Source organism: Sphingomonas telluris, assembly GCF_022568775.1.
GTDB lineage: Bacteria > Pseudomonadota > Alphaproteobacteria > Sphingomonadales > Sphingomonadaceae > Sphingomicrobium > Sphingomicrobium telluris.
The window spans coordinates 280576-336381 of the sequence record NZ_JAKZHW010000001.1 but is presented as its reverse complement, the minus strand read 5'-3'; the positions used below and the strand labels follow the sequence as shown (position 1 = coordinate 336381).

Below are 55806 nucleotides of genomic sequence, written 5' to 3'. Positions count from 1 at the left end.
CCAGTCCGAGCCGCCAGCGGTAGTTATGGATGACGATCGCCACATGGTCCGGATTGTCGAAGGACGTCGCCGACCGGTCGTACGTCGCATCGGTGACCTTCCATTGCGGCGAGGCAAGGCGCCAGATCAGCTTGTTGAAGTCGTGCCGGTTCTTCTCATAGCCGAGCTTCCCGCGATCGGTCGCGAAGTAGAATTGGTACCACCATTGATATTCGGCGTCGGGCGGAAGCGGCTGCTTCCCCGCCTGCTGGCTGCCGATCAGATAGCCGCTCACGGCGACAAGTCCGCGCACGCGTTCGGGCCAAAGCGCCGCAACGATATCGGCAGTTCGAGCACCCCAATCGAACCCCGCGAGCAGAGCGCGCTCGATCTGGAGCGCGTCAAGAAGCGCCACGGCATCCATCGCGAGCGCCGCCGGCTGGCCGTTGCGCATCGTATCCGCGGACAGGAATTTCGTCGCTCCATAGCCGCGTAGGAACGGAGCGATGGCTCGATAGCCGCTGGCCGCAAGGATGGGCATGACTTCGTCGAAAGCGTGGATGTCGTAGGGCCAGCCGTGCAGCAGCAGGACGGGAACGCCATCCGCCGGCCCAGCTTCCGCATAGGCCACGTCGAGAACCCCCGCGCGGACCTGCCGAAACGCACCAAGGCTCGCAGCTTGCGCCATCCTCAGTCCTCCCAATTGCGTGGCGGCAAGTGCCGCCGCCGCGCCGCCACAGAAGGTCCGGCGGTCCGTCACTTGACGGGCACGACGAGCTGCTTGCCCTTTTCCACCACGTAGGTGGCAAGCTCGGACGCGTCCTGGAGGCCGACGTTGGCGACGGAATGGATCGTGCCTGCAGGAATGAAGAGCACGTCCCCTTCTTTCAACGTCACGCGGGGCTGTCGGTCGAGGCGATATTCGAGCGTGCCTTTGAGGACGTAGACGATCTCCTCACCCGGATGCATGTGACGCGGCGCCTCCGCTCCGGGCGCAAAATCGACGCGGACCTGCACGACCTCGCGGCCCGGAACATTCAGGTCGTTGCGCTGCAGAACGGTACGCGAGACGCCTGTAGCCTCCTGTTGCGAGGGAGCCTGAGGCGCGGGTGGCCGGGGTGGCGCGGCCTGGAGCTGAGCCGCCGCTAGCGCAGCAACAGCGAACATCGAACACATCACTCGTCTCCTTACGCGGGCACGGGCGGCGCCGTTGGACGCCGCCCGCATAGCTTCGTCAACGCAAAGAGCGGAAGCCTTCGCGAAGATCATCCACCAGCGCTTCCGGGTTCTCCCAAGCCGCGAAGTGAGCGCCCTTCGGGTGCTTCTTGTAATAGATCAGCTTGGGGTAGGCCTTTTCCGCCCAGCTCTTCGGAATCGGCGCGATCTCCTCCGGGAACGCACTGACGACGGCCGGGACCTTCACGCCCTTCGGCCCGAAGAAAGCGTTCTTGTTCTCCCAATAGAGCCGGGCTGACGATACCGCCGTGTTCGTCAGCCAGTAGAGCGTGATGTTGTCGAGGATATCGTCGCGGGTCAGCCCTTCCTGACCGCCGTTGAACAGGTTCACGATCTGCCGATACGTCCAGATATCGTGATCAATGATCCAGGCCGCGAGCCCGGTGGGAGAATCCGCGAGCCCGTAGAGCGTCTGAGGACGGTTCCCCATCTCGTTCGCGTAGCCGAGCCCGTGCGCGTAGAAGAAAGCGACATGGTCGTATGCCTGCTTCTCCTCGTCGCTCAGGCCGGCCGGCGCCGGCTTCCCGGCAATGGCAGCAGCATCGATGTCCGGCGGAATGGCGGCCGCCATATTGTTCGCGATGCCAAGCAGGCCGGGAGGCGCCGCCGCACCCAGAAGGTCCGTGACCATGGACCCCCAGTCGCCGCCTTGCGCAACATAGCGGTCATAGCCGAGGCGCTTCATCAGCACGTCCCAGGCCTTGGCCGTCCGCTCCGGACCCCAGCCCGCCGCGCTCGGCTTGCCTGAGAAGCCGTATCCTGGGAGCGACGGGATCACGACATCGAACGCGTCCGCAGCCGTTCCTCCGTGTGCTGTCGGGTTTGTCAGCGGCTCGATGATCTTCAACTGCTCGATGATCGAGCCTGGCCAGCCGTGCGTGACGATCAGCGGCAGCGCATTCGGGTGCTTCGACCTCACCTGAATGAAGTGGATGTCGAGGCCGTCGATGTTGGTGACGAAGTTCGGATAGGAATTGATCTTCGCCTCGATGCGACGCCAGTCGTGGTGGTTGGCCCAATAGTCCGCCAGCTTCTGCATCGTCGCGAGGTTCACGCCCTGCGTGTCGTCGGCGACGGTTTCCCGCTCCGGCCACTTCGTTGCCTTGATGCGGCGCTTGAGGTCGGCGAGCTCCTCGTCGGTTGCGTGATATTTGAACGGCCGGATCGACGTGTCGCCAGCGGGAGCGGCTTCGGTCGCGGCCAGGAACGGGGTGCCGGCGGTGCCGGCGGTGGGCGAACTGACGGAGGCCGCCTGCGTCAGCGTCTCGGCCGGCGCCGGAGTCGATGGGGGGGTGGACTGCGCGTTAGCCGCGCTCAGCGGAAGTAGAACTCCCACCGTGCCGAACACGGTGGACGTGAGAAAATGACGCCTCGCGAGCAATGGATGCAGTCCGAGCATATTCGGATCTCCTTTGGGGGTGAGGACGCACAGCGCACCGGCGGGCCGCTCGACCACAGGTGCGGGCCGCAGCTCCGGGAAAGGCCGAACATGATCCAGCGCTACCCGGCGATGTTCGACTCGTTCGCGGAGAAGGCGCTCTGTATCAACAGCAATTGTTGGATGGGAGCGCTCGACTCGGACCGCCGAGATTATTCCAGCGACCTAATAGACCTGAGGAACCAAACGCACCTTCTTCAAGTCCAGCTTGTCGTCATAACGATCCTTCTTCGAGCGCTTGGGCAGGTCCGGCTTATGGCGCTTCACCTTCTCGTACGGGATCAGCGAGAGGATGTGCCGGATGCCGTTTAGGCGGGCGCGCTTCTTGTCGTCGCTATGGAGCACGTGCCACGGCGCAGCCTTGTGGCTGCTCGCCTCGAACATCGCATCGCGAGCGCGCGAATAATCATACCAGCGTGAGTAGGACTTGATATCCATCGGGCTGAGCTTCCACTGCCTCAGCGGATCCTCGATGCGCGCACGGAAACGACGCTCCTGCTCGTCAGGCCCAACTTCTAGCCAGAGCTTGATGAGCATGATTCCCTGTTCGACGAGCCACTGCTCGAACTTCGGGACATTGGCGAGGAAACCTTCGACATCCTCCTCGCTGGCGTAGCCCATGACGCGCTCTACGCCGGCGCGATTGTACCAGCTGCGGTCGAAGATCACGATTTCTCCAGCCGCCGGGAAATGCTCGATGTAGCGTTGCAGGAACAGCTTGGAGCGCTCGCGCTCGGTGGGAGCGCTTAGAGCGACGACGCGGAATGTGCGCGGGCTGACCCTCTCCGTCAGGCGGCGAATCAGGCCGCCCTTTCCCGCCGTGTCCCTACCTTCGAAAGCGATCACGATGCGAGCACCGGTGTGCCGTACCCAGTCCTGGAGATGACACAGCTCGACCTGCAGCTTCTCCATCTCGGCCTCATAATCCTTCCGAGACAGCTTCTCGTTCTGGCCATTGCCCTTGCCGTTGCCGTTCTTCGACTTCTTCTTCGAAGCCTTTTCGAACACTTGCTTTTCGACGTTCATGGGAGCCTCCGCGCCACTGCTGATTGCACGTTTCAGCATGCCGCGATCCATCGGGTGTTGACCTGAGAGGCGGACAGGTTGGTGACGAGACGGGCGGTTCCCGCTAACGCGCGCCGCATGACAAAGCGCACCGGCGGCCGGATTCTCGTCGACCAGCTCAGGATCCAGGGCTGCGACCGCATTTTCACTGTCCCCGGCGAGAGCTTCCTCGCCGTCCTCGACGCTCTCCACGACACCCCCGAGATCGACTTGACCGTCTGCCGCCAGGAAGGCGGAGTCGCCTACATGGCCGATGCCGACGGCAAGATGACCGGCCGCCCGGGCGTCGCCTTCGTGACGCGCGGTCCCGGCGCGACCAACGCCAGCGCGGGCGTGCACGTAGCGTTCCAGGACTCGACGCCGATGATCCTGTTCATCGGTGACGTGGCCCGCGGCGACCGCGACCGCGAAGGCTTCCAGGAGATCGACTTCCCGGCTTTCTTCGGACCGATCGCGAAATGGGCTGCGCGCATTGAGGATGCGCGCCGCATCCCCGAGTACATATACCGCGCTTACCGAGTCGCCACAGCCGGCCGTCCGGGCCCGGTCGTGCTCGCGCTTCCAGAGGACATGCTGACCGACGAGGTCGAGGCGCTGGACCGCCCGCGCGTCCCGCCGGTGAACGAGGAACCCGATCCCGGTGCCGTGGGCGCACTGTTCGAGCTGCTCAAGGATGCCGCCGCGCCGATCGCCATCGTCGGCGGCGCCGACTGGAGCCCTCGTGCGGCGCATCATTTCGCCAATTTTGCCTTCCGCCACGGCATTCCCGTTGCAGCGGCTTTTCGCCGGCAGGACGCCATTCCGAACAGCTGCGGCGTCTATGCCGGTCAGCTTGGCTATGGGCCGAACCCTAAGCTGCAGCAGCGCATCCGCGAGGCCGACCTGATCCTAGCGGCGGGTCCGCGGCTTGGAGAGGCGACGACGGACGGCTTCACGCTCATCACGCCGGACCATGCCGGGCAGATCCTGGTCCACGTTCACCCCGATCCGAACGAGCTCGGCCACATCTTCCACGCGGACCTGCCGATCTGCGCGGACATGGGCGAATTCTCCGAGATGGTGGACGAGTGGAACGACCCCGACCTCATCCGTTTTTCGTGCGGCGAGGACGCGCACAAGGAATGGCTCGAGTGGTCCGAGCCCAAGCCACGCGACGGCGTGAAGCTCGACCTAGGCCCGTGCGTCGCGACGATGCGCGAGAAGCTTCCGGAGAACACCATCGTCTGCAACGGTGCCGGCAATTTCTCCGGCTGGTGGCACCGTTACTGGCGTTACGGCTGCCTTCCGACGCAGCTCGCGCCGACGAGCGGCACGATGGGTTACGGCCTGCCTGCCGCAGTCGCCGCAGCGATCCGCTTCCGCGACCGGCCGGTCGTCTGCGTCGCCGGCGACGGCGATTTCCTGATGAATGGGCAGGAGCTCGCAACCGCCGCACAGCATGGCGCGGACCTGCTGGTGATCCTTGTCGACAATGGCGCCTACGGCACCATTCGCATGCATCAGGAGCGCGAGTATCCGGAGCGCATTTCGGGAACGCAGCTAAGCAACCCCGACTTCGCTGCGCTCGCCCGGGCGTTTGGCGGCTGGGCGGAGACGGTGGAGACCACTGCGGACTTCGCCCCTGCACTCGACCGCGCTCTCGGCCAAAAGGGCATCCGCCTCCTGCACTGCAAGACGGACGTCGAGCAAATCACCAACGCGACGACGATCTCGACCCTTCGAAAGAAGGCGAACGCCTAGGCTCCGTCCTCTTCGCTCAGGAGCAGCTCGTTGTGTGCTGCCGGGCAACGAGCGGCAACAGCCTTCCGGGGCAGATGCTTTTCGGCGGGAGCGGGCTTGCCGAGTTCGATGATGGCCGGCTTGCCCAGTTCCTGGAGCAACCGATCGAGATCCTGGAAACTGCCAGGCGACTTCGGACTCTTACGCGACACCACTACAACAACGAACGAGTCCGGCAGTTTAGTTCACGGCTCGCCCGGAATTGGCTCCACCTCGGGGCAATCGAGACAGTCGGGACAGGACGGAACTAAAGGCCGAAGGGATAGGTCTCGTCTTCGCCAGAACGCTGCTCGCCAGGAAGTGGCATAACTGCAATCGTCTCGTCGAACCAGACCCAAGCGTCGAACTGCTTTGGCAGAACGCATTCGGAATAATGGCTCCAGCGCTCCGTATCCGGCCGATAGATCACGCCGATGAAGCGCTCCAGTCGCTCCTCGCCTAGCGCTTCGTTCAGCTCGCGGCCGATCTCCTCCGGTCGCAGGTCGAGCAGGAACCGATCGAGGCCGGTATCGTGCGACATCCGCTCGTGACTGTCTTCCAGTGACGGCCTGACGCGCTTGACCTGCATCGGCATGTCCCAGTCGTCGGCGGCGGCGACCGTGCCGGTGTGCGTACCGAAGCCGATCAGACGCGTCTTGGCGTCGAACCTTTCCTTGCACAGCTGGCCGATGCTCAGCTCGCCGCGGCGCTTGCCCATGTCGGTGTGCGCCGCATTGCCGATATGGCTGTTGTGCGCCCAGACGATCGCCTTTGAACGCGGGCCCTTTGCATCGAGAAGCTGGTTCAGAGTCTCGAACATGTGCGTGTCGCGCAGATTCCAGCTCTCCTCCGCGCCTTCGTACATGACGCGGTAGTAGGCCTCGGCATTCTTCACGAGCCGCGCATTGCTCGCCGCGTCCAGCCACTCGTCGCACTCGGCTGAAAGGCAGTCGAGACTACGCTTCATCAGGTCGCGCATCATGTCTGCGACCGGCTCCTGGCAGCGCGCATATCCTTCGAACAGCGCCATGCGTCCGTACGTGGCGGGATGGTCCGCCCACGGCTCCAGGCACGAATAGCGACGGCGCGCGATCTTGGCGGCTTCCGGATCCTCCTTTTCGAGGAAGTCGATGATCGCGCGCATCGAAGCGTTGAGATTGTAGAGGTCGAGGCCGAAGAAGCCCGCCATATGCTCGTAGGGCCGGGCGCCATTGTGGCTGCGCAGCCAGCGAATGAAGGCGTCGACTTCAACGTTGCGCCACATCCATGTCGGGAAGCGCTCGAACGCGCGGTCCTCGCCCTCCCTCGGCTCGCGGTGACGGACGTAGCGATCAATGGTCGCGGCGTCGGGCCAATCGGCCTCCACCGCGACGATGTTGAAGCCGTGACGCTCGATCAGCCGCTTCGAGATGGCGGCGCGGGCGCGGTAGAACTCGCTAGTGCCGTGGCTTGCCTCGCCGAGCAGCACCACACGCGCATCGCCGAAGCGGTCGAACAGCGCAGCGAATTCAGGATCGTCGATGTCCGGAAACGGCTCGGCCGCGCGCCGGATGAGATCGGGCAGAAGCTCGAGTTCCGTATCAACCGTCACGCCATCCCTCCTCACCAATGAGGGGAACGAAGCGCACCTCTCCGAGGTCCGACTGCTGAAGGCGCCCGTCCTCCGCCTTGGTCACTTTGACGAGATGCTGGACCCAATTCGGATTGCCGATCGGCATCACGAGCCTGCCGCCGGGAGCGAGCTGGTCGACGAGCGGCTTGGGGACATGGCTTCCGCTCGCCGCTGCAAGGATCGCGTCGAAGGGCGCTTCCTCCGGGCACCCCCGCGTTCCGTCGCCCTCAATGATAATGACGTTGCTGAAGTCGAGCCTGTCGAGGCGTTCACGAGCGACTTGCACTAGATTGTGCTGGCGCTCGATGCCGATGACCGTGTCGGCCATCCGGCTCATCACCGCCGCCGCGTAGCCGGAACCCGCGCCCACCTCGAGCACGCGATCGCCGCGCCCGATCTCGGCGGCTTCGATCATCAACGCGACGATGTACGGCTGGCTGATGGTCTGCCCCGCTTCGATTGGCAACGGACGGTCCTCGTAGGCCGCCTCGGCATAGCTCGCCGAGACGAACGCCTCGCGAGGAACCGCCCGGAAAGCTTCGAGAATCCGCGGATCCGCGATTCCGCGCAACTCGATCTGCCGGCGGATCATGCGTTCGCGAAGATCTGCGAAATCGGGCATAATGGCCGCTTGGACCAACAACCGTCCAAGCCTTGGGGGCGTTCCAATGTCTGATGTCGACACGGCATTCACCGGGTCCGTGCCCGCTATTTACGACCACCTGCTCGGGCCGCTGCTGTTCGAGCCTTACGCGGAAGAGATTGGTCGGCGAGTCCGGTCCCTGTCGCCTGGCCATGTGCTCGAAACCGCGGCCGGCACGGGAATCGTGACCGAGACGCTGCATCAGGCCCTCCCTGATGCGGATATCATCGCGACTGACCTCAACCCCGCGATGCTCGATGTCGCGGCGCAGCGCGTGCGATCCGAAAAGGTCAGCTTCGAGCCCGCCGACGCTCAGCACCTGCGGTTCGCCGACGGCACGTTCGACCTCGTCGTCTGCCAGTTTGGCGTGATGTTCTTTCCGGACAAGGTGAAGGGCAATTCGGAAGCCCACCGGGTTCTTCGCGATGGCGGACAGTACATCGCTGTCATTTGGGACCGGCTGGACCGAAACCCCGTGTCTCAGCTCGTGCACGATGCGGTCGCCAAGCTGTTCCCCAATGACCCACCGCAATTCCTCGCAAGGACGCCGTTCGGCTATTCGGATCCGGACACCATCGACCGCGACCTGCGCGCGGCCGGATTTCGCCACGTCGACATCGATACGGTGGAGCTGAAGAGCCTCGAAACGAGCCCTCGAGACGCAGCGCTTGGGCTGGTCACAGGTTGTCCGCTGCGTGCAGAAATTGAAGAGCGTGACGCGTCGGCCCTGGATCAGGCCGTGCAGGCGGCGGAACAGGCGCTGAAGTCTCTCGACGGATCGACCGGTTTCGACTCGCGCCTTTCGGCGCACGTGGTGACGGCGATTAAATAAGCCCCGCGAGAGGGCTGCTCGGGTCGGCATAGCGGCGCTTCTGCATCCGTCCGGCGAGATAGGCGAGGCGCCCAGCCTCCACAGCCGCTTTCATTGAACGCGCCATCATCACCGGGTCCTTCGCCTCTGCGATGGCCGTGTTCATCAGAACTCCGTCGCAGCCGAGCTCCATCGCCTGGGCTGCGTCGCTGGCAGTGCCAACGCCCGCATCGACCAGCACCGGCACATTCGCGCCCTCCACGATCAGGCGGATGGTCACGCGGTTCTGGATGCCGAGACCCGAGCCGATCGGCGCGCCCAGCGGCATGATCGCCACCGCGCCGGCTTCCTCAAGCTGCTTCGCGCCGATCGGATCGTCGACGCAGTAAACCATCGGCTCAAAGCCCTCTTTCACGAGGACCTCGGTCGCACGCAGCGTCTCGCGCATGTCGGGGTAGAGCGTCTTCGCCTCGCCCAGCACTTCGAGCTTCACAAGGTTCCAGCCGCCCGCCTCGCGCGCCAGCCGCAACGTGCGGATGGCATCATCAGCCGTAAAGCATCCCGCCGTGTTCGGTAGGTAGGTGATCTTCTTCGGATCGATGAAGTCCGTGAGCATGGGCTCGTTCGGATTCGAGATGTTCACGCGCCGCACGGCGACGGTGACGATCTCTGCCCCCGACGCCTCGACCGCCGCCGCATTCTCCTCGAGGCTCTTGTACTTGCCGGTGCCGACGATCAGCCGCGAGTGGAAGGTTCGGCCGGCAACCGTCCAGGTGTCCGCCTGGACAGGGCTCTGGACGTTCATCAGCCGCCTCCTACGAAGCGGACGATCTCGAAATCGTCGCCGTCCTCCACCTGCACGTCGGCGAGGGTCGAGCGCGGCACGACTTCGAGGTTGCGCTCTACCGCCACACGCTGCGGATCGAATCCGATCTCGCGCACCAGTTCGGCGATGCTCATTCCGCCTTCTACGCGGCGATGTTCGCCGTTGATGCGGATTTGAAGGGTTCCGTCGATCGTCATGAGTATGAGGCAGATAAGAAGCTGGCGCGTTCAGCGCAAACGCTAGCCACAAAGTCTTATACTGGACGCAAGCGCCGGAGGCGGTAAGGAGCGGCGCAAACCTGCCATTGTGTGGCATTTAGGGGATGGAAATGGCCGAAACCGGCAAGGGTGGCGTAGACAAGGCCGCCAACAAGCCTGGCTCCATGCGTATCGACACCGCGCTCGTGCGCGAGTTGGCTGAGCTTCTGAGCGCCAACGAGCTCACCGAAATCGAGGTCGAGGACGGCGATCGCAAGATCAAGGTTCGCCGGGACCTGGCACCCTTCGTTGCCGCTGCGGCGTCCTACGCGCCGCCCGCCGCTTCAGCCGCTCCAGCGCTCAGCGCGCCGCCGATGCACGCCAAGGAAGACGTCGGCCAGGCACCAGAGGAAATCAGCGGCGAGGCCGTGAAGTCGCCGATGGTCGGCACCTGCTATCTCTCGCCCGAGCCGGGCGCGAAGCCGTTCATCACCGTCGGCCAGTCGGTGAAGGTCGGCGACACGCTCTGCATCATCGAGGCGATGAAGGTGATGAACCCGATCACCGCGGCCAAGGGCGGCGTCATCAAGCAGCTGATGGTGAGCGACGGCCAGCCTGTGGAGTTCGACCAGCCTTTGGTGGTGCTGGGCTAAACAATGGCCATCCAAAAGCTACTGATCGCAAATCGCGGCGAGATTGCGCTGCGAATTCATCGCGCATGCCATGAGATGGGCATCAAGACCGTTGCGGTGCACTCGACGGCCGACGCCGACGCCATGCATGTGCGGCTGGCGGACGAGACGGTCTGCATCGGCCCGCCGCCGGCGACCGAATCCTATCTGAACATTCCGAACATAATCTCGGCGGCCGAGATCGTGCACGCCGACGCGATCCACCCGGGCTACGGCTTCCTCTCCGAGAACGCCAAGTTCGCAGAGATCGTCGAGAGCCACGGAATCATCTGGGTCGGTCCGAAGCCCGAGCACATCCGGGTGATGGGCGACAAGATCGAGGCGAAGCGTTCCGCCGCCGGTCTTGGCCTGCCGCTCGTTCCGGGCTCCGACGGCCCGCTCGAAAGCGTCGCGGAAGCACACAAGCTCGCGGAAGCGATCGGCTATCCCGTCCTGATCAAGGCCGCCTCGGGCGGCGGCGGCCGGGGCATGAAGGTCGTCCATTCCGAAGAGCAGCTCGAGAGCCTCATGAGCCAGGCTGCATCGGAAGCACGCTCCGCCTTCGGCGACGACACGGTCTACATGGAGAAGTATCTCTCCAACCCGCGCCACATCGAATTCCAGGTCTTCGGCGACGGCAACGGCCACGCCGTCCATCTTGGCGAGCGCGACTGCTCGTTACAGCGCCGCCACCAGAAGGTCCTGGAGGAAGCCCCCTCACCCATCATCTCGCCGCAGCAGCGGTTCGCGATGGGCACGCTGGTCGCCAGCGCCATGGCCTCCATGGGCTACCGCGGCGCGGGCACGATCGAGTTCCTCTACGAGGACGGCGAGTTCTACTTCATCGAGATGAACACCCGTCTGCAAGTCGAACATCCCGTGACCGAGATGATCACCGGCATGGACCTCGTCCGCGAGCAGATCCGCGTCGCGCAGGGCGAAGGCCTCTCCTGCACGCAGGAGCAGATCAAGCTCCACGGCCATGCTATCGAGTGCCGCATCAACGCCGAGGACCCGATGACCTTCGCTCCCTCGCCGGGCCTAGTGAAGAATTATGTCGCGCCCGGCGGCATGCACGTGCGCGTCGATAGCGGCCTCTACACGGGCTATAAGGTTCCGCCCTACTACGACAGCATGATCGGCAAGCTGATCGTCTACGGGACGACCCGCGAGCGCTGCATCATGCGCCTGCGCCGCGCGCTGGAAGAGTTCGTGGTCGAGGGGATGAAGACCACCATCCCGCTCCACCAAGCGCTGGTTCGCGACGAGGAATTCCTCGCCGGCGACTACACCATCAAGTGGCTTGAGGAATGGCTGGAACGTCAACGCGAAGCTGCTGAATAGCCATTAGCGGGTTGGGCCTCGGCTCCGCGATCTTCGTCAGCGTGTTGCGGTCGTTGTGGTTGAACGGCTCCGGCTGTCCGCGAACCACGAGCGTCGTCTCCGTCACATAGCTGATCGTGCCGTCGGGATTGAACGTCAGTTCGATTTGGTAGCGGTCGGTGCGGAAGGCGTACTCCAGGAAAGCCGTGGAGCAGATGCCGTACTCGGTCTGCCCGCGCTCCGCGGTCAGGACCAGGCGATCGTCCCCCGGCTTGGCGTGCCCTGCCGCCAGCGCGGTCTGCCCCCGCGGGATCGCCAGCGTCTGCAACACAAGGCCCGTCGCCGGCTCCCACAGCCAGTAGCCGACCTGGTCGTGGAAGGTGATCTCCTCCTCCGGCGTGTTGATGTGGACGTGGTAGCGCAGGCCGTAGAACAGTTGCGGGCCGTTCGCCTGAGGATCGATCGGCTCGAACGTGATCGTCTCGATATATTGCCGATGCTCCGGTCCATCCGCCTTCGGATTCACGTCGGCGCCCTTCGCCGACCGCCAAGTTCCCGCCAGCCGCGTCAGCGGACCCAGGTTCGCCAGCGTGTCCGGGTCGACGTCAGCCGGTTCGGTGAAAATGTCCTCGGGAAATGGGTTCATCGGGGTCCTCAGCTAGCTCGCCGCGTTCAGGATCAATCGCGCAATCTCGTCGGGATGGGAAATCAGCGACAGATGGCTCGACTTCAGCTCGATGGTCTTTGCCCCCATGCGCTTGGCCATGAAGCGCTCAAGGTCCGGATTGATCGTCCGGTCCTCCGTCGAGACGGCGTAGAAGCTGGGCTTCGATCGCCACGCGGCATTCGCCGTCTTGCCCGTCAGAAGGGCCTTATGGAACGGCTCCTGTACCGCGTAGAGCACCTTCGCCTTGGCCGGCGGAACGTCTCCCGCGAAGTCACGAAGGAACGCTTCTTCGGTGAGCCTGCCCTCGTCGCCATCGAAGACGATCCCGGCAGACGCGGGCGGCGCCGGATATTTGGCCGCCAGCGCAGGATAATCCTCCCCCGCGTCGGGCGCGCGGGCAGCGACGTAGACGAGCGCGCGGACCTTCGGATGCACCCCGGCCTCGGTCACGATCATCCCGCCGAACGAATGGCCCACGAGCACCGTCGGACCATCCTGCCGGTCGAGCACGCGCGTGGCGGCCGCGACGGCCTCTGGCAGCGTGGTCAGCGGATTCTGGACGGACGTCACGTTCAGGCCGTGCGGCTGAAGCCGGGCGATCACCTCGGACCAGCATGACCCGTCGGCGAACAGGCCGTGGACCATAACGACATTCTTGATCTTCGGCGCGCTCGCCGCTCGAACGGAATGAGGCAGGACGCCCGCCGAGGCGGCTCCTGCAACAAGGATTTTCGCAAATCCGCGCCTGTCGATCATCGCGACCTCCCATGGCTTGGACCACGCTAACGATACTCGGCGGGAATCGACTTTCGGGCCCGCGAATGGGACTAGTGGGCTGCGACTGCAAGCGCGTGGCCGTAAACTTTCAGCCATTGTGCGCGTTGCTTCGGCGGAGAGTGCGATGGCCACCTACGGCGGCACCGAACGGAGCGATCGGGCGAAGGCCTTGGCCGGCGTCATCCTCGTGCACCTTGCACTTGGAGCCATCGTGATCAGCGGCCTCAACGTCCGCTTCGTCCAGCATGCCGTGGACCGCCTCCAGACCTTCGACATCAAGGACGTGGTGCTGCCTCCCCCGCTGCCACCTCCTCCACCGCCTGCGCGATCGGAGAAGGCCAAGGAGGAAGCCGGCGCTCCCGCAAAGAAGGCGAACCCGACACCGGTGGTGGCTCCGAAGCCCAAAATCCCGCTTCCCGTTCAACCGCCGATAGTTGCCGCGCCGGTTGCCGGAACGGGCAGCGCCTCGAGCTCCGGAGCCGCGGCCGAGGGCACCGGGACGGGTGCGGGCGGTGCCGGTAACGGGCGCGGCGGTGGTGGCACAGGCGACTTCAGCGGGTTCACGCCCGCACGTCTCGTCCACAACCTCACTCGACGCGACTATCGCGATCTTGCTGCGGGCCGGATGCCGGCGGGCCGAGCGATGCTCTCCCTTCAGCTCGATGCCGACGGAGTGCCCGTCGGCTGCAGCGTCGCGCGCTCCAGCGGCGACCCCTACGTGGACGCGGGCCTGTGCCCGCTGGTTTCGAGGCGGCTTCGCTTCGAGCCGGCGCGCGACGACGAGGGCCGTCCGATACCGTACCGGCTCAATTACGTGGCCAACTGGACGCTGTAGCTATTTCGCGGCGGCGACCGCGGCACCCGTCTTCAGCTGCGCCATGCGCGCCGAATCCCGCCCGTACACGTCGTCGAAGAAGGCGATGTTCGCTCCGTCGGGGACTGCGGTCAGGTACGTGATGTAGACCGGCACCGGCGTGGTCAGCGGCACTTCCTCTTCGACGCCAGCGCCTTCCCACGTCAGGTCGCGGCCGAACAGCCAGTGGCTGAGCCGCCAGGCCGCTTCGAGCCGGACGCAGCCGCCGCTGTACAGGCGAGCCGCCTGCTCAAACAATTCGCGCTCGGGATTGTCGTGCAGGTAGACGCCCTGCGTGTTGGGGAACATGAACTTGATGCGGCCCATGGAATTATGGGGCCCCGGCTTCTGCCGGATCAGGACGTTGACCTTGCCGTCGGCAACACCCTTCCAGTCCACCGTGCCGGGATCGAGGATCGTGGGATTTTCGACGAAGTCGGACACGACCTCGTAGCCCTGACGGTCGAGATACTTCTGTCCCTGCTTGATGACGTTCGGCGCGATACGCTCCGCCGCGAGATCAGGCGGCACGTACCAATAAGGATTGAGGTTCGCGAAGCGAACATAGGCGGTCATCATCGGGGTGGGATATTTCTGCTTGCCGACGACGACGCGCATGGAATCCACGACCTGCCCGTCCTGGTACATGAAGAGCCGCTGGGCGGCCGCGTTCACGACGATGTGCCGGCCGTTGCCCGCTGGAAGCTCGCGCGCCCGCTCCAGATTGAGCATTGCGAGGTCGCGCTGCTGCGGCGTCAGCTGATCACTCGTCAGCGCGTGGCGCAACTGGCCGTAGATCGGATGCATCCAACCCATTTCGGCGACATAGCGCTCGAGCGAAGGCGCACGCGCAGCTGCATCGAGGATCGCTCTTGGACTCGGCGGTCCGGGCCGCAGATTGGCGTCGACATAGATGATGCCGAGGTCGCCCGGATGGCGGATGTCCCGCACATAATCGACGAGCGCCTGACTGAGCATCACGTCGGCGCGGCGCGTCGCGCGCTTGCTGCCCGATGCGGCGGCCTGAACCGCACGCTGGAGTGCCCCGACGCGATATTTGCCGGGGTCGAGACCATCGACCTGGGCACTGGAAAGAATCTGAAGGAGCCGGTCGACCTGCCGCCCAGGCTGTGAAAACCACAGGGGCCGTCCTGACCAGGCCGCGTAGAAGTCCTCGATGCCCTGCCCACTCCCCGGGCGCGCCGCCGTCGCGGCGGCGGATGCGGGTGTGACCGGCACAGCGAGAGCCGCGCCGGCCAACAGGACCGCACAAAGAATACGCACCGACCCCGAAGGGCCGGTGCGCACATTACGCTTACTGTTCAACGAGTACTCCAGGCGGTTAGCCGCGCTCACCCGAGCGAGCCGGCGCCGAGTAGGTCGGAGCCGGGGCCGGGCCTGCAGCCGGTGCACCCTGGTAGTACTGGCCGTTCTGGACATAGCCATCCACACGACCGTCGTTGTCGCGATCGGCCCAGATCGCGCCGGCGAGACCGCCGACGGCAGCGCCGATCACTGCGCCTTCAATGGGGCTGATGCCGCCGATGACCGCACCGGCCGCAGCGCCGAGAGCAGCGCCGCCAAGGGCGCCGGTCGCGACACGGCGAAGCGTCGGGTCATAACCCTGCGGAGTGCCCGCATAGTACTGGCCGTTCGACACATAGCCATCGACGTAGCCGTCGTTGTTCTGGTCGGCCCAGACAGCGCCGGCGAGACCGCCGATTGCGGCACCGACAGCGGCACCCTCGATCACGTTCACGCCAGGAACGACCGCACCGACGGCGGCGCCGCCGGCAGCGCCGACCGCTGCGCCCTGTGCGATGTCACCAGCCGTCTGGCTGTCCGTCGCGCAAGCGGCGAGCGATACCGAGCTAGCCAATACGACTGCCAGAAGTGATTTTTTCATCGATTTTCTCCCGATTGTTAGTCTTCTAATCCGGACCATGTCCCCGACCCATCTCCCCCCGGCGACGGCGCATGTCACGGGCCAAGAAACGACGTTTACGGCGTATCGTTCCGGCAACGCGACAATGTTCCGGCGCGAGAAAGAACCATTTTAGCTGGCGGCCGGTTGCGAAGAGCGGGGTAAGAACTACAAACTTTCCGTGACATGAACGTAACGATCTATCACAATCCTCTCTGCGGAACATCGCGCAAGACCCTTGAAATCATTCATGAAAATGGTTTCGAGCCGAACGTCATCGAATATTTGAAGACGCCGCCGAGCAGGGACCAACTGAAAAATCTATATGAGCGCGCAGGCATCAGCCCGCGCGACGGTCTACGCGCAAAAGAACCGATCGCTGCCGAGCTCGGTTTGACGCGGCCCGACGTTTCCGACGACGAGATCCTCGACGCGATGATCGAGCATCCGAACCTCATCGAACGGCCCCTGGTCGTGACCGATAACGGTGTCCGCCTCTGTCGCCCGCAAGACTTGGTTCGCGACATCCTTTAACGCTCCGCGGGCGCTGACAAGCCGCTGACTCAGGCCCATATTCGGCCCATGAGTCGGCTCGATCCGCGCCTCCTTCTTCAAGGCTATGCCGCGGGTATCTTCCCGATGGCCGACAGCCGGGAAGCGTCCGAACTGTTCTGGGTCGAGCCCCGCACCCGCGCGATCATCCCGCTGGACAAGTTTCACGTGTCGCGCACTCTTCGGCGCACCATCCGGTCCGGCCAATTCGAGGTCAGCCATGACCGTGACTTCGCCGCCGTGATCACGGCGTGCGCCGATCGCGAGGAGACGTGGATCAACGCCGACATCGAACATGCGATGATGACGTTGCACGCGACCGGACATGCCCATTCAATAGAAGTGTGGAACGACGGCGCGCTGGTCGGCGGCCTCTACGGCGTGAAGCTCGGCCGCGCTTTTTTCGGCGAAAGCATGTTCAGCCGAGAAACCGATGCATCGAAGGTGGCGCTAGCCTGGCTCGTGGCGCGCATGAAAGTAGGCGGCTTCACGCTTCTCGACTGCCAGTTCATGACCACCCACCTCGCTTCGCTGGGCGCGGTGAACGTGCCGCGGCGAACCTACGTATCGTTGCTTGCGGCGGCGCTCGGCGGCGGCGAGTCCGGAGCGGGCGCGGCAGGAGCTTCGGGTGCAGCATCGTTGCTTCCAGACGAAGGCGCCGCGCGCGGCGCTTCGCCGGATTTCCTCGCACTCGACCGATTGCTCGAAGCGACCGGCGCGGCGGGAGCCCCCGGAGCATCCGGGTATGTCATCGCGCAGCTCTTGGGCCAGACGTCGTAGACGGCGTTCTCGACGACGTTGAGCGACGGGGATTCCTTGTAGACCCAGCCGGAGAAGACGCGGTGCCAGCTTTCGTCAGGCCGCTGGACGTCGACCTGCAAGAAGGCGCCCGTAAGCTTCTCCGACTCCCACGGAGCCGTCGCTTCGCAGGCGCGTAGGCGAACGATGACGTCGTTCACCCGAACGGACTGTCCCGGCTTCAAAGTGAGGTCGCGGACGATCCCGTTGCGCTTGTTGAGAAGCCCGATGACGGCGACGCGGTCGGCCATCGGCGTCACGCCGGCCTGGCTTCCCGGGCCGCGGTTCGCACCCGCCAGCTTCGTCCGGTTCGCCTGCTCGTTCGCCTGATCGTTGCGCCCGCAACCGGCGAGAAGAACCAGCGCCATCGCGGCGCTCACACCAAGGACCGCGCGACGCACTTCTATTCTGGCGTCCAGGGCTGATAGTCGCCGGTCGCCGCGGGACGGATGGAGCCTTTCGAAAGCGATCCGTCTGGCCGGAATGCGGCCATGGTGCCGGTCAGGTTCACTTCGGGCTTCTTCTCGAACTTCCGCCTGGGCGGCAGCGACTCATCGGGCAGGTCGTCGATCGTGCCCTTCAGCCAAGCCTGCCACTCGGGCGGAACGCGGCTGCCGTCGTTCGGGCCGTTGTAGATGACCCAGCGCGAGGCGAGGTTCTTCTTGCCGCGATAATAGACGTTGCCGGCATCGTCGGTGCCGACCTTCTCGCCATGACGCCGGGTCCACAGACCCGTGCCCCACGTCGCACCGTTCCACCAGGTAAAGGTTCGCGCCAGAAATCCCATCGCCGCGCCTCCTGCCCCGTTGATCGGCGGGGCGCAAGTCTCGCGTCAGTGCTGCCAGCTGACCTTGTCGCCTTCCTTGAGGCCGAGTTCTGCTGCTCGCCCGCCGGCAATCTCGAGCACGGCGGAGACGGGATCGACGGAGGGAACCGGATCCAACGACATCGGCGTCGTATTCGCGGCGATTCGGCCGATCTTCCCGTCCGCACCGATGAAGACCATGTCGAGCGGGATCAGCGTGTTCTTCATCCAGAACGCGACCTGCTGCGGCGGGTCATAAGGGAAGATCATGCCGCGGTCCGGCGCGAGCGATTGCCGGTTCATCAGGCCCTGCGCCTGTTCCTCCTGCGAACTGGCGACTTCGACCGTGAACTTGTGGGTACCGGTGGCCGACTGGATGGTCAGCGGCACCTGCTGCAGGCCCGAAGGAGATTGCTCCACCGGCGAATCCTTGGTGGTGGCGGCCGTGCCGCAAGCGGACGTCGCCGCAATGGCGGTGATGGCGATCAGTTGCCGGACGAACCGGAGCGAAGCTCGACGGCGGTTAGCCCCTTGCGACCCTCGGCGATCCTCGCCTCCAGGTGCTGTCCGGGCTGAAGATCCCCCAGCTGCGACGTGCGCACTGTCTCCATGTGGACGAACACGTCCTGCCCCGTCGAATCGCCGACGCGATTGACGAAGCCATAACCCTTTACGCGATTGAACCATTTGACCTCGACCGCCTCGAACTCGCCTGCATCCTCGGACAATGCCTTACGGTCAACGTCTCGCGACGTCGAGCGCGTCTGGCGGGGCGGCGGAACGACCGCGGGACCGGTGTCGATCGACAGGATCTTCTTCGCCTGAAGTCCGCGGTCCAGCCGCATGGGGATGCACTCGACGAGCGCACCTTCGGGAAGGCTGCGGCGGCCATGCTCTCTCAGCACGCTGAAATGCACGAGGATGTCGCCTTCGATGGCCTCGCTGACGATGAAGCCAAATCCTCGCGTCGCGTCGAACCACTTCACCCGTCCAACGACAGGCTCCATGTCGCCGTCATCGGCAAGGTCATGATGATCGCCGCTATCCACAGCGACGACTTCGGTTACTTCCTCGAGATGCGCCACAGGCTCCTCTACAGGTTGAGGCTGAGGGCTTGGTTCCGGGGCCGTTACGGTTTGCTTACGCTGCACAGCGCTTCACTAACATGTGTATGATTGTCGGGAAACCGACTTAACGGACTTTCGTACGGAGGTCGTCAAGATCGGGCGGTACTCCTGGTTCGCAGTCCACCACCGCCCGCGAAAGCTCGAAACCGTGCCCAGCGCGGACCATGGCGGCCAAAGCCTTTTCTCGCTCTTTCCGCTCGGGCATTGAATCCGCAAAAGGCCCGATGCGGCGCCTCCGGGCAAATCGCAGGGCCGCATCGGCTGCGGACTCCTCGGCAAGCTCCTTCGCGCCCGCGGCATCCTCATCCTCGATACCGGCCGCCCGAAGCGCTTGGCGGACGCGTCCCGTCCCATATCCGCGCTCGCTCAGCGACCGCGACTTGGACAGTGCGTACGAAGCGTCGTCGACCAATCCCGTCTCCGCGAATCGCGCGACCATCCGCTCGATCGGGGGCTCGTCGGCACCATCCCAGCCGCGTTCCCGGACCTTCCGGTTCAGGTAGGACGCAAGCTTCGCGCGGGTCGTTGCGAACTTCGCGACATAGGTCAGAGCGAGTTCGTTGAGGCGTTCCCCATTCAGGGGAAGTCGGGGTTTTCCGGTATTCCGAGGGGTCATACGTCAAAATTGTGCCACACTCGGTAACCACTACAAGCGCCGGCTCGCTTTGAGGGCCCAATGAGCCGCGCCGTTCTGGCGGGCAGAACAGACCAGGGTGAGAGCTTGCTCGACCGCAACACTACGATCGTAGCCGACCTCGCTCCCGCCGGCGCTACGCCGACTTTGGATTCGCTTCGTCGGCGCACCGCCGATTTTGCGACCTTGGGAGAGGCGCTCGATTATGCCGCGCGCGGACGCCGCGGCATGAATTTCCACGACGCGCGGGGCCAGCTTACGCGCGCTTATCCGTTCGCAGAGCTGCGCGAGGATGCCCTCGCCCACGCGCAGCGCCTGATCGCCCTTGGCATGAAGCCGGGCGAACGGGTCGCCATGATCGCCGAAACTGGCGCCGAGTTCGCCGCCTGCTTCTTCGGCGCGGTCTATGCCGGTCTCTGGCCGGTGCCGCTGCCGCTTCCGACCAGCTTCGGCGGCCGTGAGGCCTATGTCGACCAGCTCCGCGTAATGCTGAGCAGCAGCGATCCGTCGTTGTTCCTGTGCCCGCCCGAGCTCCTTACGTATGCCGAAGAGGCCGCGAACGAGCGCGGCATCACGGCGCGCGACTGGACGGCCTTGGCCGAAATGGCAGGAGGAACGGCAGAACTGCCGGCTCCGGACGCCGATGATGTCGCCTATCTTCAATATTCCAGCGGCTCGACGCGCTTCCCGCACGGTGTCGCCGTCACCCACCGCCAGCTTCTTTCGAATCTGCATGCGCATGGCGTCGGCCTGAAGGTCGAAGCGGGCGACCGCTGCATCTCGTGGCTGCCCTGGTACCATGACATGGGCCTGGTCGGCTGCATGTTGTCGCCGATGTCGCTGCAGATGTCGGTCGACTATATGAAGACCGAGGATTTCGCCCGCCGTCCGCTCGCGTGGCTCGACATGATCACGCGCAACCCGGGCACGAGCGTCAGCTACTCGCCGACCTTCGGCTATGACATTTGCGCCCGCCGCATGTCGTCGCAGACGCGCGCCGAGGACCGCTTCGACCTTTCGCGCTGGCGGATTGCCGGCAATGGCGCGGACATGATCCGCCCGGACGTCATGCAGGCCTTCGTCGACGCCTTTGCAGACGCCGGCTTCGAGGCTTCCGCTTTCTGCCCGAGCTACGGCCTTGCCGAAGCGACCCTCGCGGTATCGCTTATGCCGCCCGGCGAAGGCATTCGGCTGGAGCTGGTCGAGGAAACCGTCCTCAACGGCGGCTCAGCAAGCGCCGAGGGCCGTCCCCGCCGCTACCGAGCGATCGTGAACTGCGGAAAGCCCGTCACCGGCATGGAAATCGAGATCCGTGGCGAGGACGGCGCGCAGCTGCCCGATCGCGGCATCGGCCGCGTGTTCGTGCGCGGAACGTCGGTGATGCACAGCTATTACCGCGATCCGGAAGCGACCGAGGCCTGCCTCAAGGACGGTTGGCTGGACACCGGCGACATGGGCTACATGTCGGGCGGCTACATCTTCATCGTTGGCCGCGCCAAGGACATGATCATCATCAACGGCCGCAATCATTGGCCGCAGGACATTGAGTGGGCGGTCGAACAATTGCCCGGCTTCAAGTCCGGCGACATCGCGGCCTTCGCGATCACCGGTCCTTCGGGCGAAGAGACCCCGGCCGTGCTCGTTCACTGCCGCGTGTCCGATCCGAAGGAGCGCGGCCGCCTGCGCGACGACATCAAGGAGCGCGTGCGCGCGATCACCGGCATTACTCCGGTGGTCGAACTCGTGCCGCCGCGGTCCCTGCCCCGCACCAGCTCGGGCAAGCTGTCGCGGACGAAGGCGCGCAATCTCTATCTCTCGGGCGAGATCCAGCCCTACGACATCGCGGCCTAGGCTGCGCGTCGCGGCCGCTCCAGCCGATGCAGGAGCGCGCCCCATTCAGCCGGTATCCTGTCGAAGCGCTCGTTCACCGCTTCGCGCAGGGCCGCGCCAATTCCGTCACCTTCGGCCGGTGGGCCGGGCTTCAAGTCCCGTGGAGCTTCGACGTTCACTTGTTCGATCCTATTGATTTGGGCTGGAAAACTGATCAGCGGCGATCGAGTGCCCCGCTAATTCAGCAACCTAAGTTATCGAAGCGGCGTTGACCGGAGCTAGGCGAGGGAGGCGATACTGAACCCGGAAATCGAAGTAGCGGACCTGGGTGTCCAGCTCGCGGTCGCAGCCGGGTTCGTGATCATGATGATCGTCGTGCACAGCGGCGGCCTGGTCGGCATTTCGCGAGCCCTTCACCTCGACGACGACAAGTCCATCCCCAACGAGTTCGGCCTGCGCGCCGCCGTGCTGATGGGCACGTATGGCGTCCTGCTCTTCGTGCTGCATTTCCTGGAGATCCTGCTCTTCGCGCTCTTCTATCATTTCGTAGGCGCAATGAGGTCGCTGGAGGCGGCGCTCTATTATTCGGCGTCCTGCTACGCGACGCTCGGGACGGCACCCGACAAGTTCTCCACGGAATGGCGGCTCGTCGGAGCGCTCGAGGCGCTGATAGGATTCGTCCTGATCGGCTGGTCGACCGCCTTCATGGTCCGGACGCTCCGCCGCATCATCGACTGAACGGCCCTTGCGCGGCAGCGGTTCGCCGCATAAGTCGCGCCACGGCCTAGGGGTATAGCTCAGTTGGTAGAGCATCGGTCTCCAAAACCGAGGGTCGTGGGTTCGAGTCCCTCTGCCCCTGCCAGCCTTGAAGACTCGGCGCCTTATCGCTAAGTCGCATCCAGCTCCGCCGGCCGCCTCTGTTCAGAGGGTGTCCGCGGAGCCTTTTTCTATCCGCAAGCGAGCAAGAGCAGTGGCGAAGACCTCCCCCGGCGAATTCATCCGTCAGGTCAGAAACGAGACCAACAAGGTCGTTTGGCCGACTTGGAGCGAGACCGTCCGCACCGCGATCATGGTTCTGATCATGACCATGGTCCTCGCAATCTTCTTTTTCGGCGTCGATTCGTTCTTCAGCGCGATCGTCCGCTGGTTGCTCAGCCTCCTCGGCTAACAGGGAAACGCAACGCACATGTCCCGCTGGTACATCATCCACGCTTATTCGGGCTTCGAGAACAAGGTGAAGGACGCGATCCTTTCCGAAGCGACGCGCCTGGGCCTCGAAACCCAGGTCGAGGCCGTCGAGGTTCCGACCGAGAAGGTCACCGAGATCCGCCGCGGCAAGAAGGTCACGTCAGACCGCAAGTTCTTTCCGGGCTACGTCCTCGCCAAGTTGGCGATGAACGATCAGGTCTATCACCTCGTGAAGAACACGCCGAAGGTCACGGGCTTCCTCGGCCCGGGCGGCAAGCCGCAGCCGATCAGCGAGACTGAAGCCGCGCGCATTCTCTCGACAAAGGAAGAAGCCGCCGCGGCCGCGCCGAAGCAGAAGGTCAGTGTCGACTACGAGATCGGCGACAGCGTGAAGGTGCTGGACGGTCCGTTCGCCAGCTTCAACGGCGTCGTCGAGGAGCTCGACTTCGACCGCGGCCGCGTGAAGGTCAGCGTCTCCATCTTCGGCCGTGCGACGCCGGTCGAGCTGGAGTTCGAGCAGGTCGAGCGCGTCAAGTAAGCGCCGCCGCTTGGAATTCAGAAAAGGGTCGCTTCGGCGGCCCTTTTTCGCGCCCAACGTAGGCGGTCACCTTCGATTGAACGTTCGTGGAAGCACCGGCGCTAAGCGTCTGGCCAAGCCGACGGCGGAAGAGGAGGAGGGAGTTCGTCCGCGTGCCAAGCGTCGAGATCCATAAGCCACTGTTCGAAAGCGCGCAGCTGGCTCGGACGCATGTGCAGAAAAACGCTTTCATATGCATCGCGGACGCCGCGCCGATAGGCTGCGCGCAACTCTGGGCTGCTCAAGGTCATGTCCCGTGACTTAAAAGAGCGCAGGGCTAGGGAAATAACTTGGATTGGTGTCGCACTTATTTTTGACTGCGTTGGAGATCCGGCCTCCAGTTCGCACAACCCAGGGCACAGCCGTACGGTTTCGCCCGCCTGTCGGCGTTCCCTGAGAACAGGGAATTTAACAGGGAATTTCCTCGCGCCGCGGTTCTGCGATTGCATTGGCGGCTATTTTCCTGGGTGGCACGATTTCGACGGCCCTCAACGAAGCCAGCACCTGCATCAGCAGCAACGGCAGCACCTGTTCGTAACAGTTCCGCGGCTCTCCAAGCGGAGCCGCCTCTCCACACGGGTCGCATGATCGCTCGGACACGCGGCCCGTGTGTGACTCCAGCTTAGCTTCGCCGCGTAGTGGCAGCTTTCAAGTTGATCACCGCTGGCGAAGTTTCCGCTCTCCGACCAACTTGCCGCGACTTAGCGGCATTCTAAACGCTCGGTGTCGGTACTTTGCGCTAATCGAACCTCGCTGCTAGCCATCACCTGTGGCGGGCAAATCCAGTTCGAACATTCGTATAGTTAGCGCGAAAAACTTCATTGCAGGGCTGTGTGCCGTCGCGGCGGTCGTACCAGTGATATTGACCTTGATGCGCTTTTGGGCCGGAGGTACCAGCTCTGACTTCTGGTCGCTGTGGGCCGCCAGCAGGGGCGCGCTCGAAGGCGGCCCTGTCTACACGTTGCCGCAAGCTTTCCCTTACCCACCCCATTCTCTTTTTCTCTTCATTCCCTTCAGTCTCACGTCGTTTGGGCTGGGACTGATCCTGTTCAACGTCGCTGGGACCGCTTTCTTCGCCTGCGCCGCGAAGCCTTATCTGCCCAAAGGCTTTCCGCTCGTCTTCGCTGTTTGCTCGCCGGCAACTCTGCTTTGCCTTTTCTTCGGTCAGACTAGCCTGGTTGTGGGGGGGTTATGGCTCTGTGCATTTCGAGGCCGATGGGCGGCAGTCTCCGCCCTCACGTTCAAGCCGCATATGGGTCTACTGAGCGTCTTCGCTCTGAAAAACAGGGCCGACGTGTGGCGGACGGCAGCATTGGCGTTATTGCTCATTGCTGCGAGCATGATTGCCTTTGGTTTTCACATCTGGGTCGACTTCGCGAATGCGCTCACGGCGCACGCAGACAGGATTGGCGTGCGCAAGCGATGGCTTGTTCTGGGCGTAGGCCCAGCGATCGGTTATGGCTTGTGGGGCTGGGCACTGTTCGCGGTCGCGGCGGCCTACCTCCTTTCGAGGCAGATAAATGCGTTCACTGCCGCGACGGCGGCGCTGCTCATTTCCCCTTACGCGCTTCACTATGACATGCCGGTGGCCTGCCTGGGGTTTCTCCTCGGGATCTACAGCCATTGGGAAACGCTCGGGACATTTCAGCGCGCGGCACTGGCCGCCGGTTTCCTGTCGCCAATCATTGTTTATCTCGGGACCTGGTGGATCCCCCCAATCTTGCTCTGGGCACTCTTGGTCCAGGTGCGGCTACCAGCCTCAACTCCGAATTCAGTTGAACCTGCCACTGTCTGAGCCGGTCTCAACAGCCACCCATTTCACTGACTTACCGTCGCGTGTGCGGAAAGCGCTTCCTTAACCATCCCGACCTACGGCAAATAAGCTGACAGATGCTCAAAGCGAAGACGCCTCCATTATCGTCCGTGGATGACGCGAACGAAGCATCCGCTCGATACGATTCCGCGCGCCTGCTGACGCTCGCGATCATCGTCGGGCTCGCCGGCATTGTAATCGGGCTGCCCTATCTTCCCCGGGTGCGGGCGATCGATGGGCTGACGCTGCACCTCACGCTTACGCAGGACCTTCCGCTGGTCCCAGTTTTCCTGCTCGCGGCTTTCCTGCGGCCGAGAGCCGTGTCGATCTCCCCCCCGGAACCGCGCGGCACGCGCGTGGCGCTAGTTGCGACCATATTGGTCTTCCTGTTCGCCGGCTGGTTCGGACATAGCCTTGTCTTCCAAGGCTACGACCTCAGCCGCGACGAGCAGATGGCCGTGTTCGATCAGGGCATCTACGCACACGGGCGCGCTTTATGGCCCTTCCCGGCAGAATGGCGCTCCGTCGCCGACGCGCTGAACCGGCGGTTCATGCTTCCGATTGGAGATCGGGAATTCTGGGTTTCCGCGTATCTACCGGTCCATTCGGCCTTCAGGGCGGTGCTTTCAGAGGCTGGGATCGTCTCCTTGGCGTCGCCCCTCATGGCTGCACTCGCTGCCGCGAGCCTATGGTCCGTGGCGCGGAGGCTGTGGCCGGAATCCAATCGAACCGTCGTCCTGGCGCTTCTGCTGCTCGGGACGTCCTCACAAGCGGTCATCACATCGATGACCGCCTTCTCGATGAGCATGCATTTGGGGCTGAACCTGCTTTGGCTCGCTCTTTTCCTCGCCGATCGGAAGCAGACGCATGCGCTGGCCTTGATCGTAGGTTTCTTTGCGGTCGGAATTCATCAGCCACTGTTCCACCCCATGTTCGTGGGGCCTTTTCTATTGCTCCTGATCGGACAGCGGCGTTGGAGCCTGCTAACGTATTACATCGTGGGTTACGCGGTGATCGCACTTTTCTGGCTGGCATGGCCAATTTGGGTTGCATCACACGCGACAACCGCACGTACGCTCATCGACTGCGGAACTGCGAATTGCGCTTCGGGCGTGAGCTTTTCGGAACGCCTTATCAATTCTGTGAAAGGCGTCGGTTTCGCGAACATTTGGCTCACTTCGGCCAACCTGCTTAGGTTCATCTGCTGGCAGCATTTGCTCCTGCTGCCTCTCGCCTTCTTCGGAGCGATCAGCTGCTGGCGTTCGGAACCGATCGTGAAGGCGCTGACAGCGAGCTTCCTGCTGCCCATCATCGTTCTTGCGCTCATTCTCCCATGGCAAGGTCACGGATGGGGCTATCGCTACGTCCATCCGGTGCTCGGAAATGCGATTCTTCTCGCTTGCTATGGCTTCCATCGGATGGAGAGCCGCGGGCTTTCGCTGCAACGGCCGCTCCTTGTGACGACCGCTCTGGCAGTCGTCTTGCTTCCGTTGCACGCATGGATGGCCTCGAAAGTCGTGACTCCGTTTGCGCAGATCAGTGAAAGGCTGGCGGCGATTCCCGCCGATGTGGTCATCGTCGACACTCAAATCGCGCCCTTCGGGCAGGACGTCGTGTTCAACAGTTTCGACCTGTCGAACCGGCCGAAGCGGCTGATCGCCAAGCTCGTGAAGCCGGAAGCACTGGCCGAGCTTTGCCAGTCGAAGTCGATCGCCTTCTTCGACGGAGCCGAAATGGCTCCCCTCGCTCACCTCTTCCATACCGTCGCGCCCAAGGCGCCTTCGCCGGAGGCATTGGCACTGCGGGAGGAAGCGATGCGCCTGAACTGCCGCGTAATCCCATGACGGCGGCAAAGGTTTTCGTGGTATTTACCAAAAAGATAGGAAGACACGGCCATAGGTCTGGCCTGACTTTCTAACGAGCGCAGACGGGGGCGTGCAGGCAGTTATGGGGACCAGGTCGAACAGCGCACGGCTCCGGGCGGTTGAGAGCAGTTCAAAGACCGCGGCCCGCCAAGAGGTTCTCGTCTCCGCGATCATTCCCTGCCTCAACGAAGAACGCACACTCGGCATCTGCATCCAAAAAGCACTCGACGCCTTCGCGCGCCGCGGCATCAAGGGTGAGGTCGTCGTCGGCGACAACGGATCGACCGACAGGTCGGTGGAAATCGCCGAAAGCCTGGGCGCTCGCGTCGTCCACCAGCCGATCAAGGGTTACGGAGCCGCGATCAGCGCCGCCGCGGGTGCCGCCAAGGGCAAGTATCTGATCATGGCGGACGCCGACGATTCCTACGACTGGAGCCAGCTCGACGGATTCATCGACACGCTCGAGAACGGCGCCGATCTAGTCATGGGCAACCGTTTCGCCGGCGGCATCGAGGACGGCGCCATGCCGCCGCTTCACCGCTATCTTGGCAACCCCGTCCTTTCTGCGCTGGCCCGCTGGCTGCACCGGTCGCCGATCCGCGACTTCCACTGCGGCATGCGCGGCTTCACGCGCGAAGCTTTCGAACAGATGGGTGCTCGCTCTCCGGGCATGGAGTTCGCCTCGGAGATGGTCATCAACGCGCACCGGGCGGGGCTCGACATCCGCGAGGTGCCGATCAAGCTCTACCCCGACAAGCGCGGCCGCCCCCCGCATCTCCGCTCCTTCCGCGATGGTTGGCGGCACCTGCGCCTGATCATCGCGCATGCGCCGGATACGGTCTACCTGCTGCCCGGGCTCATCCTGTTGGTTGCCGGAGTTTTCGGACTAGCCGCATTGTCGCGTGGGCCGGTGACCGTCGGTGGCCAGTATTTCGGCATCCACTTCGTCGCCTTGTCGTCGATGGCGACGCTGATCGGCCTGTCCGCAATCCTCCTGGGCATGCTCGCGAAGGTGGCGATCGCGATCTATCATCCTAATCAGCGCGGGCGGGTCGTTCCCTGGCTGAAGCGCGGTCGTCCGCTGGAGTGGCTAGTGGGCTTTGGCGGCGTGCTAACTGTTGCGGGTTTCGGGGCGGATGCCCTCCTAGCCTTCAAGTGGTTGTTCGTCGGTGGGCCGATGGAGCAGTCAGTGCATTTGGTCTTTGCGATCACTACCGCCTGCGTCGCCGGCGTTGTCACGATGCTGTCGGGATTCGTGCTGAAGCTGCTGCTCGACAACGTCAATGATTGGCACGAATTCTAGTAACTGGAGACCAAACGCGGTGAACACGGACACACTGCTGGGCAAACGAGCAGGCGAGTTCGTACGGTTTGCCGTCGTAGGGTGCGTCTCTGCGCTCTTGAACACGGTCATCATCGTCGCCCTGACCGAGTTCCTGCGCATCAATTACCTGATATCGTACGCCCTGTGTTTCATCGGCGTGACCCTCGTCGGCTTCGCGGCGAACCGATCCTGGTCCTTCAAGGTCGATGGCCAATCTGAACGCCGAGAGGTCCAGCGATACTATCTGGTCACGACGATATCGACCGTCATCGCGATGGGTATCAGCCGGGCCATGGTTGGATTCGGCGTGCCTTATCAAATCGCCGTCTTTCTTTCGGCTGCGCTCGTAGCCCCGGCAAACTTTCTCACTCACCGAAGCTTCAGTTTCGGCCTGAAGTTCTCGGACTGATGACCGTCCACACGGCCCTAAGTGAAGCGTCGGACCATCCATCCTGCGACTTCGGATCAAAGCCGAGGATCGTGCTCGACACCGGTCATCCGCTGGCACCGAGAATAGAGATTTGGCAGTGCTCCCTCTGTGGTCACGGAGTGACCCGGCCGCCGATGGCGGATGTCTCAGTCCTCTATGAGAATCGAGAAAGCGAAGACTATCTGGCGCGCGACAGCGGACCCGTCAGGGCGCTCAAGGCATTCGTGTTCGGGCGCCTGGCTCAAAGCTTGTTGAGGCAAGTCGATGGCAAGGTCCGAGCCGTTGCCGATTATGGCACAGGCAATGGAATGCTGCCGGCCCTGATCGCGGAAGCGGCCGATCCCGACACGTCTGTCTACGGTCTCGATTTCTTCGAGGATCCGCCAGCGGAAATCGGCCGGGCCAGCTACATGAGTTTCCGTTCTTCAACCGCCTTGCTGGGCAAGGTTGATCTCCTGACCTGCTTCCACGTCCTAGAGCATAGCGATAATCCTGAGGCGCTGCTGTCGGAGCTAAAGGCCTATCTGCGACCTAACGGCACAATCGTTATCGAAGTGCCGAATGTGGACTGCGTCTGGACGCCCTGGTTCGGCAAATCCTGCGCCAACTGGTATGCCCCCTATCACCGCGTTCATTTCAGCCGTCGAAGCCTGCGGAAACTGGTGGAGGCTGGCGGGCTTGAGGTCATCTCGGAACGGGACATCTGCGGCCCGACATTTGCCCTATCCTTCGCGTCCTTATTCGGCTGCAGACCGAACGCGGGATTGTTTTTCCTCGGCGCGAGCCTGCGACCCTTCCAGTGGGGTGCCGAGCGGCTGACCCGCCGTCCGAGCGCTCTGCGAATCGTCGCCCGCAGACCTGCCTAGTCCGGCGTCCCTCAGCTTCGCCAATATGATCTCGAATGAGCGGGCGAAGGACAGTCTGGCCCGGTTTTTATCGTACCAGTCCGAAGTCCTCCGCCGGAGATCATCGCGGCCGTCCAGCGCCTCACGGATCGCTCGAGCCAAAGCTCCAGGCGTGGGCTCCGCCGCGACGAAACCGTTCTCTCCCGGCTCAATTAACTCGACCGACGCATTGTCTGACCCGGGGACGACGATGACCGGCACTCCGCGGTAAGCTGACTCAACGACCACCAGCCCATAACCTTCCCGTTCCGAAGGCTGGACCAGAACGGCCGCGTGGCTTTGCGCAGCGCGGAGGATTTCGAGGTCGACGAAGCCGAGTTGGGCAATGCGCTCTTCCAATCCGTGATCACTGATCCGACGAGCAACCGCCGCCTCATCAGGCCCCTTCCCGATCAAGGTTGCGCGAAGGTCTTTGTCGTCTCGCATCAAGTCGGCGAGCGCATCGACGAGCAGCAACACGCGTTTCTCGGGGATCATCCGGCCCGCGTACAGAACCTCTGGCGGGCCGGCCCTGGGCTGCCTGAGAAGCTCCTCGCCTTCGAGGAACGTGCCTTCGAGCAAGGTCATATCTGTGACGCCGAGAGCGCGAGCTCGCTCGAGATGAAGCCTGCTAAGGCTGAAGCCGATCTGCGGGACGCGTGCGCACATCTTCTGAACAGCAATCCCGATTCCGCCGAGTGGTCCGAGGTAGGTGCGCCAGTAATCGTCCGTCCACACTTCGATCCAATCGACCGCAAGTCGGAACCGGAAGAATGGTCGAAGGACTCCCGCCGCTAGGACCGAGAAGAACGGGAACGAGGCACCGTGAAGCAGATCGTAACGGCGACCGTTGAAGAGCAGGTGCCGGAAGACGCCCAGCCCGTAGATCAGAGGGGGGAGGATCCTCCGCTTTCCGTCAGCGTAGAGCTTCAGTCTCGGGCCAACTGCGAGGACGCTGACGCCGGGAATGACCGGCGGATCATCGTCGTCCCACTGCCGCAGGGTCAAGTAGGTTACCCGGTGTCCGGCTGCGGCATACCCCTCCGCCATTTGCCGATACCACTTCTCCCCACCTCCGACGGTCCACGGAAAGAGGCAATCGTAAAGGATACAGACGTGCATTTGCGGACCCACCGATAACGCTGCATCGACCTTAGCCCTCATCGGGTCGCAATCACTGAAAAATGTTGTGGCAGGGGTGAACTAGCTTCACGAAAATTGCGATCTCTCGGGTTGTCCGATCGCATTTCGCACGCTGAAGAAATTACGCCAGCTGGCCCGCCGTGTCCGCCTTTCGCGACTGAACACGACGTGTCGATCGTTTCGACGTGCCCTCGAAATAGACCGTGATCAGGGCAGCAACCAACAATGCAAAGGCAAAGGTCGTGAACGGATCAAAGCCGTACATCTTGGCGAGCAGGCCAATGGGCCAGTGCGTCGCGTAAAGCGGATAAGAAATGGCTCCGAGCCAAACCGACCATCGAGCGGGACCAAGCGACAACGTTGCTCGTATCAGTGCCGCCGCGGCCAACATCGAGAGTATCTCTAGGAACGGACTGAGCCAAGCAACATAGAGGAGAACGACGAAGGCCCCAATCGCAAGGTAAGGCCGATTGAAGAGGGGCTTCTCGGCGTACATTCGGAACATCAGGATGCCGAGCAAATAATTTCCGATCTCGCGCACAATCAATGGAAGAATAAAGCCCAAGTGGGGCCCCCAATGCACGGGCGCCATGAGGAAGCTCGTACAGTATTGCGCCGTGATGCCGAACCACAGGCCGAACAATCCGATCGTCGATAGCCGCGCGAAGAGAACTCCATGCAGCACGTTCGACGTGATTTCGCCGAACAGGGACCAAACGGGCAAATTCAACAGGAAGATACTCCCCATCCATAAGGACGGCATGAACCCCAAGATGAGCGCATAGGCAAAGACGAGATCGGTAGTCAGGCCAGATTCAAGACTTGCCCAAACGAGACCTAGCGTCGATCCAATCGCCATAGGAGCGAACAGGCGTCGGTATCTGAGAACTATGAAGTCGGGGACCGTCAACTCTGCATGTAGCCGCTGCTCGTAAGTTCGTGTCAGTACGAAGCCCGAGAGGACAAAGAAGAGGTCAACAGCAAGCGTTGGCTGAAGAGGCGGATCCTTCCAGCCAAAGAGGACGGCGAAGTGGTATATCGCCACCGAGAGCGCAGCTACGCCCCGCAGAGCATCTAATCCATACAGTCTCGGCATGCCCACCCTCCGAAGAGAGCAGGTATCAGTTTCGAATTAAGGAATAATAATTCGCGTATCGAAACGGCTCAGGCACAACGCGGATTTAAATAAACCCGGAACGAGTGGACATTCCCAACGCGGCGATAGCCATGGAGCCGAGGGTCGGCGGACAGGAACGCGAAGTAGTCGAACTCATCCTTCATGTTCGTGAAAATGTACTGCGGGCAGCGCTTCAGGATCGCGTCGACTTGCCTGTGCCGGACCTCCGCGACGATGTCCGGGCGTGTTGCCGCTCCGGGCACGGGCCAAAGCGCGGGATAGGGGCTGGTATTCTCGACGCCACGCTCGAAGACCACTGGATAGGCCATCGGGATGTGGGGAGTTGCGAACAGCACCCTGGTCGCGCCTGCCGGGATGGGATCGATTGGGCGGTGCGCGCCGGCAAGGTAAGCGACGGAGAGGATCGAAATGCCGGCGGCGCAGGCCCGGTTCACGCCTGGCATTCTCCTCGCGACTAGCCCCCCATAGGTCGCCAAGCCCAGGGCCGGGACGAGCTGGTAGTACCAGAACTTCCCCTGAAGCAGGTACGCGAGCAGCGCGCCGAGAATGGCGCCTGCGATTGGCGAGCGTCGGTTCATGACCAGCACGGCCAGGATCAGTCCGAGCTGGTACCAATAGCCGAAGCTGCCACCCAGACCGTGATACGTCGAACGGGCGAGCGGGACGATGTCGGTCAGGAAGGCCGGGTGGATCAGCGGGATCAGCACTGCATAGAGCGCAACCAGAACGAGCAGCGTCGTAAGGGCGGCGTCCCACCGTCGCCGCCATAAGGCTGCCAGCAGCGGCATCAGCAGGAAGTGCGGCTTCAACGCAGTCCCGGCGAACAGCCAGATGCCCATCGGCCAGCCTCGCCGGTCCGACGCCAAATAGGGAAGCACCGCAATCAGCGCGAGATGATCGCGCTGGCCGAACGGAAGCAGTGCCGGCAGAGTCAGCGCAGCGAATGCGGCCCACCTGCGCTCGCACAATATCGCACTGACGAAAATCGCCGCGCACACGCCCGCCAGGTACAGCCCCTTGGACCACGTCCCGGCCGTCAGCAGGGCCATGTCGTAGAAGATCAACGGCGGGTTGAGCTCGAGGATGTCCACGTACAGCCGCTGGCCGTTGAACCAGCGCGATCCCGCGTCGAGGTACCAGGCGACATCGGGCGTAAGCGGTCGCAGCATCTGCAACGCCCAGAGGGCGCAGCAGCACAGCGTCAGGAGAACCCGGTCGTACTTTTCCACGAGGCGCCCCAACACCACACCTCACTCATGGATGGTCCCGCTGAGTGAGAGTGTGACTCCAAACAGCCGTCGAGCCAACCGCTGCTGGTTGCGGAACTCACCTTATTCTAGAGTTGCGTCGTGAAGCTCTTGTGGGTCGTGGCGGCCTTCGTCGGCCTGGTCATCGTGGGTGTCGCCTGCGTGCAGAGCTTTGGCGGGCCGCTCAACGTCGATTTCACGATGTTCTGGCGGGCGGATGAGCTCGCTTATCCGCCGCCATACTTGCTGCTCGTTCGCTGTCTCGGCTGGCTGCCCTATGGCGCTGCGTTCGTCCTCTGGGTCGGACTCACGGGCGCGCTCTATCTGGCCACTGCGCCCGCGCCGAAGACCGTGGCGCTTGCCAATCCCGCCGCCGTCTTCAACGGCATGATCGGTCAAAATGGCTTCCTAACCGCCGGGATCATGTTTGCGGGACTTCGGGAGCTTAGCCGAGATCCCGTTCGCGCGGGAGCGATCCTCGGTCTCCTGGTCATCAAGCCGCACCTGGCGGTGATGCTACCCGTTGCAGTCATCGCGGGTCGACTGTGGCGCGCGATTCCCTCTGCTGCGGCAGTGGCGGCGGTGCTGTGCGGCATTTCCCTTGTCGTGCTTGGCCCGGAGGCGTGGCAGCGGTTCTTCGCCATGGGGGCAACCTATGGCGGCCTTCTCGGTCAGAAGGCCTGGAACTGGAACGAAATCGCCAGCTTCTACGCCTTGGCGCGCTGGCTTGGTGTCAGCGAAATCGCCGCCTGGGGCGTGCATGTCGCTGTCGCATTCGGTGCGGGCGCGGCCGTTTGGATGGCCTGGCGCGACGACGCCGACGGCAAGATCGCCCTGGCCGCCGCCGCGTCGCTGCTCGTGTCTCCCTACCTCTTCACCTACGACGCGGTGCTGCTGACGGCGGCTCTCGCATGGATGAGGGGGCCCAAGGCGGCACTTCTGTGGGTACTCATCGCCGTACCTCTCGTTCGCGTGTTTTTCGACGGCGATTGGCCGAACACCGTGCCGCTGGCAGCCGCCTTCTCGGTACTGGCGATCGCTGCTGAAGCACGCCGTGGAGAAAGAGTACGACCGATTGCCGAGCAGCCGGCGTAACCGGATTTGCCTCTGCGGCGGGCTTCAGCTATGTGCCCGTGCTTCCAGCCCAAACTGGATCCCTGCGGGAGATCGCCTCTGGCGATCGTCTGGACCGCTAAACTTGAAACGAGGGCCCAAAGGAGTTTCTCCGGCCGGCCCCCATTGAGAGAGTGAAATGGCGAAGAAAATCACAGGTTACATCAAGCTGCAGGTGCCTGCGGGCACCGCGAACCCGTCGCCGCCGATCGGCCCGGCCCTGGGTCAGCGCGGCGTCAATATCATGGAATTCTGCAAGGCGTTCAACGCCGCCACGCAGGATCTCGAAAAGGGCGCTCCGATTCCGACGGTCATCACCGTCTACGCCGACCGCAGCTTCTCCTTCGCGACGAAGACGCCGCCGGCGAGCTTCCTCCTGAAGAAGGCAGCGAACCTCAAGTCGGGCTCGAAGGAGCCGGGCAAGGTCAGCGCGGGCACGATCAAGCGCTCGAAGCTGTCGGAGATCGCCGAGGTCAAGATGAAGGACCTCAACGCCAACGACATCGAGGCGGCGACGAAGATCATTGAAGGCTCCGCTCGCGCGATGGGCCTCCAGGTTGTGGAGGGCTAACCGATGGCGAAGCTCACGAAGAAGCAGAAGGCCCAGGCCGGCTCGGTCGACCGCGAGAAGTTCTACGCGGTGGACGATGCGCTCTCGCTGGTGAAGCAGAACGCAACCTCGAAGTTCGACGAGACCGTCGAAGTCGCACTCAACCTCGGCGTCGATCCCCGCCACGCGGACCAGATGGTTCGCGGCGTAGTCAACCTGCCGAAGGGCACGGGCAAGACCGTCCGCGTCGCCGTCTTCGCCAAGGGCGCGAAGGCGGAGGAAGCCACGAAAGCGGGTGCGGACGTCGTCGGGGCCGAAGACCTGATGGAAACCATCCAGGGCGGCCAGATCGATTTCGACCGCGTTATCGCGACCCCGGATATGATGGGCGTCGTTGGCCGTCTCGGTAAGGTGCTGGGTCCGAAGGGCCTGATGCCGAACCCGAAGCTCGGAACCGTCACGATGGACGTCACCAAGGCCGTCACCGACGCCAAGTCGGGCCAGGTGGAGTTCCGCGTCGAGAAGGCGGGCATCATCCACGCCGGCATCGGCAAGGCGAGCTTCGCTCAGGAAGACCTCAAGGCGAACTTCGACGCGTTCATGGACGCGATCGTCAAGGCGAAGCCGACGGGCGCCAAGGGCAAGTACGTCAAGAAGGTCGCAATCAGCTCGACCATGGGTCCGGGCGTCAAGATCGACAGCACCGAGATCGCGGGCGTCTAAACCCGCTTCCGATTATCGCTGGAGCGCCATTGCGATGAGTGCTCCGGCGGCAATCGCAACGCCGTAAGGAATGCCGCCGCCGGGTCGAAGCAAGACGACCCGGCGGCGTATTTTTTCGCTCCAGTTCGGCAGGCGCAGCGCCAGGATCAGGAGAGCCAGCAGGCCTCCTGCGAGCACGACCGCCAGGACCATTCGAAACCCGCCGCCCAGGTTGAACCAGAGACCTGCCGCGGCGAACAGTTTCACGTCGCCGCCGCCCAGCTTTCCGGCCGCGAACAAGGGCGTCCCGATCGCCAGCAGGACGGCAAACACGGTCAGGTTCTGCCACAGGCTGAGCTGCGGACCGACGACCACGGCCGCGACGATCGCCGAGACGATCACAAGCAGCACTGTGATGTTCGAGATGCGGAGACGCGCTGCGTCCTCCGCGCCAGCAGCGATCAAGAGGATTGTGAAAACCAGCGCCAGCCATAGCGGCGCTTCGGCGACGAGGTTCACCGAGTGCGATCCACCTGCGCCATGTTGTTTGCCGCCCGGGCGTAATACTGGCTGCGGACTTCGATGGCCTGCGCGAAGGCGGCCACGGCCTTCTTGTTATTGCCCTGCACCTTGGCGATGACCCCCGCGTCGTTGAGACGTGCGGCCCAGTCCGCGTCGCTTTCACCGCGCCGCTTCTGCGGCAGGTCCTCGCTAACCGCGGCGCGGGCCAACTCAAGGTTGTCCGCGATCCGCTGCGACCGTGGATCGAGAGCGGCCGCGCGCTCCAGCGCCTGAACCGCCTCAGCCCAACGGCCGCGGATCAGCATGGACCAGCCCATGTTGTTGAAGACCTCTGCCCTGTTGGGAGCGAGCGTGGCCGCGCGCTCGTAGGATTCGTCGGCCACCACCCAGTCGCTGCGATAATCCGCGATGGCGCCGCGAGTGCTCCAGGCGCGCCACGAGGCAGTCGGGAAATTCACCGCCTTGTCGAGCAGCTTGGTTGCCTGCGCTACGTCGCCGGACTTGGCAGCAGCTATCCCCGCGCGCTCGTACAGCCGCCCATCGGTCTGATCGGTGACGATCAGCTGCAAATATTGCGGCAGCGCTGCCTTGTACTCGCCGGAAGCGAAAGCGAGATCGGCCAAAAGGCGGTCGAGCTCAGGTCCCCTCGCCCCTGCCTTCACCGCATTCGCGATCATCAGGCGTGCCTGTTCCACCCGTCCCGCCTCGAGGGCGTGCGCCGCTTCGCTGAGAGGCTGAACGACGGGTGCGGGTTCTGGCGGCGGAGCATGCGGCTTTCCGCCCGCCAAAGCGACCGCGAGGAGAAGTGCGATCATCCGCGTCGGCGAAGCGCAGGATGCCGGGCAGCGTCGCTACCTAGCAACACGGTCACCTGGGTCACGGATGCTCGCTGCGTCGCGAAGCCGAACTGCGCCCGCAAGCGCTGGGCAAGCCACTGCTTGTCCGCCGGATAGAGAATGACGCTGGCCTGACGTGTCGCAGTCGCATCGCCGATGCCCATTCCGCGCCAGCCGCGAGCAGCAAGCCATGCACGGGTCCGCGCCGCGAGACGGTCGACGCGCGCAGCATTCAGCAGCCGGACCTTCGTCGGTAGCGTCGAAGCTTCACGAAGCGGCACGTAACGCACCGCCGTGCTCTGCGCCGTTCGTTCAAGCGTGGTCGCTCGCCACACGGGCTTCGAAGCGGTGATCAGGGCGATCTCGCCCATCGACAGCCGCTCAAGCCGAGGCTCGTGGTTCTCCGCGAACGTCGGGCGCGGCACCGGCCGGGCATAGGCTTTCAGCTGCTCCGGGAGCGCCACGTATTGCGGAACCGGGGTCGGCTCAGGCGCCTGAGGAGGTGTTATCGGCGCCTCTTCCTGAGCCGGGCCAGGTGCTCTGGCGGCGGCCGGCACGACCGGCGGGGATTCGACGCGGCGCGCGGGCGGCAGCTTGATCGTGACCGATGGACCGAGAGCCGCTGACTTGATCACCGGCGCTGGCGCGGGCGTCGAAGCGGGCTCTTCCTCGATCCTGACGGACTGCTCGACGGGCGCGTTCACGGGTACCGCCGCGGGAACGTCGGCCGCGGCGAGGCGCACCGGCTCCGCCTCCAGTTCAGGGCGCGGAATGTCGGCGACCGTAGGTTCGGGCAGGTCCTGCACGACCTTGATGTTCGACGCGACCAAGGCAGCAGGCAGGTTCGGCGCCGTCGACACCGGTCCTGCAGTGAATCTTGCGATTTCCGGCGCTGCAGCTGGCCCCGCAGGACGCAACGCGAGTTCCGATGCGGCGGTTGCCGGAGCCGGCGCAAGCTTCTCGACGAGCTTTGGCGCGGCGACCGCGAGGGCCGGGGCGGTATTAGTCCGGGCCGCCATCTCCTGGCGGACCTTCCCGGCCTGATCGGTAAGGCCCTGCGCCTGTAGCGAATTGGCGAGCAACGCGAGCAGCTCGGTGTTAGCGGGCTCGAGAGCCAGAGCGGCCTCATAGTAGCGGCGGGAAACATCGAACCGCCCCATCTGGTCATAGCAGACGGCCATGCCGGCGAGCGCTTCGATATTGTTCGGATCGTCGCGGTTCGCCTTGCGGAAGGATTCCAGCGCAAGAGCCGTGTTGCCCAGCCTCAGCTCCGCCTGTCCTTGGGCGACCCTGACGGACAGAGGCTTCGGCTGGCTTCCCAGTGGAGTTGGAAGCGATCGGACCTGAAGCTTGCCGTCAGATCCGCAGGCAGCGACCGCAAAGATCGCCGTAGAAACCAGGACTTTGCCCCCCCGTTTCATTCTATCCTCCCGACATTGCAGGCAGCATGTTGCGCATCACGCGAATGACGGCCGGAAGCATCAGAACTCCGATCATCACCGGCAACATGCACCCGACGAGCGGCACCGACAGTAGAACCGGCAACCGGTGTGCTTTTTCTTCCGCGCGCATCCTGCGTCGTTCACGCATTTCTGCCGCGTAGACGCGCAAGGTCTGCGCGATCGACGAACCAAGCTTCGACGATTGGATAAGGAGCGTGGCGAACGCGCGGATCTCTTCCGCACCCGCACGGTCCGCCATCCGACGAAGTGCGTCCTCGTGGCTGCGGCCCGCGCGGAGTTCGAGGACCACTGCGCCGAATTGCTCGGCAAGCCGCGGATGTGAATCCGTCATCTCCATGCCGACGCGTGCGAAAGCTGCGTCCATGCCAAGGCCGGCCTCGACGCAAACGAGCATCAGGTCGAGAGCGTCCGGAAAACCATTGATGATCTCCCGCTGGCGCCGATCAGCCTTGGCCGCGATGAAAACAGCCGGCAGGTACAATCCCGCGGCAGCTGCGATTACCACGATCAAATATATCTTGAACACGCTTGGGACGGTGCCCGTCCACCACATCAGCCCGAACAACGACAGCGGCAATCCAAAGATCAAGACCAACCGAATGAGCGTGTAAAGGCGTGGCGCGTAAGGGGCGGTATAGCCGGCGGCCACGAGCTTCTTGCGCAGGGAATCATCTCGTGTGTCGACAAGCGATAAGCCCGCCTTCTCGATGCCATTGACGAGCTTCAACCAAGCGCTCTCAGCCTGCTGCGACCGCAGCGACGCGCCAACCATGGCGTGTCCGGGTGTGTCGAGGCCATCAACCAGCCTGCGCCGCGACATCTGTCTTGCTGCAAAGGCTGAGATTGCGAAGTAAGCGCAAACCGCGACCAGCGCGAAAAGGGCCAGCAGGATGCCGAACCTCAGCAGCGGATAATCGGTAACAAGCTGCTGCATCGATTACACCTTTAGATCGACCATCTTCCGGATCGCGTACAAGCCGATCACGTACATGACGATGAGAATGACAAAGCCGGGAACGAATGCTCGATCATCGGCGACGTCCAGGTAGAAGCCCGGATTCATGATGAAGAGGAAGCTGAACGCAAATACGGGCAGGATGGTCAGCATGATTGCTGTCATTCGCCCCTCGCTGGAGAGCGCACGCACCTTCAGCATCATCGAGTGCCGCTCGCGAATGACCGTCGAAAGGTTATCGAGGATTTCCGCGAGATTGCCGCCCGTCTCGCTCTGCACCGACAGCGACACGACGAACATGCGCATGTCGTCGAGGTCCCAACGGTCCGCCATCGCTTGAAGCGCATCGCGCAACTCCGCGCCATAAGTAACTTCGTCGACGACGACGCCGAACTGACTGCCAATGGGGTCTGCCATCTCGACGGTGAGGAGATCGAGCGCCGCCGCAATAGGATGCCCTGCCCTGAGCCCGCGAACAAAGACGTCCAGCGCGACCGGAAACTGCTCCTCCATCTTCTTGCGAGTTTTGGTCGCCTTGTACTGGAAATACATCAGCGGGATGAATGCGCCGACCGCGACCGCGAACGTGCCGATCATGACCAGCCGGCCCAGGGCCACGGGAATGTCGGCCAGGATCATGACCAGGATGATGGCGAAGAAGATTGCCACCGGCGCGAGGAGGACAATCAGCATCAGCCGCCCAGTCGGAATCGTGACCTGAGCGGCGATGAGCGTCTTCTCGAGCTTTTCGGCGATGGCACGAACGCCCGGCGGCAAGTTGGACGGAATGCTGCTCTCGCGGCGGCGAAGCAGGCTCATCGTCCTCTCGCGGTCCCGTCCTTCGGCGATCATTTTCAGGCGAAGGTTGATGGCCCTCCCCGATTTGCGGGTGCTGGCGAGGCCGTTGGCGAGCAGTTCGACCAGCAGCAGCACCGCGCCGAAGGTGCAGCCAAGGATGAGCGCTTTGAGCCAGGTCTCGTTCACTATTCGATCTTCGCGTCCGGACGGAACAGGTCGGCGGACAAGGTCACGCCGTGCGCCATCACTTGTTCGATGAATTTCGGCCGAATGCCCGTCGCTTCGAATTTGCCGAGGACCTGGCCTTCCGGCGACACGCCGGTTTGGCGGAAACGGAAGATCTCCTGCATCGTCACGACATCGCCTTCCATGCCCGTCAGCTCGGACAGGCTGAGCAGCTTGCGGCGACCGTCAGCTAGGCGGCCGACCTGGATAACCACGTTGATCGCCGAGGCGATCTGAGCGCGCGAGGAGCGCACGGGAATGTCGATGCCGCTCATGCCGATCATCTGCTCCAGACGGGACAAGGCATCGCGCGGCGTGTTGGCATGGACGGTGGTCATCGATCCGTCGTGCCCGGTGTTCATCGCCTGAAGCATGTCGAATGCCTCACCGGCGCGAACCTCGCCGACGATGATCCGGTCAGGGCGCATACGCAGAGCGTTCTTCACCAAGTCACGCTGCGTGATCTCGCCCTTGCCTTCGATGTTCCGGGGACGGGTCTCGAGACGCACGACGTGCTCCTGCTGGAGCTGAAGTTCGGCGGAGTCTTCGATCGTCACGATACGCTCACGACCGTCTATGAACGCCGACATGGCGTTCAGCATTGTCGTTTTACCCGAACCGGTACCGCCGGAGATGAGCACGTTGCGACGCGCTTTCACTACCGCCCTCAGCACCTCGGAGACTTGGCTCGGAACGCTGCCGATTTCGATCAGGCGGTCCATGCTGATCGGCACGCGGGCGAACTTACGAATGGACATGGACGCGCCGTCGATGGCGAGCGGCGCGACGATCGCATTCACGCGGCTGCCGTCGGCAAGGCGGGCGTCGACCATCGGCGAAGACTCGTCGATGCGGCGTCCGACTGCGGAGACGATCTTCTGGATGATCCGGAACAGGTGCTTCTCGTCCTTGAAGCGGACGTTCGTATGCTCGAGCACGCCGTAACGCTCGACGAAGACCTGCGAATATCCGTTGATCAGGATGTCGGTGATCGTTGGGTCTTTGAGCAGCGGCTCGATCGGCCCGAGGCCGAGAAGCTCGTCGAGGACGTCGCTGACCAGCGCCTTGCGCTCGTTGTTGTTGAGCGCATGGTTTTGCTTGGACAATTGTTCGTAGACGATATCGCCGACTTCGGCCTCGATCTGCGCGCGCGACATCTGGTCGAGCGCCTGCAAGTTTATGAGGTCCAGGAGCCGCTGGTGCAGCTCGACCTTGAGGTCGGTGTGCGTGTCGCGATTGGCGAAGGCGCCGGCGTCTCCGACGGTGACGAGCCGAAGCTCTTCGGCTGTCTTCGGGGCTTCCGCGGAAACGCTTTTTGCCGACTTTCGTACCTGGAACATGTCCTAGCGCTCCCGGCCCAGTGCGGCGGCGATGCCGGACTCGAGCATGTCTATGTCTTTGCCGATCGCGCTCTTGCGTTTGATCTCCGCGAGCGGGACGCCGCGCTCGGTTGCCGGATGCATCACCTGCGGCTCGTTCGCGATCGTATAGGAAACCTCGCGGCCGAGTGCCCTTTGCACGTCGCCGGCCTTCACCGTCTTCATGAGGCCTTTCTCGAACCGGTTCACGACGACGCGGAGGTCGACGCTGCTGAGTTCCTGCTCGCGCAGCAGGTCGAGCTGCCGGCGCGCACGATGCAGGCCCCCAACGCTGAGTTCCGTCAGCAGTAGGACGAGGTCCGCCTGGGCCAGCAGCGAGAGCGACCAGTTCGTCCAGTTGGACGGCAGGTCAAGGAACACCGTCCCGAACTCGTTCTTCGCGAGCTCGATGATCTCGATGGCCTGCTCGCTGGAGATCGCATCCAGCGGCATCATCGAATTGGGAGCCGCGACGACCTTGAGACGGCTGGGATGCTCCGTCATCGTCGAACGCAGCAGATCGCCGTCGAGGCGCTCGCCAGCTTCGACCAGGTCGAAGATGGTCAGGTTCGGGCTCAGGCCGAGCTGGAACGCGGCGTTGCCGAACTGGAGGTCGAGATCGAACAGGCAAACCTCGCGGCCGGCCCTTGCTTCGTTCTCGGCTGCGCGAATCGCGAGCTGCGTCAGGAGGGCGGTCGCACCGATGCCGCCGACGCTCTTGATCGCGCAGATGAGCTTGCCGTTGGCCGAGTGCGCGGCCGAATTCCGGCGCATGATCTCGTCACGGATCGGGAGAAGCGAAGTCTCCAGATCGGCAATGTCGAGCGGCAGCGGCACCACGTCGTGGGCACCGGCCCGCACCAGCGCACGAACCAACGCCAGCGGAGGATCGTAAGCGGCTGCGACCAGGGGCGTGCGGGTCGAGGCTGCGAGCTTTTCAAACCGCTTGAGCGACCCTGGCCGGCTCGGATCGACTTCGACGACGGCCGCGGAGGCCGTGGCGAGCATTTCCGGATCGATCGCGTCCTCGATCGCGGCGATGTTGAGGCTGACGGGGAAACCCGCGACGCGAGCGCCCATCAGGTCTGCGGCATCACCCGAGGCTCCGCTGAGGAACAGCTCGAGCGCGGATTCACGCTTGTGCGCTCTCCAGGTTCCCGCGGTCTCGTTAGGGTTGATCACAGACATCTTTTCCATTGCCTCAATTCGATTGAGCCCCGGTGCCGTCCTCGAACGTCAGCGACGCATGGAAGTCGGGCATGTTCATCGTGGGGACGGCCAAGGCGATCATCGGTCGAAACTGAAGACCCGACAACCGAACGGTGATGAGCGGTGCCAGATCGGGACCATTGGGATTACCCGCATAGCCAATCCCGGAAGATGAATATTCGATTGTGACGTTCGACTGCTGAGCCTCCGGCAGGAATGCATGTACCCGATTGTAAACAGTCAGGAAATCAGCGTTACTGAACGTGCCGAGAGTCGGACAGGGGCTCGTCGTGCAGGTACAAGCCGTGTTGGTGCAAGTGATCTTGCCGAAGGCCGATGCCGGGATCGAATCGCCTTGGGTCAGGCCGCCAACGCCGAGATAGGAAGAATTAACGCCCGTCGCCAAGTTGCTGCCGCCAGCGACAGGATAGGTGACGGCTGCCATCCGGACGCCCATCTGCGTCGCCTTGTCGGCACGGTTGTACAGATACATCCAGCGGCCGACGTCGATGATCCCGAACAGCAGAAGGATCAGCAGCGGAACAAGAAGCGCGAATTCCGCGCCAGCGGCTCCGCCGCGCTCGCTAAGGAGGCGGAGCTTGCTCATGCCCCGGTTACCGCAGCTTGAGACGATGCGTTCAGCGGAACGCCAACGCCCCTGAAGCCGAAGCTTGCAAGGATCGGGCGATAAGTCAGTTGGGCGGTGACCGTCACGACCTGCGCGCAGCCACCCGCCGAACTTCCATTGCACGTGGCCCCAAACCTGCTGCGGTAGATGCCCAGCATGTTCTGGCCGCCCGCTGCAGAAACGCAGCTGACGGCGAGATTGACGTCGGTCGCCACGATGCCCGGCGTCATCCGTGTCCCGCCGGAAAGATAACCGTTCACGACAACATTCCGCGTATCTGCGACCACCGTGCCGCCGGGCGCGCCGCTGCATCCGGTGTAATTGGTAAAGCTCTGGCGAGCTGCATAGCGCGCCCCGTCTCGAACCGCCTTTACGAGCGTGTGCTCGTTCATGAAGTAATTCCCGACCTCGGCCGAGCCCATCATGATGATGAGGAGCAACGGCATCACGAGAGCCATCTCGGCGGCTGCATTCCCGCTCCGGTTCCTGAGGAGGCGCGACGCGTGTATCATCGGATCAGATACGGGACATCGCGCTTGATCACCTGACCGGCGACCTGCCCATTCCCGCCCGATTGGGTTTCCCCGATGATCTCTACGTACATGTCGCCATTGTTCGTGCGCTCGCGGTTGAGCGAGGGCTCGACGAGGAACACGTCGATCCACTTCACGACCTGGACGTTCGTGGAATTGCCGTGCACGTTCTCCGCAACGCAATTCACAACGGCGACCGAGATACGCCGGCGGTCGGGAGTCGTGCTGTTCGGAACTTGGCCGGTGCCGCATTGCGGTGAGCCATAGGACGTCAGCGCACCGCCCCCACTGCCGCTGGCGATTCTCGATCCCAGGACCGAGACGCCGTCCACCGTCGTCCCGCGGTTCGCCATTTCCCAGGAGTATACCTGGTAGCGGGTAGCATTCGCAGGGAGCCCAGTATTGAACTGCCAGGTTCCTGCCCCCGTGCCTCCGGACCAGTAAGGCGTCACGCCGGCGCGCTTGTAGTTGACCCGGAAGTAAGCGTCGCGGTCCCACGCGCCATCACCCATCCGTCCGCCTGAGCAGACACCGTTGTTGCTGACGGCATGGCACTCATCGCGGGGATAACCCATCGCATCTGGAGTGTTGGCTACCGTCAGCGCTCCTGGCGTCGAATTTGCCACTGGGAGATTCCCTGAGCCGTAGTAATTGCTGGAAAGCTGCCAGCCCTGATTGTGCAGCTTACAAGCGTTCCCACCGTTTGCGTTGCCGGGACGGACAACGTCCTTCACGCTGTTGATCGACGGCGAGCAAGTGCCGCCGGTCGGGCAGGAAACATTGCTGTCAAAGATGTCGAAGCGCGTATTGATGGAGTCGGTGACAGCGACGTTCGCGCCAGGCTTCGTGTCCACGCCGGTCGTCTCTATGCAGTCACCCGGAGGCGTGTTCCAGCCGAGCGCTTCGCGCAGACCGGGCACTCCACTCGATCCGCCACCGGTGTCGAGATAGCCGAAGTTGCCTGGGGCCCACGTACCGCTACCGCCACCGACCGCCGTCAGCCGCAAGCCATCGCCAACATAAGCGGCCGGATTAAAGGTAATGTTTCCGCCCGTTTCGTCCGGGTTGCAAATCATGACGGGCGGCATCTTGCAGATCGCCGATCCAAGGCTGGCGATCGCCTGTGCGCCGATGTTGCCGGACCGCAAGGCGCCGACGATCGGAGTCAGTGCATAGAACGCCTCACGAGGATTTACGGAGACGAGAACCACCTTGGCACCCGCATCGGTGGTGGCCGCCGTCCCCGGCACATCGGTAACCTGGTCGTAGCTCTGGTAGAACTGGATGCTTCCCGTGCCGTCGCAGGCGCTCTCGTTGGCCACCACAACCGGCCGTGCCCCGGTCGCTTCGTTCGCGAACAATGTCCGGTTGGTCAGCAGGCTCGCGGCCGCCGCTGCGGCGCGTGCGCATGCGCCGGCCTGTCCGTCGAGTTGGCTTGCAGCGGCGAGCGCGGCCTGGTCGGCCGCGTTCTGGAGCTCCGTGTCCATTGAGGCGACGCGGGCGTAATCGAAGGCAATGCCGCCCGCCGCGATCAATGCGACGAGCGACAGCGCAACCGTTGGTGCTACGCTTCCCTTGTCATCGAGAAGCAGCCTTCCGAGAAAGCCTGCCATCGTCCCCTATCCTCACTTAGGGCCGCCGCCACTGGACCCGCTAGTCGTCTCCATCGTTTCGATCGCCTTCACGGTATCGGTGCGATAGCGCTTCACCGCATGCGCACCGACGTCGCCGTTGTCGCCCGGCTGCGCGGAGTCGGCGGCGTAAACCGGGTCCGGATTAATCGTCTGGACCGCGTTGTTGTACTTGTTCGCCTCGCCGAAGCTCGGATCGTAGGACTGGGTTACCGGGTCGACGGCGCAGCCCGCGACGAGCACAGCCACTGGCGCGACCCAAATCAGCCTAGAGAACATGGCCATACTCCTTCTCGAAACCGACGGGCTTGCGCTGTGCGGATCCGCCCGGCGCAGCCGCCGGCGGAGGAGGAGGCGGAGGCCGATGTGCGTTTATCGGACCGGTCTCCTGGATCGGCGCGACGCCGGTGTCGGTACGACCGAGAAGGAACAGATCCGCCTCGTTCGGCTGCTGCACACGATCGGTCGGGGCTTTCACACCACCCGCGCGAACCGGACGAACCAGCCGCGGCGTGACGATCATCACCAGCTCCGTCTCTTCGCGCTGGAAGCCCGTCGAGCGGAACAGCGATCCGATGATCGGCAGCGAACCGAGGATCGGGAACTGACGCACCGTATCCTGGAAGTCGTTGCGGATCAGGCCGGCAAGGGCGAAGCTTTCGCCATCGCGCAGCTCAACCGTCGTCTTCGCGCGCCGGGTCTGCACGCCGGGGATCGTGAGGTTGTTGATCACGATGGAGGCGCTCGGGTCGATCGAGCTGACTTCCGGAGCAACCACCAGGTTGATCACGCCGTCGGCAAGAACGGTCGGAGTGAAGGCCAGGCTGACGCCGAACGGCTTCCATTCGACGGTAAAGGCATTGGTGCCTCCGCCGCCTGCTGCGCCGCCGCCGCCTGCGTTCTGCACGACGGGGACCGGGAACTCGCCGCCGGCAAGGAAGCTGGCAGTTTCGCCAGAAAGCGCGACCAAGGTCGGCTCGGCGAGCGTGTTCACGGCGCCCTTCCGCTCGAGGGCGTCGAGCGTGGCGTCGATGTCGAGGCCCAGGATGTGGAACGTGCGGCCGAGGATGCCGAAGCTGTCCACGATCGAACCAAGGCGGAGCACCGGAGCACCCTGCGACGTGTTCTGCGTAATGACACCAGTCACGGGGTCAGTGACGGTCGTCGTCGTGACGCCGCCCGGCGTTAGGCTTGCGCCGCCGCCGATCACGCCCTGGAAGTTGTTGTTGCCGCTACCGCTAAGGAAGCCGCCGACGCCCAATTGCTTGAGTGCCGAACGCTTGATCTCGGAGAACCGCACCTCGAGCATCACCTGCTGGGCAGATCCCAGCGAGAGCATGTTGACGACCTTGCCGGGAGCATAGGTCTCGGCAATCTGGACGGCGCGGTCGGCCGCGACGGCATCGGGCACGACACCTTCAAGCACGATCGAGTCGTTGGAAATCCGCGCGCCCACGCCCTCTGCGGGCATGAGTTCGGAGAGCTGGCGACGAAGCGAGATGACGTCGGGACCCACGACCACGTCCACGACGGCGATCAGCATGTTGCTGCGATCGTAGAGCGTAAGGCTCGTCGTCCCCATCTTCTTGCCGAGAACGTAGAGCGACTGGTCAGTCAGCGGCAGGACGTCCGCAACCTCCGGGTTGCCGATCAACGCCTTAGCATAAGGCCTGTCAGACCGAATGACCTGGCTCTTGTTGACCGGAACAGCAACTTCGCCGGCGTGAACACCTTCGGCGACACTGATTGCACTCGCCTGCGCGCCGGCCGGCGCCGCAGCGCAAACAGCGGCCAGGGCCGTCGCTACGAGCGCGACCCTTCCCCAACGATCACGAGCCATATCCCCCCACCTCATAGTTGCTGCCCTGAGTCCCCCGGACGACTTCAACACTATTGCTGATCGGCCGCGGCTGGGCAGGAGCTGCGACTGGCGCTGGACGCCGCACGATGGCGCGGCGCGGAGCAGTTGTAACAGAGACACGCGGCGCGGGCTCCGTCTGCGCGGCCGGCGTGACGCGCGCACCGCTGTAATAGGAATAGCGCAGGTCGTTCATGCTGACCGTCGCAACGCGGCCGCTGTCCTGTTCCTGGCCAGGCTTGCGGAGCACGAGGCTGAGCGCGCCGACCTGCTGGGCGAGCGCGAGCTTCTGTGCGTCCGTCGGCGACACTTCCAGCGTCGCCGTCTTGGCGAGCACCGGCTGACCGTTCGCACCCTGTGCGTTCTGGTCAATCGCGATCACGCGAATGTTCTGAAGCAGAACGTCGGTCGCCTGCGTACTGCCGTTGGCGCTCTGGTTGCGTGTGATGAGGACGTCCACAGAGTCGCTCGGCTGGATGAAGCCGGCGACGCCCGAGACGTCGTTGATCCGGACCGCGGCTGCCCGCATACCGTCCGGCAACAGATAGGCGATCGACGGGCCAAGGCCTTCACCGGCGAGCTTGGTCGCCAGGATCGGCTCGTTGACCGTCATCGGACGCAGGACGACCCGTCGTTTTCCTTCGGGCGCGAGCTGCGCGTAATTGTTGAAGCTTCCGGCCGGGATGCTGGTCGACGGATAGTCGACAAACTTCACCTTATCCGGAGAGATATCGACGCCGTAATCGAGCGGGACCGCAGCGACCGCCACCTTGACCATGTTGGCCGTGGCTTGCTGAGCCTTACGTTCGTTGGCGCTCAAGAAGATGTTGGCGAGATAGACGGCCAGCAGGCCCAGAACCAGGGCGACTGCGAGTGCAATTACCGTTTGACGTCTCATGTCCCAAGGCCCCCACGACCGTCAGTCTAACTCAAATCGGACACTCTGCTAAGCGGGCGTTTCAAGGTCCATCGGGGACCACCCGCAAGCAAGGCGATAGGGCCGACCTTAGCCGGCCCTATCGACAAGATTTAGCTGCAGGTGCTGCCGTTGCTGCTGATGCAGGTGCTTGCTTCGTTGAGGGCCGTCGAAATCGTGCCACCCAGGAAAATAGCCGCCAGTGCAATCGCAGAACCGACGATCGCGAGAATGAGCGCGTATTCGGCAGCCGAAGCGCCGGACTCGTCCCGCAGCATGTTGATAAAGGTCTTCATTGATCTGTTCCTTCCCTCGTTCCCGTGCACTGCACGGACGCACCGGGCGACAGGTGAGGAAGGTGGCGAAAGCCATTTTTCGACTGTGTAGCGGCGAACACGCAACCGCTTACCCAACACCGTCGAACTGCCCCCCAAGGCCGCTCGGATGCACAAGGGCTGCGCCTGAGTTAACACCTTGTCAAGCATAGGGATTTAATTGTTGTTAAGCCGAAGTTAACGTTGAAATCTCCTAAGACACTGAGTTGGCTTCGTTTTCTTTTCCAACGCGATCAAGGACGAAACCGATTTCTGTCCCGAATCAGGACGAAAATGTCGCCCCGACAGCACAGGAAGACCCGGCTGCTAACCACAACATTTTACGTCTGTTTTTGCTACCCGAACGACTCGGGCGGGTCAGGCAGGTACGCGGTGCCGATAAGTCACGTTCACCCGCCGCGAGAGCAGCAGGTACGGCAGCCATAGCGCGGCGCTAATCAGCACCTTCTTCACATTGCCTTCCAGCAAGGCGTGAAGCGCTCCAGCCACCTTCGTCGGCAGGCCCGGCGTGCCGGCGACGATCTCGGCGGTCACGATCTGCATGGCGAGATCGCTGATCCAGATCGCGGCCAGCAACCGCGGGAATAGCGGAACCCGACGAAGAGCCGCCACGAAAGCGACAGTGTAGAGGCTGGTGAAGACGACCACGTCCATGGTCATCAGAAGGTTCAGGGTCGACAGCCAGGCGGGGACCTTGCCCGTGAGCGCGGGCATTGCCGCTAGATATTCAGCGGCGCGGACCGGCACGTTGATCAGCATGCCGATGAGCAGCGAAACCATGATGCCGTTCGCACCGTAGAGCGGATGCTGCCTCGCCGCGTTCAGCTCGAGGTTATTCCAGCGGCCGATGCGGGCGAGACGTGTAGCCGGCTGCGGCAACCTGTCACCTTCCGCGAACCAGCGGAGCGCAAGGACCATCGACGCGAAAGGCGCGACGATCAGAAGCAGGTAAGGACCGATCGTGCCGGCATCCAGCGGACCCCGGATGGGGCTCGTGGCGATACGCGCGGCACAGGCGAGGCCCGCAAGAAGCAGCCAGCCCTGCATGATGCGATCGAGGCGGCCCTCGAGCGATAGTAGGATGCTTGCCGCCCGTGCGCGCAGGCGGCCCTCATAGATCCGGAGCACTCGGTCTGCCTCTAGCCTAAGCATGTGCTCCGGCTACACCGGTGCACCTTTCGACTAGGTAAATAAGCGGAAACTCTTTTGTTCCCATGCTTCCCTAGCGGCGCGGCGGCTGGCACACAGGTGCGGGGGCTGCTCACATGCTGCAATCCAGACGCTTGTATCAGGCGATCGGAATCGTCGGGGCAACGCTTTGCCTTACCGTGACCCTGATCCTGCTCATGCCGCGACTGTTGCTGTGGAGCGTGCTTCCCGATTTCACCGTATTCTGGACGGCGGCGCGAATGGCGCTCGACGACGCGCCCAAGGTCTACGACACGATCGCGCTGACGGGTCAGCAGGCTTGGGCCGTCGATCCGTCGCGCGGGCCTCGACCGTTCCCCTACCCGCCAACGACGCTCCTCTTCCTGATCCCGTTCGGACTGCTGCCGTTCTGGGCGGCCTATTGGTCATGGCTCGCGGTAAGCGCGTTAGCGTTCTGGAGCGCGGTCAGGCGAGTGGCGACGGGCTGGGCCGCACCCCTGGCGCTTTGCACGCCGCACGTGATCCTAGTCCTCATCCTGGGCCAGACCACGCTGATCGTCGCATCGCTCATGATCTGGTGCCTTAGCCTCGTCGAAAAGCGCCCGCGGCTTGCCGGGGCACTCGCCGGCATTGCAGCCGCACTCAAGCCGCAGAGCGTGCTCTTGGTTCCCGTCGCGCTTGTATCCGGCCGTCACTGGACTGCGCTCGGCTTCTTTCTTGGCAGCCTGTCCGCCGTTGTCATTGCCAGCTTTGTCCTCGGCCCGAGCGCCTGGGGCGAATGGGTCGCGGCGTTGGGTAGATTTCGCGACGCGATCGAATGGCATGGGCTGTATAGGCTCGGAGCGACGCCTTCGATGGCCGGGCACGTCCTTGGGATGGCTCCGACGGCAATCGTCGCTCTCCAGTTTGCCGGAGTCATCGCAAGCACCGGCGCCGTCTGGCTCGCGTTCAAGACCGACGACCTGAAGCTTCGCCTCTCTGCTGTTGTGATCGGCAGCCTTCTCGCCTCGCCCTACGGCATGCGTTACGACCTCGCGACGCTGGCTCCGGTGCTGACGATGGGTCTGCTGAGCGGCACGTTGCAGGGCCTTCTGATTGCCGCGCCCCTTTTTGCTCTCAACAGCCTTTCCATCCTTCCGGCCTTGATGGTCAGTCTCATCGCAAGCCTAGATCAGCAGCACCGCCGGGCGCGTGAGCCGCGATGAAATTGGCGGTATCCACTCGCGCGAAACCGGGCCGGATGCCTCAGGTCGTGACCGTCGCGGCGGTCACGGCCGTGCTGCTGCTCCCGGCGATGCACAATCGCTTCCCCTTCGTCTTCCCAGACACGTCCGCCTACTTGAGCGTGGCTTACGCCGACAGCTGGCCGATCGATCGAGCAGGATTTTACGGGTTGCTGCTCGCGCCGGCCCTTCGGAGCCTCGACGGACCGCCCGGTGTATGGCTGGCCATCGTCATGCAGGCGGCAATTATTGCGACAGTTCTCGTCGCGGCTTGCAGGAAGCTCTTGCCTCGGTCGCGAGGTTGGCTGATTTTCGCTTTGATCGCGCCGATCGCCCTCCTCACCAGCCTGTCGCTGCACGCGACGCAGTTGATGCCCGATGCCTTCACCGGCGCGCTCATTCTGCTGGCCTGGCTGGCGGCATCGCGAAATCTCGCCGATCCGGGCACCCCGCTGATGTGGCTGGCGACTGCCGTGCTGGCGCTCGTTCACTACACGCACGTCGGGCTCATTGCCGTTGCAGTCGTTGCAACCCAGATCGTTTGCGCCGTCGGCGGAGCCACTATCAAGGAGATCGCCAAGAGAGCCATGGCAGCCGCGCTGACGATCGCCGCCGTGCTGTCTGCGCACACTGCCGTCTATGGCGCCTATTTCAATCGCTGGAGCCCGTCGCCTCTCGGCGGCTATTTTCTCTTCGCGCGTCTGAATGAAGACGGCCTCGTCCCGCGCTGGTTCGATCGCCATTGCGGGGTCGATGCGCCCAAGCCGCTCTGCGACATTCGGCCTGAAATTCCGCGAGACAGTCAGGAGCTTCTATGGGGGAAAGAGCCCTCCCCGCTCTACGACCGGATCAACAAGAGGAAGGGTGAGCCGGACAGCTGGCTCTGGGTCGACATGGTTTCCCAGGCGGCGAACGGCAGCCTCAAGGAGCAGCCGGTCGAATTTGCGCGGGTCGCTACAAAAGCGACTGCGGACCAGTTCGTTCATTACCAGGCGCTCGACGACGAGTGCCCGGAGAATTGCGGGAACCTCAAGCTGTTCGACTGGCGGCCGAACCTGATCGAGTCCGTGCGTTCCTCTCGCCAGCTCACGGATGGATTGCCCAGAACTCCGATCCGACTGGTCACGGGCACGGTCGCAACTGTCGGACTGCTGCTGCTCCTTCCCCTGCTCTTCCTGGCCGTTCGCAGGCGCGACACGCTCGCGACGAGCCTGCTCGCGACGCTCGTCCTGTGCCTTGTCGCGAACGCGGCAATGGCCGGAGCACTGTCCGACGTGCACGACCGCTACCAAAGCCGCATCATATGGCTGGCCCCGTTTGCAGCGTCGCTCGTGATGGTGAGGTGGCGTCGACGGTCGGAATTGCTGGCGAGTATCGCTGAGGAGGCGAAATGTCCCGTGACCGCGTAATTCTAGGTGCTACGGCCTGTCTTACGGCGCTCCTCGCCGGATGCTTCGTCTGGTACATCTCCTCTTTGCCGACCCATCGGCCCGACTTCGCGATGATGTGGACGGGGATGCAGCGGGCAAATCCCTATGATCAGGCATCCCTCCGCACTGCGTTGAACTGGGAATCACGATACCCGGTCGCCTTCGTTTATCCACCGACGGCACTTCCGATTTTCGGCGGGCTCGCATTGCTGCCCATGCGATTTGCGCTGACGTTGTGGGGCGTCCTTTCCGCTGCCGCGATGGCGCTTGCATCACGATCGAAGTGGGCACCGCTCCTGCTTCTGACTCCTCCGGTTCTTTGGGCAATTCCGGGTGGCCAGACTTCGGTCCTGCAGGGCGCCGCCCTTCTGGGATGCTTCCTGCTCATTCGGTGTCCAACGGTCGCCGGAATCTTTCTGGGATTTGCACTGTGCCTCAAGCCGCAAATCGCGCTCGCTTTCTTACTGGCGCTGTCGATTGATCGCAGATGGACGTTGGTTGCGGTCGCTATCGGCACGGTCGCAGCGTCGGCACTGTTGTCGGCAATAATGTTCGGTCCAATGCAGTGGGTGGAGTGGATCAGGACGCTGCCTGGTTTCCTCAGCCTACACGAAGGAAATCCTTTGCTCCGACGCAATGAGATTGCGTTCGGCCTCCCGCTATGGGTTCGCATGTTTGCTTTGGCTGGAGGCACAGGCATCGCGGCGGGGGCACTGCGGCGAGGCAATCTCGTTGAGGCATTTGTCCTTGCAGCGGCCGCAGGACTGGTCGGCTCGGCTCATGCCATGGGTTACGAGTTCGCGATTTTCGCACCCGCCGCGCCAGCGCTGATTGCAAAACGCCGATGGTCGGCTTCGGCAATCCTTGTGTTCCTGTTCGTGCCCGGCTTCATCTGGCTGGGCCTTCCTGCGTTCCCATTCCGATTCCTCGCGATGGCTCTGCTGGTACTTGCGGCAGCAGTGGATGGTTTCGTCATGCAACCAGACACGAGCCAATTCACGCGCGGCCGATATGGAAAACGAAGCCTCGGGTGGAGACGCGTTTGATCGCTGGGGTCTCATCATTTGGAACGGGGCGCTGGTGGGAGGGCCCCACATTCCTTTTTACGCTGGCGTTGCTCAGCGTTGTCCCGTTGCTTTGGCCCGAAGTTGCGCCGCTAGTGGACCTGCCTGGTCACATTGGCCGATATCGCGTCGAATTAGACCTGCACTCATCTGCCGATCTGCAACGCTACTACGATTTCCATTGGACGTTGATCGGCAATTTAGGGATCGACCTGCTCGTCGTTGGGCTCGCGCCGATTTTTGGACTTGAGTTGGCGGTGAAGCTTATCGTGGCCTTCATCCCGGTCCTGACAGTTTTCGGGATCTTCGCAGTTGGGAGAGAGCTGCATGGACGAGTGCCTCCGACGGCGCTTTTCGCCGTACCCTTCGTCTATGGCTTCCCTTTCAACTACGGCTTCACGAACTTCGCTCTTTCGATCGGACTAGCATTCTTAGCGTTCGCTCTTTGGCTACGGTTGAGCAAGCTGGGGAAGCTCCGACTCCGCGCCATCATCTTTGCACCAATATCCTGCGTTTTGTGGATCGTGCACGTGTTCGGTTGGGGCTTCCTCGGACTCTTGGCCTTCGGTGCGGAAGTCGTCAGGCAACGCGATGAAGGCCTTTCGTGGGCAGCGGCGATGCGCGGCTCCGTGCTCCAATCTTTACCGTTATCGCTTCCATTTGCGATGATGATCCTCTGGCGGACCGGTGAAGTAGCCGGGGACACAACGACCTACCTGCTCACGTGGAAACTTCTGACCGTTGCATCGGCGCTGAGGGACCGCTGGCTCGTCTGGGATGCGGTGAGTGTCGCTGTTGCACTGGTCGTGATTAGCGCCGCAATGTTCGACCCAAAGCTGGAATTCTCCCGGCGAATGACTATCCCGACAATCGCGCTCGCGGTGACTTTCGTAGCGCTTCCCTACAAGCTCTTTGGCTCGGCCCATGCGGACATGCGCTTGGTGCCCTACGTCATCATCGTGGCAATAGTCGCAATTCGTTTCCGCACACAGGACGCAAAGGCGGAGGCTCTGGTCGCGAGCTTAGGGTTGGTGTTCATCGCGTGTCGTCTGATCGGAAATACAATCAGTTTTTCTATCGCGGATGCCGAGCTGCGCCGCTCGTCACAAGGGCTTCAACTCGTTCGGCCCGGTTCAGCTGTTCTGACTCTGGCTTCCGCTGCATGTGACGAACCCTGGGCTTTGCCGCGCCATTGGCACTGGGGCGCGCTCGTAATCTCACGACGATTTGGATTCTCGAACGATCAGTGGGATCTTCCGGGCGCTCAGCTGCTCAGCATTAAATATGGGAAAGCCGTGCCCTTCGAAGACGTGAGCTCCGCGTTGGTCTTCTCGCCAAGTTGTACTGCTCGACTCAATCATGAGAGACGCGCGAGCAACGAGGCAGCGCGAACGACGCAGGAGAGCCTCGATCAATTCCCGAGAAGAGCGTTCCAATACGTTTGGCTCATCAAGCCTCTGCGCGGAACATTCGTCGCCCCGTCCGATCTTCGCGTGATCTGGGACAGTCCGGAGAGCATCCTCTACCAGGTTACCGCAACATCTCAGCCACGGAAGACATAGCGCTTGTCCAGTTGGTACTTCAGCACATAGCCCGCCGTGAGGCCGATGAAACCGCCGACATATTGCGAGCCCGGTGCTCCGCCCGAGGCTAAGTGCACCAGCGTCTCCGTGCCCCAGAACAGCGCCGTCGTGATGAGGCCCGTGGAGGCATAGAAGAAGAAGGTGGCGCCGGTCGCGGCGGCATCCTGCTGGGGCGCGTAGAAAATGAGGCGGCGATCCAGCTCGAACTTTACGACCAGGCCGACAATCGTCCCGACTGCGAGGGCAGCAGCAAGCGGGAACGGCCCTGTGTAGACCGCGAAGACCAAGGCTTGCGCGGCCAGGTTCGCGGCGATGGCGACGCCCGCGAACAAGGCATAGCGAAGCGTGAGCTCGGTTCGGGTGAGGGTCTGGCGGATTGCGCGCCCTCCCCCGCTAGAGCTTTGTCTTGTGGAAGATGCGGGCGGGAACGCGCGTGATGATCGCCATGATACCCCACCAGAACCACGGGGTGTGGATCGGCCCGTCGCGGCGCTCGAGCGCCTTCTCGATGTCGCGCGCGACGCGCTCGGGCTTGGCCCACAAAGGCCCCTTCTTGTCCATGCCGTCGGTCATCGGCGTATCGACGAAGC

The 55806-nt window shown here is 63.2% G+C and carries 57 protein-coding genes, 1 tRNA gene and 3 pseudogenes (2 of these 61 cut by a window edge); 24 read left to right on the top strand and 37 right to left on the bottom strand.

Going from position 1 to position 55806, the window contains the following annotated elements:
• From LZ016_RS01660 to ppk2, 4 genes are all read right to left on the bottom strand, one after another.
• Window positions 1-667, bottom strand: the 5' portion of a protein-coding gene (locus tag LZ016_RS01660) for an alpha/beta fold hydrolase (protein ID WP_241445413.1). 245 nt of this gene lie to the left of the window's left edge; 667 of the gene's 912 nt are visible here — the first part of the coding sequence; the start codon lies at window positions 665-667; its stop codon lies off the left edge, out of view.
• Between the two features lie 68 nt (window positions 668-735).
• Window positions 736-1155, bottom strand: a complete 420-nt coding sequence (locus tag LZ016_RS01655) for a cupin domain-containing protein (protein WP_241445411.1) — start codon at window positions 1153-1155, stop codon at window positions 736-738.
• A gap of 58 nt (window positions 1156-1213) precedes the next feature.
• Entirely contained in the window at window positions 1214-2614 is a 1401-nt protein-coding gene (locus LZ016_RS01650; protein WP_241445409.1) for an epoxide hydrolase family protein, read from the bottom strand.
• Window positions 2615-2818: 204 nt separating this feature from the next.
• Window positions 2819-3718 (bottom strand): polyphosphate kinase 2, encoded by a 900-nt coding sequence (gene ppk2, locus LZ016_RS01645; RefSeq protein ID WP_241445407.1) that lies wholly within the window; start codon window positions 3716-3718, stop codon window positions 2819-2821.
• Window positions 3719-3796: 78 nt separating this feature from the next.
• Here ppk2 and LZ016_RS01640 point away from each other — a divergent pair, with 78 nt between their 5' ends.
• Complete coding sequence (locus LZ016_RS01640) at window positions 3797-5458, top strand: thiamine pyrophosphate-binding protein (protein ID WP_241445405.1); 1662 nt, start codon at window positions 3797-3799, stop codon at window positions 5456-5458.
• A 286-nt stretch (window positions 5459-5744) separates the two neighbouring features.
• On the opposite strand, the gene LZ016_RS01635 is transcribed toward LZ016_RS01640, so the two are convergent.
• Complete coding sequence (locus LZ016_RS01635) at window positions 5745-7067, bottom strand: erythromycin esterase family protein (protein ID WP_241445403.1); 1323 nt, start codon at window positions 7065-7067, stop codon at window positions 5745-5747.
• Window positions 7057-7710, bottom strand: coding sequence for a protein-L-isoaspartate(D-aspartate) O-methyltransferase (locus LZ016_RS01630; protein ID WP_241445400.1), 654 nt, complete (start codon window positions 7708-7710; stop codon window positions 7057-7059). The genes LZ016_RS01635 and LZ016_RS01630 overlap by 11 nt, the downstream gene beginning before the upstream one ends.
• A 46-nt stretch (window positions 7711-7756) precedes the next feature.
• Between LZ016_RS01630 and LZ016_RS01625 the strand changes: the two genes are divergently transcribed.
• Window positions 7757-8563 (top strand): class I SAM-dependent methyltransferase, encoded by an 807-nt coding sequence (locus LZ016_RS01625; protein WP_241445398.1) that lies wholly within the window; start codon window positions 7757-7759, stop codon window positions 8561-8563.
• Here LZ016_RS01625 and thiS read toward each other — a convergent pair.
• A pseudogene (gene thiS / locus LZ016_RS01620) lies at window positions 8556-9565 on the bottom strand (sulfur carrier protein ThiS). The gene LZ016_RS01625 and the pseudogene thiS overlap by 8 nt on opposite strands.
• A gap of 131 nt (window positions 9566-9696) precedes the next feature.
• On the opposite strand from thiS, the gene accB reads away from it, so the two are divergent.
• The gene (gene accB, locus LZ016_RS01610; RefSeq protein WP_241445392.1) at window positions 9697-10218 is read left to right on the top strand and encodes an acetyl-CoA carboxylase biotin carboxyl carrier protein; all 522 of its coding nucleotides are present in this window, start codon (window positions 9697-9699) and stop codon (window positions 10216-10218) included.
• 3 nt (window positions 10219-10221) lie between these two features.
• Window positions 10222-11580 (top strand): acetyl-CoA carboxylase biotin carboxylase subunit, encoded by a 1359-nt coding sequence (accC, locus tag LZ016_RS01605; protein ID WP_241445390.1) that lies wholly within the window; start codon window positions 10222-10224, stop codon window positions 11578-11580.
• Here accC and LZ016_RS01600 read toward each other — a convergent pair.
• Both LZ016_RS01600 and LZ016_RS01595 read right to left on the bottom strand, forming a co-directional pair.
• A complete protein-coding gene (locus LZ016_RS01600; protein ID WP_241445389.1) occupies window positions 11531-12205 on the bottom strand; it encodes an FABP family protein in 675 nt (224 codons plus the stop codon). The two genes, accC and LZ016_RS01600, sit on opposite strands and share 50 nt — an antisense overlap.
• Before the next feature lie 12 nt (window positions 12206-12217).
• Window positions 12218-12982: an alpha/beta fold hydrolase gene (locus tag LZ016_RS01595; RefSeq protein ID WP_241445388.1), complete on the bottom strand. Its 765-nt coding sequence runs from the start codon at window positions 12980-12982 to the stop codon at window positions 12218-12220.
• Window positions 12983-13127: 145 nt separating this feature from the next.
• Here LZ016_RS01595 and LZ016_RS01590 point away from each other — a divergent pair, with 145 nt between their 5' ends.
• Window positions 13128-13838, top strand: coding sequence for an energy transducer TonB family protein (locus tag LZ016_RS01590; protein WP_241445387.1), 711 nt, complete (start codon window positions 13128-13130; stop codon window positions 13836-13838).
• Here the strand turns inward: LZ016_RS01590 and LZ016_RS01585 are convergent, their stop codons facing one another.
• Window positions 13839-15182, bottom strand: a complete 1344-nt coding sequence (locus tag LZ016_RS01585) for a L,D-transpeptidase family protein (RefSeq protein WP_241445386.1) — start codon at window positions 15180-15182, stop codon at window positions 13839-13841.
• 16 nt (window positions 15183-15198) lie between these two features.
• The gene (locus tag LZ016_RS15450) at window positions 15199-15762 is read right to left on the bottom strand and encodes a YMGG-like glycine zipper-containing protein (RefSeq protein ID WP_277622488.1); all 564 of its coding nucleotides are present in this window, start codon (window positions 15760-15762) and stop codon (window positions 15199-15201) included.
• Window positions 15763-15966: 204 nt separating this feature from the next.
• Between LZ016_RS15450 and arsC the strand changes: the two genes are divergently transcribed.
• Window positions 15967-16314: an arsenate reductase (glutaredoxin) gene (arsC, locus tag LZ016_RS01575; protein WP_241445384.1), complete on the top strand. Its 348-nt coding sequence runs from the start codon at window positions 15967-15969 to the stop codon at window positions 16312-16314.
• A gap of 48 nt (window positions 16315-16362) precedes the next feature.
• Complete coding sequence (aat, locus tag LZ016_RS01570; protein ID WP_241445383.1) at window positions 16363-17112, top strand: leucyl/phenylalanyl-tRNA--protein transferase; 750 nt, start codon at window positions 16363-16365, stop codon at window positions 17110-17112.
• 35 nt (window positions 17113-17147) lie between these two features.
• Here the strand turns inward: aat and LZ016_RS15620 are convergent.
• From LZ016_RS15620 to LZ016_RS01545, 5 genes and pseudogenes are all read right to left on the bottom strand, one after another.
• Window positions 17148-17381, bottom strand: a pseudogene (locus LZ016_RS15620) (DUF2155 domain-containing protein); the annotation flags it as partial.
• 152 nt (window positions 17382-17533) lie between these two features.
• A complete protein-coding gene (locus LZ016_RS01560; protein ID WP_241445382.1) occupies window positions 17534-17917 on the bottom strand; it encodes an NADH:ubiquinone oxidoreductase subunit NDUFA12 in 384 nt (127 codons plus the stop codon).
• 45 nt (window positions 17918-17962) lie between these two features.
• Window positions 17963-18355 (bottom strand): DUF192 domain-containing protein, encoded by a 393-nt coding sequence (locus LZ016_RS01555; RefSeq protein WP_241445381.1) that lies wholly within the window; start codon window positions 18353-18355, stop codon window positions 17963-17965.
• A 65-nt stretch (window positions 18356-18420) separates the two neighbouring features.
• On the bottom strand, window positions 18421-19020 hold the full coding sequence (locus LZ016_RS01550; protein ID WP_241445380.1) for a cold-shock protein: 600 nt from the start codon (window positions 19018-19020) through the stop codon (window positions 18421-18423).
• Window positions 19021-19126: 106 nt separating this feature from the next.
• Window positions 19127-19678 (bottom strand): regulatory protein RecX, encoded by a 552-nt coding sequence (locus tag LZ016_RS01545; protein WP_241445379.1) that lies wholly within the window; start codon window positions 19676-19678, stop codon window positions 19127-19129.
• A 60-nt stretch (window positions 19679-19738) separates the two neighbouring features.
• Here LZ016_RS01545 and LZ016_RS01540 point away from each other — a divergent pair, with 60 nt between their 5' ends.
• A complete protein-coding gene (locus LZ016_RS01540) occupies window positions 19739-21547 on the top strand; it encodes a fatty acyl-AMP ligase (RefSeq protein WP_241445378.1) in 1809 nt (602 codons plus the stop codon).
• Here the strand turns inward: LZ016_RS01540 and LZ016_RS01535 are convergent.
• Window positions 21544-21705 (bottom strand): hypothetical protein, encoded by a 162-nt coding sequence (locus LZ016_RS01535; RefSeq protein WP_241445376.1) that lies wholly within the window; start codon window positions 21703-21705, stop codon window positions 21544-21546. The genes LZ016_RS01540 and LZ016_RS01535 overlap by 4 nt on opposite strands.
• Window positions 21706-21889: 184 nt before the next feature.
• Here LZ016_RS01535 and LZ016_RS01530 point away from each other — a divergent pair, with 184 nt between their 5' ends.
• From LZ016_RS01530 to LZ016_RS01490, 9 genes and pseudogenes are all read left to right on the top strand, one after another.
• Window positions 21890-22264 carry an ion channel gene (locus LZ016_RS01530; RefSeq protein WP_241447420.1) on the top strand — a complete coding sequence of 125 codons (375 nt, stop codon included), beginning with the start codon at window positions 21890-21892 and terminating at the stop codon, window positions 22262-22264.
• A gap of 48 nt (window positions 22265-22312) precedes the next feature.
• Window positions 22313-22388 (top strand) — tRNA-Trp (locus LZ016_RS01525).
• 108 nt (window positions 22389-22496) lie between these two features.
• The gene (gene secE, locus LZ016_RS01520) at window positions 22497-22694 is read left to right on the top strand and encodes a preprotein translocase subunit SecE (RefSeq protein ID WP_241445374.1); all 198 of its coding nucleotides are present in this window, start codon (window positions 22497-22499) and stop codon (window positions 22692-22694) included.
• Window positions 22695-22712: 18 nt separating this feature from the next.
• Window positions 22713-23252: a transcription termination/antitermination protein NusG gene (gene nusG / locus LZ016_RS01515; RefSeq protein ID WP_241445372.1), complete on the top strand. Its 540-nt coding sequence runs from the start codon at window positions 22713-22715 to the stop codon at window positions 23250-23252.
• An 808-nt stretch (window positions 23253-24060) separates the two neighbouring features.
• Entirely contained in the window at window positions 24061-25086 is a 1026-nt protein-coding gene (locus LZ016_RS01510; RefSeq protein WP_241445370.1) for a glycosyltransferase 87 family protein, read from the top strand.
• Between the two features lie 95 nt (window positions 25087-25181).
• A complete protein-coding gene (locus LZ016_RS01505) occupies window positions 25182-26948 on the top strand; it encodes a hypothetical protein (protein WP_241445368.1) in 1767 nt (588 codons plus the stop codon).
• A gap of 103 nt (window positions 26949-27051) precedes the next feature.
• The gene (locus tag LZ016_RS01500) at window positions 27052-28272 is read left to right on the top strand and encodes a glycosyltransferase family 2 protein (RefSeq protein WP_241445366.1); all 1221 of its coding nucleotides are present in this window, start codon (window positions 27052-27054) and stop codon (window positions 28270-28272) included.
• Window positions 28273-28291: 19 nt separating this feature from the next.
• Complete coding sequence (locus LZ016_RS01495) at window positions 28292-28702, top strand: GtrA family protein (protein ID WP_241445365.1); 411 nt, start codon at window positions 28292-28294, stop codon at window positions 28700-28702.
• Window positions 28702-29403: pseudogene (locus LZ016_RS01490) on the top strand (class I SAM-dependent methyltransferase); the annotation flags it as partial. The gene LZ016_RS01495 and the pseudogene LZ016_RS01490, both read left to right, overlap by 1 nt.
• 57 nt (window positions 29404-29460) lie before the next feature.
• Here the strand turns inward: LZ016_RS01490 and LZ016_RS01485 are convergent.
• The 3 genes from LZ016_RS01485 to LZ016_RS01475 form a co-directional block, all read right to left on the bottom strand.
• On the bottom strand, window positions 29461-30729 hold the full coding sequence (locus tag LZ016_RS01485) for a glycosyltransferase family 4 protein (protein WP_241445364.1): 1269 nt from the start codon (window positions 30727-30729) through the stop codon (window positions 29461-29463).
• Between the two features lie 142 nt (window positions 30730-30871).
• Window positions 30872-31846: an acyltransferase family protein gene (locus LZ016_RS01480; protein WP_241445363.1), complete on the bottom strand. Its 975-nt coding sequence runs from the start codon at window positions 31844-31846 to the stop codon at window positions 30872-30874.
• A gap of 68 nt (window positions 31847-31914) precedes the next feature.
• Window positions 31915-33117: a hypothetical protein gene (locus LZ016_RS01475; protein WP_241445362.1), complete on the bottom strand. Its 1203-nt coding sequence runs from the start codon at window positions 33115-33117 to the stop codon at window positions 31915-31917.
• A 120-nt stretch (window positions 33118-33237) separates the two neighbouring features.
• Between LZ016_RS01475 and LZ016_RS01470 the strand changes: the two genes are divergently transcribed.
• From LZ016_RS01470 to rplA, 3 genes are all read left to right on the top strand, one after another.
• The gene (locus LZ016_RS01470) at window positions 33238-34230 is read left to right on the top strand and encodes a glycosyltransferase family 87 protein (RefSeq protein WP_241445361.1); all 993 of its coding nucleotides are present in this window, start codon (window positions 33238-33240) and stop codon (window positions 34228-34230) included.
• Between the two features lie 157 nt (window positions 34231-34387).
• Window positions 34388-34819: a 50S ribosomal protein L11 gene (rplK, locus tag LZ016_RS01465; RefSeq protein ID WP_241445360.1), complete on the top strand. Its 432-nt coding sequence runs from the start codon at window positions 34388-34390 to the stop codon at window positions 34817-34819.
• Window positions 34820-34822: 3 nt separating this feature from the next.
• Window positions 34823-35521, top strand: coding sequence for a 50S ribosomal protein L1 (gene rplA / locus LZ016_RS01460; RefSeq protein WP_241445357.1), 699 nt, complete (start codon window positions 34823-34825; stop codon window positions 35519-35521).
• A gap of 12 nt (window positions 35522-35533) precedes the next feature.
• Here the strand turns inward: rplA and LZ016_RS01455 are convergent, their stop codons facing one another.
• The 15 genes from LZ016_RS01455 to LZ016_RS15615 all read right to left on the bottom strand — a co-directional run bounded on the left by LZ016_RS01455 (window position 35534) and on the right by LZ016_RS15615 (window position 49895).
• A complete protein-coding gene (locus tag LZ016_RS01455) occupies window positions 35534-36019 on the bottom strand; it encodes an A24 family peptidase (protein ID WP_241445356.1) in 486 nt (161 codons plus the stop codon).
• Window positions 36016-36837 (bottom strand): tetratricopeptide repeat protein, encoded by an 822-nt coding sequence (locus tag LZ016_RS01450; RefSeq protein WP_241445355.1) that lies wholly within the window; start codon window positions 36835-36837, stop codon window positions 36016-36018. Before LZ016_RS01450 ends, LZ016_RS01455 begins: the two co-directional genes overlap by 4 nt.
• On the bottom strand, window positions 36834-38279 hold the full coding sequence (locus LZ016_RS01445) for a LytR C-terminal domain-containing protein (RefSeq protein WP_241445354.1): 1446 nt from the start codon (window positions 38277-38279) through the stop codon (window positions 36834-36836). Before LZ016_RS01445 ends, LZ016_RS01450 begins: the two co-directional genes overlap by 4 nt.
• A gap of 1 nt (window position 38280) precedes the next feature.
• Window positions 38281-39255 carry a type II secretion system F family protein gene (locus LZ016_RS01440; RefSeq protein WP_241445353.1) on the bottom strand — a complete coding sequence of 325 codons (975 nt, stop codon included), beginning with the start codon at window positions 39253-39255 and terminating at the stop codon, window positions 38281-38283.
• A 3-nt stretch (window positions 39256-39258) separates the two neighbouring features.
• Window positions 39259-40260, bottom strand: coding sequence for a type II secretion system F family protein (locus LZ016_RS01435; RefSeq protein ID WP_241445352.1), 1002 nt, complete (start codon window positions 40258-40260; stop codon window positions 39259-39261).
• Window positions 40260-41639 carry a TadA family conjugal transfer-associated ATPase gene (locus LZ016_RS01430; RefSeq protein WP_241445351.1) on the bottom strand — a complete coding sequence of 460 codons (1380 nt, stop codon included), beginning with the start codon at window positions 41637-41639 and terminating at the stop codon, window positions 40260-40262. The genes LZ016_RS01435 and LZ016_RS01430 overlap by 1 nt, the downstream gene beginning before the upstream one ends.
• A gap of 3 nt (window positions 41640-41642) precedes the next feature.
• Window positions 41643-42854 carry a CpaE/TadZ family protein gene (locus LZ016_RS01425; protein ID WP_241445350.1) on the bottom strand — a complete coding sequence of 404 codons (1212 nt, stop codon included), beginning with the start codon at window positions 42852-42854 and terminating at the stop codon, window positions 41643-41645.
• A 4-nt stretch (window positions 42855-42858) separates the two neighbouring features.
• Complete coding sequence (locus LZ016_RS01420) at window positions 42859-43473, bottom strand: TadE/TadG family type IV pilus assembly protein (protein ID WP_241445349.1); 615 nt, start codon at window positions 43471-43473, stop codon at window positions 42859-42861.
• Entirely contained in the window at window positions 43470-44006 is a 537-nt protein-coding gene (locus tag LZ016_RS01415) for a TadE/TadG family type IV pilus assembly protein (protein ID WP_277622486.1), read from the bottom strand. Before LZ016_RS01415 ends, LZ016_RS01420 begins: the two co-directional genes overlap by 4 nt.
• A complete protein-coding gene (locus tag LZ016_RS01410; RefSeq protein WP_241445347.1) occupies window positions 44003-45640 on the bottom strand; it encodes a pilus assembly protein TadG-related protein in 1638 nt (545 codons plus the stop codon). The genes LZ016_RS01415 and LZ016_RS01410 overlap by 4 nt, the downstream gene beginning before the upstream one ends.
• A gap of 12 nt (window positions 45641-45652) precedes the next feature.
• Complete coding sequence (locus tag LZ016_RS01405) at window positions 45653-45937, bottom strand: hypothetical protein (protein ID WP_241445346.1); 285 nt, start codon at window positions 45935-45937, stop codon at window positions 45653-45655.
• Complete coding sequence (locus LZ016_RS01400; RefSeq protein ID WP_241445345.1) at window positions 45927-47498, bottom strand: type II and III secretion system protein family protein; 1572 nt, start codon at window positions 47496-47498, stop codon at window positions 45927-45929. Before LZ016_RS01400 ends, LZ016_RS01405 begins: the two co-directional genes overlap by 11 nt.
• Window positions 47488-48414, bottom strand: coding sequence for a Flp pilus assembly protein CpaB (cpaB, locus tag LZ016_RS01395; RefSeq protein WP_241445344.1), 927 nt, complete (start codon window positions 48412-48414; stop codon window positions 47488-47490). The genes LZ016_RS01400 and cpaB overlap by 11 nt, the downstream gene beginning before the upstream one ends.
• Window positions 48415-48545: 131 nt before the next feature.
• The gene (locus LZ016_RS01390) at window positions 48546-48728 is read right to left on the bottom strand and encodes a Flp family type IVb pilin (protein ID WP_241445341.1); all 183 of its coding nucleotides are present in this window, start codon (window positions 48726-48728) and stop codon (window positions 48546-48548) included.
• Window positions 48729-49124: 396 nt separating this feature from the next.
• Window positions 49125-49895 (bottom strand): DUF2569 family protein, encoded by a 771-nt coding sequence (locus LZ016_RS15615; RefSeq protein ID WP_241445339.1) that lies wholly within the window; start codon window positions 49893-49895, stop codon window positions 49125-49127.
• A 137-nt stretch (window positions 49896-50032) separates the two neighbouring features.
• Between LZ016_RS15615 and LZ016_RS01380 the strand changes: the two genes are divergently transcribed.
• Genes LZ016_RS01380 through LZ016_RS01365 form a run of 4 tightly spaced genes read left to right on the top strand, consistent with a single transcriptional unit; the run spans window position 50033 to window position 55195 of the window.
• Window positions 50033-51121: a glycosyltransferase family 87 protein gene (locus tag LZ016_RS01380; RefSeq protein WP_241445337.1), complete on the top strand. Its 1089-nt coding sequence runs from the start codon at window positions 50033-50035 to the stop codon at window positions 51119-51121.
• Window positions 51122-51156: 35 nt separating this feature from the next.
• The gene (locus LZ016_RS01375; protein ID WP_241445335.1) at window positions 51157-52548 is read left to right on the top strand and encodes a hypothetical protein; all 1392 of its coding nucleotides are present in this window, start codon (window positions 51157-51159) and stop codon (window positions 52546-52548) included.
• A complete protein-coding gene (locus tag LZ016_RS01370) occupies window positions 52530-53615 on the top strand; it encodes a glycosyltransferase family 87 protein (protein ID WP_241445334.1) in 1086 nt (361 codons plus the stop codon). The genes LZ016_RS01375 and LZ016_RS01370 overlap by 19 nt, the downstream gene beginning before the upstream one ends.
• On the top strand, window positions 53612-55195 hold the full coding sequence (locus tag LZ016_RS01365) for a hypothetical protein (protein ID WP_241445333.1): 1584 nt from the start codon (window positions 53612-53614) through the stop codon (window positions 55193-55195). Before LZ016_RS01370 ends, LZ016_RS01365 begins: the two co-directional genes overlap by 4 nt.
• On the opposite strand, the gene LZ016_RS01360 is transcribed toward LZ016_RS01365, so the two are convergent.
• Both LZ016_RS01360 and LZ016_RS01355 read right to left on the bottom strand, forming a co-directional pair.
• Window positions 55177-55548, bottom strand: a complete 372-nt coding sequence (locus LZ016_RS01360; RefSeq protein WP_241445332.1) for a GtrA family protein — start codon at window positions 55546-55548, stop codon at window positions 55177-55179. The genes LZ016_RS01365 and LZ016_RS01360 overlap by 19 nt on opposite strands.
• A 61-nt stretch (window positions 55549-55609) precedes the next feature.
• On the bottom strand, window positions 55610-55806 hold the end of the coding sequence (locus LZ016_RS01355; protein WP_366512906.1) for an SDR family oxidoreductase. 511 nt of this gene lie beyond the right edge of the window; 197 of the gene's 708 nt are visible here — the last part of the coding sequence; its start codon lies beyond the right edge, outside the window — the gene reads right to left on this strand; its stop codon occupies window positions 55610-55612.

Excerpts from the sequence above, each read along its gene's own strand:
- LZ016_RS01595 (WP_241445388.1), bottom strand. The coding sequence starts at position 12,982 with ATGATCGACAGGCGCGGATTTGCGAAAATCCTTGTTGCAGGAGCCGCC.
- LZ016_RS01560 (WP_241445382.1), bottom strand. The coding sequence starts at position 17,917 with ATGGGATTTCTGGCGCGAACCTTTACCTGGTGGAACGGTGCGACGTGG.
- LZ016_RS01430 (WP_241445351.1), bottom strand. The coding sequence starts at position 41,639 with ATGTTCCAGGTACGAAAGTCGGCAAAAAGCGTTTCCGCGGAAGCCCCG.
- LZ016_RS01415 (WP_277622486.1), bottom strand. The coding sequence starts at position 44,006 with ATGATACACGCGTCGCGCCTCCTCAGGAACCGGAGCGGGAATGCAGCC.
- LZ016_RS01600 (WP_241445389.1), bottom strand. The coding sequence starts at position 12,205 with ATGAACCCATTTCCCGAGGACATTTTCACCGAACCGGCTGACGTCGAC.
- accC (WP_241445390.1), top strand. The coding sequence starts at position 10,222 with ATGGCCATCCAAAAGCTACTGATCGCAAATCGCGGCGAGATTGCGCTG.
- rplA (WP_241445357.1), top strand. The coding sequence starts at position 34,823 with ATGGCGAAGCTCACGAAGAAGCAGAAGGCCCAGGCCGGCTCGGTCGAC.
- LZ016_RS01630 (WP_241445400.1), bottom strand. The coding sequence starts at position 7,710 with ATGCCCGATTTCGCAGATCTTCGCGAACGCATGATCCGCCGGCAGATC.
- LZ016_RS01545 (WP_241445379.1), bottom strand. The coding sequence starts at position 19,678 with ATGACCCCTCGGAATACCGGAAAACCCCGACTTCCCCTGAATGGGGAA.
- LZ016_RS01640 (WP_241445405.1), top strand. The coding sequence starts at position 3,797 with ATGACAAAGCGCACCGGCGGCCGGATTCTCGTCGACCAGCTCAGGATC.
- LZ016_RS01420 (WP_241445349.1), bottom strand. The coding sequence starts at position 43,473 with ATGAGCAAGCTCCGCCTCCTTAGCGAGCGCGGCGGAGCCGCTGGCGCG.
- LZ016_RS01485 (WP_241445364.1), bottom strand. The coding sequence starts at position 30,729 with ATGCACGTCTGTATCCTTTACGATTGCCTCTTTCCGTGGACCGTCGGA.
- LZ016_RS01500 (WP_241445366.1), top strand. The coding sequence starts at position 27,052 with ATGGGGACCAGGTCGAACAGCGCACGGCTCCGGGCGGTTGAGAGCAGT.
- LZ016_RS01655 (WP_241445411.1), bottom strand. The coding sequence starts at position 1,155 with ATGTGTTCGATGTTCGCTGTTGCTGCGCTAGCGGCGGCTCAGCTCCAG.
- LZ016_RS01445 (WP_241445354.1), bottom strand. The coding sequence starts at position 38,279 with ATGAAACGGGGGGGCAAAGTCCTGGTTTCTACGGCGATCTTTGCGGTC.
- nusG (WP_241445372.1), top strand. The coding sequence starts at position 22,713 with ATGTCCCGCTGGTACATCATCCACGCTTATTCGGGCTTCGAGAACAAG.
- cpaB (WP_241445344.1), bottom strand. The coding sequence starts at position 48,414 with ATGAGACGTCAAACGGTAATTGCACTCGCAGTCGCCCTGGTTCTGGGC.
- LZ016_RS01405 (WP_241445346.1), bottom strand. The coding sequence starts at position 45,937 with ATGTTCTCTAGGCTGATTTGGGTCGCGCCAGTGGCTGTGCTCGTCGCG.
- aat (WP_241445383.1), top strand. The coding sequence starts at position 16,363 with ATGAGTCGGCTCGATCCGCGCCTCCTTCTTCAAGGCTATGCCGCGGGT.
- LZ016_RS01590 (WP_241445387.1), top strand. The coding sequence starts at position 13,128 with ATGGCCACCTACGGCGGCACCGAACGGAGCGATCGGGCGAAGGCCTTG.
- LZ016_RS01410 (WP_241445347.1), bottom strand. The coding sequence starts at position 45,640 with ATGGCAGGCTTTCTCGGAAGGCTGCTTCTCGATGACAAGGGAAGCGTA.
- LZ016_RS01440 (WP_241445353.1), bottom strand. The coding sequence starts at position 39,255 with ATGCAGCAGCTTGTTACCGATTATCCGCTGCTGAGGTTCGGCATCCTG.
- LZ016_RS01390 (WP_241445341.1), bottom strand. The coding sequence starts at position 48,728 with ATGAAGACCTTTATCAACATGCTGCGGGACGAGTCCGGCGCTTCGGCT.
- LZ016_RS01540 (WP_241445378.1), top strand. The coding sequence starts at position 19,739 with ATGAGCCGCGCCGTTCTGGCGGGCAGAACAGACCAGGGTGAGAGCTTG.
- LZ016_RS01625 (WP_241445398.1), top strand. The coding sequence starts at position 7,757 with ATGTCTGATGTCGACACGGCATTCACCGGGTCCGTGCCCGCTATTTAC.
- LZ016_RS01380 (WP_241445337.1), top strand. The coding sequence starts at position 50,033 with ATGCTGCAATCCAGACGCTTGTATCAGGCGATCGGAATCGTCGGGGCA.
- LZ016_RS01375 (WP_241445335.1), top strand. The coding sequence starts at position 51,157 with ATGCCTCAGGTCGTGACCGTCGCGGCGGTCACGGCCGTGCTGCTGCTC.
- arsC (WP_241445384.1), top strand. The coding sequence starts at position 15,967 with ATGAACGTAACGATCTATCACAATCCTCTCTGCGGAACATCGCGCAAG.
- LZ016_RS15450 (WP_277622488.1), bottom strand. The coding sequence starts at position 15,762 with ATGAAAAAATCACTTCTGGCAGTCGTATTGGCTAGCTCGGTATCGCTC.
- LZ016_RS01370 (WP_241445334.1), top strand. The coding sequence starts at position 52,530 with ATGTCCCGTGACCGCGTAATTCTAGGTGCTACGGCCTGTCTTACGGCG.
- LZ016_RS01505 (WP_241445368.1), top strand. The coding sequence starts at position 25,182 with ATGCTCAAAGCGAAGACGCCTCCATTATCGTCCGTGGATGACGCGAAC.
- LZ016_RS01650 (WP_241445409.1), bottom strand. The coding sequence starts at position 2,614 with ATGCTCGGACTGCATCCATTGCTCGCGAGGCGTCATTTTCTCACGTCC.
- LZ016_RS01450 (WP_241445355.1), bottom strand. The coding sequence starts at position 36,837 with ATGATCGCACTTCTCCTCGCGGTCGCTTTGGCGGGCGGAAAGCCGCAT.
- LZ016_RS01425 (WP_241445350.1), bottom strand. The coding sequence starts at position 42,854 with ATGGAAAAGATGTCTGTGATCAACCCTAACGAGACCGCGGGAACCTGG.
- LZ016_RS01480 (WP_241445363.1), bottom strand. The coding sequence starts at position 31,846 with ATGCCGAGACTGTATGGATTAGATGCTCTGCGGGGCGTAGCTGCGCTC.
- LZ016_RS01400 (WP_241445345.1), bottom strand. The coding sequence starts at position 47,498 with ATGGCTCGTGATCGTTGGGGAAGGGTCGCGCTCGTAGCGACGGCCCTG.
- ppk2 (WP_241445407.1), bottom strand. The coding sequence starts at position 3,718 with ATGCTGAAACGTGCAATCAGCAGTGGCGCGGAGGCTCCCATGAACGTC.
- rplK (WP_241445360.1), top strand. The coding sequence starts at position 34,388 with ATGGCGAAGAAAATCACAGGTTACATCAAGCTGCAGGTGCCTGCGGGC.
- accB (WP_241445392.1), top strand. The coding sequence starts at position 9,697 with ATGGCCGAAACCGGCAAGGGTGGCGTAGACAAGGCCGCCAACAAGCCT.
- LZ016_RS01530 (WP_241447420.1), top strand. The coding sequence starts at position 21,890 with ATGATGATCGTCGTGCACAGCGGCGGCCTGGTCGGCATTTCGCGAGCC.